The 57,671-nt window shown below is 52.5% G+C and carries 49 protein-coding genes and 1 tRNA gene (1 of these 50 only partly in view); 21 read left to right on the top strand and 29 right to left on the bottom strand.

Annotated features, from left to right (window positions below):
- The 7 genes from hslV to Q4526_RS10030 all read left to right on the top strand — a co-directional run.
- A protein-coding gene (gene hslV / locus Q4526_RS10060) for an ATP-dependent protease subunit HslV (RefSeq protein WP_215976945.1) crosses the window boundary here: on the top strand, nucleotides 1–46 show its 3' portion. 494 nt of this gene lie to the left of the window's left edge; 46 of the gene's 540 nt are visible here — the last part of the coding sequence; its start codon lies beyond the left edge, outside the window; the stop codon is at nucleotides 44–46.
- Nucleotides 47–59: 13 nt separating this feature from the next.
- Nucleotides 60–1,376 (top strand): ATP-dependent protease ATPase subunit HslU, encoded by a 1,317-nt coding sequence (gene hslU / locus Q4526_RS10055; protein WP_215976944.1) that lies wholly within the window; start codon nucleotides 60–62, stop codon nucleotides 1,374–1,376.
- Between the two features lie 52 nt (nucleotides 1,377–1,428).
- Nucleotides 1,429–1,803, top strand: coding sequence for a gamma-butyrobetaine hydroxylase-like domain-containing protein (locus tag Q4526_RS10050; RefSeq protein WP_215976943.1), 375 nt, complete (start codon nucleotides 1,429–1,431; stop codon nucleotides 1,801–1,803).
- 410 nt (nucleotides 1,804–2,213) lie between these two features.
- Nucleotides 2,214–3,221 (top strand): NAD-dependent epimerase, encoded by a 1,008-nt coding sequence (locus tag Q4526_RS10045; protein WP_215976942.1) that lies wholly within the window; start codon nucleotides 2,214–2,216, stop codon nucleotides 3,219–3,221.
- 139 nt (nucleotides 3,222–3,360) lie between these two features.
- On the top strand, nucleotides 3,361–4,080 hold the full coding sequence (locus Q4526_RS10040; protein WP_215976941.1) for a 3-deoxy-D-manno-octulosonic acid kinase: 720 nt from the start codon (nucleotides 3,361–3,363) through the stop codon (nucleotides 4,078–4,080).
- Between the two features lie 156 nt (nucleotides 4,081–4,236).
- Nucleotides 4,237–5,124 (top strand): glycosyltransferase family 2 protein, encoded by an 888-nt coding sequence (locus Q4526_RS10035; RefSeq protein ID WP_215976940.1) that lies wholly within the window; start codon nucleotides 4,237–4,239, stop codon nucleotides 5,122–5,124.
- Nucleotides 5,125–5,233: 109 nt separating this feature from the next.
- Nucleotides 5,234–6,529, top strand: a complete 1,296-nt coding sequence (locus Q4526_RS10030; RefSeq protein WP_215976939.1) for an O-antigen ligase — start codon at nucleotides 5,234–5,236, stop codon at nucleotides 6,527–6,529.
- A gap of 192 nt (nucleotides 6,530–6,721) precedes the next feature.
- On the opposite strand, the gene Q4526_RS10025 is transcribed toward Q4526_RS10030, so the two are convergent.
- The gene (locus Q4526_RS10025) at nucleotides 6,722–7,534 is read right to left on the bottom strand and encodes a glycosyltransferase family 2 protein (protein ID WP_215976938.1); all 813 of its coding nucleotides are present in this window, start codon (nucleotides 7,532–7,534) and stop codon (nucleotides 6,722–6,724) included.
- Nucleotides 7,535–8,505: 971 nt separating this feature from the next.
- On the opposite strand from Q4526_RS10025, the gene Q4526_RS10020 reads away from it, so the two are divergent.
- Nucleotides 8,506–9,831 (top strand): UDP-glucose/GDP-mannose dehydrogenase family protein, encoded by a 1,326-nt coding sequence (locus Q4526_RS10020; protein ID WP_215976937.1) that lies wholly within the window; start codon nucleotides 8,506–8,508, stop codon nucleotides 9,829–9,831.
- A gap of 133 nt (nucleotides 9,832–9,964) precedes the next feature.
- On the opposite strand, the gene msbA is transcribed toward Q4526_RS10020, so the two are convergent.
- From msbA to Q4526_RS10000, 4 genes are all read right to left on the bottom strand, one after another.
- The gene (msbA, locus tag Q4526_RS10015; RefSeq protein ID WP_215976936.1) at nucleotides 9,965–11,740 is read right to left on the bottom strand and encodes a lipid A export permease/ATP-binding protein MsbA; all 1,776 of its coding nucleotides are present in this window, start codon (nucleotides 11,738–11,740) and stop codon (nucleotides 9,965–9,967) included.
- Between the two features lie 578 nt (nucleotides 11,741–12,318).
- Nucleotides 12,319–13,248, bottom strand: coding sequence for a branched-chain amino acid transaminase (locus tag Q4526_RS10010; RefSeq protein ID WP_215976935.1), 930 nt, complete (start codon nucleotides 13,246–13,248; stop codon nucleotides 12,319–12,321).
- Between the two features lie 62 nt (nucleotides 13,249–13,310).
- Nucleotides 13,311–16,256, bottom strand: a complete 2,946-nt coding sequence (gene glnE / locus Q4526_RS10005; protein WP_215976934.1) for a bifunctional [glutamate--ammonia ligase]-adenylyl-L-tyrosine phosphorylase/[glutamate--ammonia-ligase] adenylyltransferase — start codon at nucleotides 16,254–16,256, stop codon at nucleotides 13,311–13,313.
- A 36-nt stretch (nucleotides 16,257–16,292) separates the two neighbouring features.
- Nucleotides 16,293–18,068 carry a GspE/PulE family protein gene (locus Q4526_RS10000; RefSeq protein WP_215976933.1) on the bottom strand — a complete coding sequence of 592 codons (1,776 nt, stop codon included), beginning with the start codon at nucleotides 18,066–18,068 and terminating at the stop codon, nucleotides 16,293–16,295.
- Between the two features lie 160 nt (nucleotides 18,069–18,228).
- Between Q4526_RS10000 and Q4526_RS09995 the strand changes: the two genes are divergently transcribed.
- From Q4526_RS09995 to ilvD, 5 genes are all read left to right on the top strand, one after another.
- Complete coding sequence (locus Q4526_RS09995) at nucleotides 18,229–18,909, top strand: TIGR00153 family protein (RefSeq protein WP_215976932.1); 681 nt, start codon at nucleotides 18,229–18,231, stop codon at nucleotides 18,907–18,909.
- 43 nt (nucleotides 18,910–18,952) lie between these two features.
- The gene (locus tag Q4526_RS09990) at nucleotides 18,953–20,224 is read left to right on the top strand and encodes an inorganic phosphate transporter (RefSeq protein WP_215976931.1); all 1,272 of its coding nucleotides are present in this window, start codon (nucleotides 18,953–18,955) and stop codon (nucleotides 20,222–20,224) included.
- A gap of 120 nt (nucleotides 20,225–20,344) precedes the next feature.
- The gene (gene argE, locus Q4526_RS09985) at nucleotides 20,345–21,532 is read left to right on the top strand and encodes an acetylornithine deacetylase (protein WP_215976930.1); all 1,188 of its coding nucleotides are present in this window, start codon (nucleotides 20,345–20,347) and stop codon (nucleotides 21,530–21,532) included.
- Complete coding sequence (gene argA, locus Q4526_RS09980; protein WP_215976929.1) at nucleotides 21,525–22,841, top strand: amino-acid N-acetyltransferase; 1,317 nt, start codon at nucleotides 21,525–21,527, stop codon at nucleotides 22,839–22,841. Before argE ends, argA begins: the two co-directional genes overlap by 8 nt.
- A gap of 123 nt (nucleotides 22,842–22,964) precedes the next feature.
- A complete protein-coding gene (ilvD, locus tag Q4526_RS09975) occupies nucleotides 22,965–24,806 on the top strand; it encodes a dihydroxy-acid dehydratase (protein WP_215976928.1) in 1,842 nt (613 codons plus the stop codon).
- A gap of 124 nt (nucleotides 24,807–24,930) precedes the next feature.
- Here ilvD and Q4526_RS09970 read toward each other — a convergent pair whose 3' ends face one another.
- From Q4526_RS09970 to Q4526_RS09920, 11 genes are all read right to left on the bottom strand, one after another.
- Nucleotides 24,931–26,307 carry a lipopolysaccharide assembly protein LapB gene (locus tag Q4526_RS09970; RefSeq protein ID WP_215976927.1) on the bottom strand — a complete coding sequence of 459 codons (1,377 nt, stop codon included), beginning with the start codon at nucleotides 26,305–26,307 and terminating at the stop codon, nucleotides 24,931–24,933.
- Nucleotides 26,308–26,318: 11 nt separating this feature from the next.
- Nucleotides 26,319–26,939, bottom strand: a complete 621-nt coding sequence (locus Q4526_RS09965) for a TonB family protein (protein WP_215976926.1) — start codon at nucleotides 26,937–26,939, stop codon at nucleotides 26,319–26,321.
- 6 nt (nucleotides 26,940–26,945) lie between these two features.
- On the bottom strand, nucleotides 26,946–27,350 hold the full coding sequence (locus tag Q4526_RS09960; protein ID WP_215976925.1) for a biopolymer transporter ExbD: 405 nt from the start codon (nucleotides 27,348–27,350) through the stop codon (nucleotides 26,946–26,948).
- A 38-nt stretch (nucleotides 27,351–27,388) separates the two neighbouring features.
- Nucleotides 27,389–27,913 (bottom strand): MotA/TolQ/ExbB proton channel family protein, encoded by a 525-nt coding sequence (locus tag Q4526_RS09955; RefSeq protein ID WP_215976924.1) that lies wholly within the window; start codon nucleotides 27,911–27,913, stop codon nucleotides 27,389–27,391.
- 11 nt (nucleotides 27,914–27,924) lie between these two features.
- Nucleotides 27,925–29,310 carry a MotA/TolQ/ExbB proton channel family protein gene (locus Q4526_RS09950; RefSeq protein ID WP_215976923.1) on the bottom strand — a complete coding sequence of 462 codons (1,386 nt, stop codon included), beginning with the start codon at nucleotides 29,308–29,310 and terminating at the stop codon, nucleotides 27,925–27,927.
- Nucleotides 29,307–30,089 (bottom strand): DUF3450 domain-containing protein, encoded by a 783-nt coding sequence (locus Q4526_RS09945; RefSeq protein ID WP_215976922.1) that lies wholly within the window; start codon nucleotides 30,087–30,089, stop codon nucleotides 29,307–29,309. Before Q4526_RS09945 ends, Q4526_RS09950 begins: the two co-directional genes overlap by 4 nt.
- Before the next feature lie 273 nt (nucleotides 30,090–30,362).
- Nucleotides 30,363–30,878 (bottom strand): dihydrofolate reductase, encoded by a 516-nt coding sequence (locus Q4526_RS09940; protein WP_303609608.1) that lies wholly within the window; start codon nucleotides 30,876–30,878, stop codon nucleotides 30,363–30,365.
- A 23-nt stretch (nucleotides 30,879–30,901) separates the two neighbouring features.
- Nucleotides 30,902–31,741 (bottom strand): thymidylate synthase, encoded by an 840-nt coding sequence (locus Q4526_RS09935; protein WP_215976921.1) that lies wholly within the window; start codon nucleotides 31,739–31,741, stop codon nucleotides 30,902–30,904.
- Nucleotides 31,738–32,556: a prolipoprotein diacylglyceryl transferase gene (lgt, locus tag Q4526_RS09930; protein WP_215977111.1), complete on the bottom strand. Its 819-nt coding sequence runs from the start codon at nucleotides 32,554–32,556 to the stop codon at nucleotides 31,738–31,740. Before lgt ends, Q4526_RS09935 begins: the two co-directional genes overlap by 4 nt.
- Nucleotides 32,557–32,676: 120 nt before the next feature.
- Nucleotides 32,677–34,956 (bottom strand): phosphoenolpyruvate--protein phosphotransferase, encoded by a 2,280-nt coding sequence (gene ptsP, locus Q4526_RS09925; protein ID WP_215977110.1) that lies wholly within the window; start codon nucleotides 34,954–34,956, stop codon nucleotides 32,677–32,679.
- A gap of 60 nt (nucleotides 34,957–35,016) precedes the next feature.
- Nucleotides 35,017–35,520: an RNA pyrophosphohydrolase gene (locus tag Q4526_RS09920; RefSeq protein WP_215976920.1), complete on the bottom strand. Its 504-nt coding sequence runs from the start codon at nucleotides 35,518–35,520 to the stop codon at nucleotides 35,017–35,019.
- A 256-nt stretch (nucleotides 35,521–35,776) separates the two neighbouring features.
- Between Q4526_RS09920 and Q4526_RS09915 the strand changes: the two genes are divergently transcribed.
- Nucleotides 35,777–36,439: an HAD family phosphatase gene (locus tag Q4526_RS09915; RefSeq protein WP_215976919.1), complete on the top strand. Its 663-nt coding sequence runs from the start codon at nucleotides 35,777–35,779 to the stop codon at nucleotides 36,437–36,439.
- Complete coding sequence (locus Q4526_RS09910) at nucleotides 36,436–37,503, top strand: imelysin family protein (RefSeq protein ID WP_215976918.1); 1,068 nt, start codon at nucleotides 36,436–36,438, stop codon at nucleotides 37,501–37,503. The genes Q4526_RS09915 and Q4526_RS09910 overlap by 4 nt, the downstream gene beginning before the upstream one ends.
- On the opposite strand, the gene Q4526_RS09905 is transcribed toward Q4526_RS09910, so the two are convergent.
- Nucleotides 37,469–38,680, bottom strand: coding sequence for a class I SAM-dependent rRNA methyltransferase (locus tag Q4526_RS09905; RefSeq protein ID WP_215976917.1), 1,212 nt, complete (start codon nucleotides 38,678–38,680; stop codon nucleotides 37,469–37,471). The two genes, Q4526_RS09910 and Q4526_RS09905, sit on opposite strands and share 35 nt — an antisense overlap.
- Before the next feature lie 135 nt (nucleotides 38,681–38,815).
- Nucleotides 38,816–39,223 carry a hypothetical protein gene (locus Q4526_RS09900; protein WP_215976916.1) on the bottom strand — a complete coding sequence of 136 codons (408 nt, stop codon included), beginning with the start codon at nucleotides 39,221–39,223 and terminating at the stop codon, nucleotides 38,816–38,818.
- 227 nt (nucleotides 39,224–39,450) lie between these two features.
- Between Q4526_RS09900 and Q4526_RS09895 the strand changes: the two genes are divergently transcribed.
- Nucleotides 39,451–39,948: a hypothetical protein gene (locus tag Q4526_RS09895; RefSeq protein WP_215976915.1), complete on the top strand. Its 498-nt coding sequence runs from the start codon at nucleotides 39,451–39,453 to the stop codon at nucleotides 39,946–39,948.
- Between the two features lie 222 nt (nucleotides 39,949–40,170).
- On the opposite strand, the gene Q4526_RS09890 is transcribed toward Q4526_RS09895, so the two are convergent.
- The 4 genes from Q4526_RS09890 to doeB2 are packed head-to-tail and all read right to left on the bottom strand — an operon-like array spanning nucleotide 40,171 to nucleotide 45,279.
- Entirely contained in the window at nucleotides 40,171–41,532 is a 1,362-nt protein-coding gene (locus Q4526_RS09890) for an NAD-dependent succinate-semialdehyde dehydrogenase (RefSeq protein ID WP_215976914.1), read from the bottom strand.
- 8 nt (nucleotides 41,533–41,540) lie between these two features.
- On the bottom strand, nucleotides 41,541–42,806 hold the full coding sequence (gene doeA / locus Q4526_RS09885; protein WP_215976913.1) for an ectoine hydrolase: 1,266 nt from the start codon (nucleotides 42,804–42,806) through the stop codon (nucleotides 41,541–41,543).
- Nucleotides 42,803–44,071 (bottom strand): aspartate aminotransferase family protein, encoded by a 1,269-nt coding sequence (locus Q4526_RS09880; protein WP_215976912.1) that lies wholly within the window; start codon nucleotides 44,069–44,071, stop codon nucleotides 42,803–42,805. Before Q4526_RS09880 ends, doeA begins: the two co-directional genes overlap by 4 nt.
- Before the next feature lie 47 nt (nucleotides 44,072–44,118).
- Nucleotides 44,119–45,279 (bottom strand): N(2)-acetyl-L-2,4-diaminobutanoate deacetylase DoeB2, encoded by a 1,161-nt coding sequence (gene doeB2 / locus Q4526_RS09875; protein ID WP_215976911.1) that lies wholly within the window; start codon nucleotides 45,277–45,279, stop codon nucleotides 44,119–44,121.
- Nucleotides 45,280–45,892: 613 nt separating this feature from the next.
- Here doeB2 and Q4526_RS09870 point away from each other — a divergent pair.
- Entirely contained in the window at nucleotides 45,893–46,663 is a 771-nt protein-coding gene (locus Q4526_RS09870; protein WP_215976910.1) for a polysaccharide deacetylase family protein, read from the top strand.
- Between the two features lie 69 nt (nucleotides 46,664–46,732).
- On the opposite strand, the gene Q4526_RS09865 is transcribed toward Q4526_RS09870, so the two are convergent.
- Both Q4526_RS09865 and Q4526_RS09860 read right to left on the bottom strand, forming a co-directional pair.
- Nucleotides 46,733–48,097 (bottom strand): sugar MFS transporter, encoded by a 1,365-nt coding sequence (locus Q4526_RS09865; RefSeq protein ID WP_215976909.1) that lies wholly within the window; start codon nucleotides 48,095–48,097, stop codon nucleotides 46,733–46,735.
- 167 nt (nucleotides 48,098–48,264) lie between these two features.
- Nucleotides 48,265–49,191, bottom strand: a complete 927-nt coding sequence (locus tag Q4526_RS09860; RefSeq protein ID WP_215976908.1) for a LysR family transcriptional regulator — start codon at nucleotides 49,189–49,191, stop codon at nucleotides 48,265–48,267.
- A gap of 124 nt (nucleotides 49,192–49,315) precedes the next feature.
- On the opposite strand from Q4526_RS09860, the gene Q4526_RS09855 reads away from it, so the two are divergent.
- On the top strand, nucleotides 49,316–50,548 hold the full coding sequence (locus Q4526_RS09855) for an MFS transporter (protein ID WP_215976907.1): 1,233 nt from the start codon (nucleotides 49,316–49,318) through the stop codon (nucleotides 50,546–50,548).
- A gap of 511 nt (nucleotides 50,549–51,059) precedes the next feature.
- Here the strand turns inward: Q4526_RS09855 and Q4526_RS09850 are convergent.
- From Q4526_RS09850 to Q4526_RS09835, 4 genes are all read right to left on the bottom strand, one after another.
- Nucleotides 51,060–51,135 (bottom strand) — tRNA-Phe (locus Q4526_RS09850).
- Nucleotides 51,136–51,272: 137 nt separating this feature from the next.
- Nucleotides 51,273–51,554, bottom strand: coding sequence for an oxidative damage protection protein (locus tag Q4526_RS09845; RefSeq protein ID WP_215976906.1), 282 nt, complete (start codon nucleotides 51,552–51,554; stop codon nucleotides 51,273–51,275).
- A gap of 20 nt (nucleotides 51,555–51,574) precedes the next feature.
- Nucleotides 51,575–52,636 (bottom strand): A/G-specific adenine glycosylase, encoded by a 1,062-nt coding sequence (gene mutY, locus Q4526_RS09840; RefSeq protein ID WP_215976905.1) that lies wholly within the window; start codon nucleotides 52,634–52,636, stop codon nucleotides 51,575–51,577.
- Nucleotides 52,633–54,858, bottom strand: coding sequence for an AsmA family protein (locus tag Q4526_RS09835; protein WP_215976904.1), 2,226 nt, complete (start codon nucleotides 54,856–54,858; stop codon nucleotides 52,633–52,635). The genes mutY and Q4526_RS09835 overlap by 4 nt, the downstream gene beginning before the upstream one ends.
- A gap of 158 nt (nucleotides 54,859–55,016) precedes the next feature.
- On the opposite strand from Q4526_RS09835, the gene gcvT reads away from it, so the two are divergent.
- Nucleotides 55,017–56,102, top strand: coding sequence for a glycine cleavage system aminomethyltransferase GcvT (gcvT, locus tag Q4526_RS09830; RefSeq protein ID WP_215976903.1), 1,086 nt, complete (start codon nucleotides 55,017–55,019; stop codon nucleotides 56,100–56,102).
- A gap of 19 nt (nucleotides 56,103–56,121) precedes the next feature.
- Complete coding sequence (gene gcvH / locus Q4526_RS09825; protein ID WP_215976902.1) at nucleotides 56,122–56,511, top strand: glycine cleavage system protein GcvH; 390 nt, start codon at nucleotides 56,122–56,124, stop codon at nucleotides 56,509–56,511.
- An 83-nt stretch (nucleotides 56,512–56,594) separates the two neighbouring features.
- On the opposite strand, the gene Q4526_RS09820 is transcribed toward gcvH, so the two are convergent.
- The gene (locus tag Q4526_RS09820; RefSeq protein ID WP_303609607.1) at nucleotides 56,595–57,188 is read right to left on the bottom strand and encodes a hypothetical protein; all 594 of its coding nucleotides are present in this window, start codon (nucleotides 57,186–57,188) and stop codon (nucleotides 56,595–56,597) included.
- 181 nt (nucleotides 57,189–57,369) lie between these two features.
- Here Q4526_RS09820 and Q4526_RS09815 point away from each other — a divergent pair, with 181 nt between their 5' ends.
- Nucleotides 57,370–57,648, top strand: a complete 279-nt coding sequence (locus Q4526_RS09815; protein WP_215976900.1) for a hypothetical protein — start codon at nucleotides 57,370–57,372, stop codon at nucleotides 57,646–57,648.
- Nucleotides 57,649–57,671 lie beyond the last annotated feature (23 nt).

Genomic DNA, 57,671 nt, shown 5'->3' with positions numbered 1-57,671 from the left:
CATCTACACCAATCAAAATCACACCATCGAAACTCTGGAATTTTAACTGCGAGCTCACTATGTCCAGTATGACGCCCCGTGAAATTGTTCACGAGCTAGACCGCCACATTGTTGGCCAAAACAATGCCAAACGCGCCGTTGCTATTGCCTTGCGCAATCGCTGGCGCCGTATGCAAGTCAATGCCGACTTACGCAGCGAAATCACCCCCAAAAACATTCTTATGATTGGCCCCACCGGCGTGGGCAAAACCGAAATTGCCCGCCGACTGGCCAAGCTGGCAAACGCGCCCTTTATTAAAATTGAGGCTACTAAATTTACCGAAGTCGGTTATGTCGGGCGCGATGTCGAGTCCATTATTCGCGACCTCGTAGAAAGCGCCATTAAAATGCAGCGTGAAAGTGCCATGCAACGGGTACAACTAAGCGCAGCCGAAGCGGCGGAAGAGCGCGTACTCGACGCCCTATTACCCAAGGCGCGCGGCGAACAAGATGCCGACAGCGGCGCCAATACCCGGCAGATTTTCCGCAAAAAATTGCGTGAAGGTGAGCTGGACGATAAAGAAATTGAAATTGATTTAGCGGCCACACCGGTCGGCGTAGAAATTATGGCGCCCCCTGGCATGGAAGACATGACCAATCAGCTGCAAAATATGTTTTCTTCCATGTCCAACGATCGTAAGCAAACCAGTAAAATGCCGGTAAAACAGGCATTAAAAGCACTGGAAGAGGAAGAGGCAGCCAAGCTCGTCAACAACGATGACATTAAAGCCACGGCCATTGAATCGGTAGAACAAAATGGCATTGTCTTTCTCGACGAGATCGACAAGGTTGCCAAGCGCGGCGAAAGCGGCGGTACCGATGTCTCACGCGAGGGTGTACAACGCGACTTACTGCCCTTAATTGAAGGCTGCACGGTAAGCACCAAACACGGCATGGTCAAAACTGATCATATCTTGTTTATATCCTCGGGCGCTTTTCACTTATCCAAGCCCTCCGATCTGATACCGGAGCTGCAGGGGCGATTGCCTATTCGGGTAGAGTTAAGCGCACTGACCCCGGATGACTTTGAGCGCATACTCACTGAACCAAGTGCCTCGCTAACCGAGCAGCAACAAGCCTTGCTAGCAACCGAAGGGGTGGAGATCGAGTTTGCCAAAGACGGTATCCGCCGTATTGCAGAAACCGCCTATGAGGTCAACGAGCGTACCGAAAACATTGGTGCGCGCCGATTGCATACGCTACTGGAACGCTTACTGGAAGACATTTCGTTTGATGCCGGTAGTGATGGCAAAGCGTTCACGATTGATGGGGCCTATGTTGATAGCCATCTGAGCGAGTTGGCCCAAGACGAAGACCTTAGCCGCTATATATTGTAACCCCCAGCTGGTGCGGCTTGCCGCACCACGCCACTACCCAAAAGACTGAGCAATGACGCCGACCAAAATCAAATTACTGCGCGATGCTGCCGAGCTTGAACTTCACTACGGCGAAGCAAGCTATCGCTTAAGTGCGGAGTTTTTGCGAGTGCACTCGCCCAGTGCTGAGGTGCGAGGACACGGCAAAGGACAGGAGCAATTACAAACCGGCAAGTCTGAAGTCGGTATTTCAAAGATTGAGCCGGTGGGCAATTACGGGGTAAAGCTCACTTTTAGTGATGGCCATGACAGCGGCATATACACCTGGCCACTGCTGCATGATTTTTGTCTACATCACCATCATTACTGGCAAACTTACCTTGATACTATAGAAAAGGCTGGAGCCAGTCGTCTACCCGATAACGTGCAAGTCATCAAACTCCTCTAGCCCTCAGCTAAAAATCAAGCGAACCAGCCTCCGATGAAACTCGCATTATTTTTGCTGGCCAACAACTTGGCGCAAGCCGCTCAACATTGGTAAGACACTCATGTTTGTGTCATTATTAAAGCAAGGCTGATGTAGATTTAATGTCTGCATACTAATCTCCATATACTGTTATCTATCGGTCCTTCGTCGAAAGCGATTTGTCAGCCACTGGAGTTTCTAAGCCTCAATTACCCCCCCCGGCGGCGCCTCTCGATGGTGTACTAGCTGATGATTTACTCAGGTCACATACCGTAACCAAGCGGGGTGAAAAGACTCGACTGATATAAGGGAGGGGGGGCAGCAGCAGCCCGAATCGACTTGAGATATAGCGGGTTGCCTGGATATTTTATGTTAATTTTTCCGAGAAATTTATGCGTGTTTTGGTAACAGGTACGGCAGGGTTTATTGGCTCAGCACTAGCGATAAAACTCCTCGCGCGAGGCCATGAGGTGATTGGTGTCGACAATCACAACGACTATTATGATACAAAACTAAAAGAAGCACGATTAGATCGTCACCTACACAATGAAAAGTACACGCACGAGAAAGTAGACCTAGCCGACAGGGCTGAGGTTGAAAGAATCTTTAACCAATATAAACCGAATAGAGTCGTCAATCTGGCCGCTCAGGCGGGAGTTCGTTACTCTATTGAGAACCCTCTTGCCTATATTGACTCTAACATCCTCGGCTTTACCCATGTGCTTGAGGGGTGCCGACACCACGGTGTTGAGCATATGGTCTACGCGAGCAGCTCCAGTGTTTATGGTGCAAACGAGACAATGCCCTTTTCCGTACACCATAATGTCGACCACCCTCTAAGCCTGTACGCCGCCAGCAAAAAATCCAATGAGCTGATGGCACATACCTATAGCCACCTATATGACTTGCCCACCACGGGGCTGCGGTTTTTTACCGTATACGGTCCTTGGGGACGCCCGGATATGGCTTTGTTTAAATTTACCGAAGCGATATTAGCGGGCAAGCCGATTCAAGTGTTTAACTACGGTAAGCATCGCCGGGATTTCACTTACATCGATGATACCGTCGAGGGCATTATTCGAGTACTAGACAAGCCCGCGCAGCCTAACCCCGACTGGAGCGGTGCAAATCCCGACCCCGGCAGCAGTACAGCCCCATGGCGGATTTATAATATTGGCAACCAAAAGCCGGTTGAGCTTATGCAATACATCAGCGCTCTGGAATCGGCATTAGACATGAAGGCAGAGAAAATATTACTGCCCATGCAACCGGGCGATGTTCCAGACACCTATGCTGATGTTGCCGACTTGGTTGCGAATTTTAACTACCAGCCGATGACCACTGTTGACGAGGGTGTTTCCCAGTTTGTTCAATGGTATCGGGCGTTTTACAATGCCTGAACAGACCGGAACATGGATGGCACTTAAATTGTTGAATAAAGTTCCATCGCATTCAGCTGCTGGAAAATGAGTCATAGATGTCTTTCTCGAGCGGCGCAACAACGTCCGACATTCACCCTGGAGCCGCAATCGCCCAGCCATGACTAAGCTATCTCACCGACGAATCGACAGCGACCATCACCACGCACTGGTAAGCACTGGCACTAGCACCACCATTCAACTGGATAGCTTTGAACCCCGTGCCTGGGGCCAGTCTGCAGTTTCAGTTTCCGGCAGCGGCCGCGGTTCAGCCTGGTTTGTAAACACGGCGAGCGGCGAGCAGTGGGTGTTGCGCCACTACCGCCGTGGCGGCTTACCCGGCAAGCTAATCAAAGACGCCTTTTTATACCTAGGTGAGCCATCGGTGCGCTCGATCAACGAATATAAACTATTGCAGACGCTGTACGCTCGGCAGCTGCCGGTACCAAAGCCAATCGCCGCACATTACTGCCGCACGGGTCTTGTTTACCGCGCCGCCATTATTGTGGCGCGGCTGCCCGGCACCCGCTCACTACTGACACTGAATGACAAGGCGGATCGGCCACTGTGGGAAGCAGCGGGGCAATGTATTCGTCAATTTCACGATGCTGGGGTCTACCATGCCGACCTCAACGCCACAAATGTATTAGTTAACCCCGACTCGGGGCAGGTATATTTGATTGATTTTGACCGCGGTGCGCTGCGCACGGCCAGCCCCGAGTCAACCGCCTGGAAACGGGCCAACCTCAATCGTCTACAACGAGGGCTTGTGAAGCACTGGCCAACCAACACAGGCTCTTCCACACCCTTTTTTGACGCGCTGATATGCGGATATCGCTGACAATTGCCTCTTGTGGGGAATTTTTAGCTATACGCTCTATACCCGCACCGCCCATACAGCGGCACGAGTATATTGCTCTGCCCCCTCCCCCCTCACTGTGTGGTAGAATCCCCGACCTTTGACTTACCCCAATGAGTGACCGCATGGGTTTTCTGCATGTATGAAACACTTCGTCTAGCCTTCTTCCGACTGGCCGCTAGTGGCTGGGTGCCCTCACAATGGTTCGAGCCCAACCTGCCACCGGTCTCCTCCAGAACCGCAAAAACCGGCCCCCTGAGTTTGGAAGTGGTAAGCCATTGCTGGAATTACTCACATTTTCTCGCCTATCAGCTTAGCTCTCTTGTGCTTTTTCCACCCCGCAAGCTGTCGGTGACCATGACGGTATTCTACTGCCCCGACGACAAACAAACCGAGCGTCTACTGAGCTTTTTTGCCGAGCAAACCGTACCCGGTGTGACATGGAACTGGCAACCATTACCTCGCCAACAGCTTTTCCGACGCGCTATCGGCCGCAACCAAGCCGCACTGCAAACCCAGGCCGACTGGGTCTGGTTTACCGATTGCGACCTGATGTTCCGCGAAGGGTGTCTGGATACCTTGGCCGAGCAGCTGCAGGGACGGCAAAATGCCCTAGTATTTCCCGAGCAGGAGCGCTGCACTGAACTACTCGCCGAAGATAACCCTATGCTAACAACCGGAGCAGGCGATCCGCAGGTATTGAATATCGACACCTCGTCTTTCACGACTCAATTTCCCTCTAAAGCCACCGGGCCACTGCAAATTGCCCACGGTGATGTCTGCCGTGCAGTCGGCTACTGCCGCGCCATCAAACTGTATCAGCAGCCGGTTGAGCAGTTTGCCAAATGCCACGAAGACCGGGCATTTCGCTGGCTAATACACAGCCAGGGCGAGCCACTCCCCATTCCCGGTGTTTACCGCATACGCCATGTCAGTAAAGGCCGCTACAACGGTAGCCGCGCCAACACAGGTGTACGCACGACCCTGCGCCGCTTGCAATCCTGGTTGAGAGAGAACACCCAATGAGCAGTGTCCTGCGCAACAACACCGCTCCTCTGCGCCAGCTACTGACGCAACTCAATGATGCCGCCAGTCTGGACGCAAAGAGGCTGGCCGATCAGGTCCCGGAGCAGCAATGAACGGAACCGACCAACTGATGCAGCATACTAACGCGACCACACAGGCCCGCACCTCATTTCCCGATCAGGTGGCACAGCGAATGCCCACACTGTGTGTGATCTGGTTGATTCTGACGGTGCTCTCCCCCGAGCAGGAGCTGTACAAAAATTTCTTTCACCTGATTGTCATACCGGCTAGCTTAATCGTGCTGCTCTCTCGTCGGTTAGAATTGCCGTGGAAGGACCCCTTGCTGTTATTGTCCGGCCTTTTCGCCCTCTACGCCTCCACCACCACCTTTGTGGTAGGGCTGGGTCCAATCGACGGACATTTACGCGCGCTGCGCTGGGGAGCGGAGATCAGCTTCGGGCTTGTTGCCTTCTACCTCTGGCTGCCGCGGATACTAGAACGACCACACTGGTGGGCACGCTGCTTTTTGATACTGACTCTGATCGGTGCCTGTGGGGGCATACTCTTATTCGCATTGGGCCAGCAATTCAACGGACGTTTGTCGGGTCTGGGCGCACTGCACAACCCTGTGCAAGCGGCCTCGGTATTATTGGTATATTTTGCTCTCGGACACTTTCTAATGACCCGCAGCTCTGCAGCCGAGCGCTGGGACCACCGACTACTGATCGCCACCTTCATCGCCATGGCTCTGTCTATCGTACTATCCGGTAGCCGCGCACCGCTTGGCGCACTGGTGTGTTACGGGACTTTTGTGGGCACCCTACACCTAGTGCGCGGCCCTCGAGCAGGATTAATCATCCCGACTTTAGTGGGTTTGGCACTAGTCAGCATTGCCCTTTTTCTACTTCGCGGGCCAGATGGCTTGTCCGAGCTAATATTCGAACGCGGGTTTTCCTATCGGTTAGAAATTTGGAAAGGTTATATGTTACACCCACCAGAATCCTGGTGGTGGGGCTTCGGCGCCGGCACGTCACCGGAGAACACCCCGGCCGCAGAACACTACTGGATCCCCAATAACATTCCTGTTTTCCATCCGCATAACTTATATCTAGGCACCCTAGTAGAAACGGGGTTGATTGGCGCGGCCTGCCTGTTCGGGGTATTTGGGCTTGTTTTGCGGGCCATCGTCAAAAGCGCAGCGCCCAGTATTGCCAAGTGGCACCTTGTGGGTATTGTAGCGTTGGTAGTGCTGTTGACGTTGACCAGCGGTCACACCGCCATCAGCTCGATCAAAGCCATTTGGCTGTACTTCTGGCTGCCAATGATATTCATCTGGTTTTGGGGTCGACAGGAAGACGGCAGCAGAAATGGACCGGTAAGAAATAACGCAAAGCCCTCTTACTAAAGAGGTGGACGCTCAAAATCAACATGATACGGCCAACTACCGAATAATCAATCTACTGCACTGTGCGTGCCTCGCCATTCAGGGCACTCAGCTGTAGAGTCCTTTGTTGGACACGGATTCACACAAAAGAAATGCTCAGCCCCTTAGCTTGGCAGTGAGCTGCCCGCCCCCATACTAATCATCAAAGGGGGCTCATAACTGAGCAATCCCATAATCGGTACGCGTCAACTTCTCTCTTTCACTTTTGATCCGCAACGCCTTGTTTTGCGCCACTTGCTCGGGTGATTTATAGCCGCGGGCATGATCGAGGTGCACAACGATGGCGTCGTAACGAACATGCTTAGGCCGAATACCCGAATTGGTCAGGCGCACTCCAAACTCCCTATCCAGCCCGCCCCAGGGCATGCGCTCATCAAATCCGTTCACCGCGAGAGCGTCTTGCTTCCAAACCGACCCATTAGAGCCTTTGAAGTTACAAGCGGTTGGAGTAATGCTATTCAAAATAGACGCCTGAAACGGCGTGGCCGTCAGCTTAAGGTTCTTATGGCTCGAGGCCAGCCCGTGGGATTTTAGCCAGGCAAGCTCAAAACAGCGCCCAGCAACAATATCATCTTGGGTGATAGCCTGGCTCGTGCTCATTGGCAACTTATGATAGCCACCCGACAGGTAGGTACCGGGTTTGGCCCGACTGGCATGCACCGCCAAGAAATCGCTACGAGGTATGCAATCACCGTCGGTAAACACCAAGTATTCTGACGACGCCTCGCGTATGCATTTATTGAGAATTCGGCACTTACGAAAGCCTTCATCTTCTTGCCACAAATGGGTGATCGTCAAACCAGTGTCGCGGCGGAGCCGGTCGATTGTCTCCCGGGTTTGCTCGGTTGAACCGTCATCACCAATAACAATATCGAAATCTTTGTGCGTCTGTACGCTGTAACCCCACAACACTTTTTCTAACCATTCGGGCGAGTTGTAGGTGGTCATAATTACGGTGAGCTTCAAGCAGATTGCTCCTGGGTTTGGCCACCATCCGGGGGTGAGCGTCATTAATGAATCCCACGCCAATATCATCACGGCAACATACGACAGTTTTGCGCGTCTAGATGTCACCAAACAAGTGGCGGAGTTCGCTATTGTATCACCGTCATTAGCCCATGCTAATCTAGAGCGGTACCTTTTTGTGACTTATAGCGAGTGCATTTTAAGGCCAATATTGGTGCCCCCCCCTACCACTGATCTTGAACACGCCGCTGAACAAGTATAATTTATCGTAAACAAGGTTAATCATGAAGTGGGCTAAAGTGTAAGCAACCGACAGAAGCCATCACTCGACTGTCGAGTAAGGCCCTTAAATTCGCAGAAAAACAATGGGGCAAAGCCGGATATATATTAACCTGCAGGGCCAACATTTGACTATCGTTCACCCCGTAAACAGCCTCAACCACTAAATAGCTGCCCGCCCGCCAGAGGCCTCAAAAAAACAAAGTGCATTACAAATGCCACACCTCGATCACCAATGACTAAACCTTAGAGAGCCCATCAAAAGGAGATTTGTTAATCAAGCAAGTTCGTAGACATAAAGAAACCACCCCACGACAAAGATCATAAATTATCAAATCCATTTTATTTGGAAATTGGATTTAATCTGGAGTATATCAAGGCCGATTTAAAGCTATAACAACCCGGAACCTGCCAATCACTTTATTTTATAAGCCTGCAACTCTGGTCAAGCTACTATAAATTACGATGCTAAAGTACCAAAAGAGGCCACTACACCCCGTTATCAAAAATCACCACATAACCCACAACTTATTTACCCCGCTAAAGCAGGGGAATGAGTCAGTAATCATGCCCAAGTGCTGCATTTGACATATTTTTGTCACATTTCGCTCTTACCTTCTATTTTTGGCTTGCGCAGAGTTTACCAATCGGTAATATGACGCAACAAATTGCACAATCTTAAAGGGCTCACTGTGAAGATTACGATTTTTGGCACCGGTTATGTCGGCTTGGTTCAGGGGGCCGTATTGGCCGAGATGGGCAACAATGTTATTTGCGTAGACCTGGACGAGAATAAGGTAGCGCAGCTTAACCAAGGGCATGTGCCGATTTACGAGCCAGGACTGGAAGAACTTGTCATTGAAAACTCTAAGGCGGGACGACTAGAATTTACCACCGATCACACTTTGGGTGTTAACCATGGACAGATCATTTTCACCGCCGTGGGCACCCCGCCAGATGAAGACGGCTCGGCCGATTTAAAACATGTGCTGGCGGTCGCCAAGACCATTGGCGAGCATATGACCGAACGCAAGGTTATTGTGAACAAATCCACTGTGCCTGTCGGTACGGCAGATAAGGTGCAAATCAGTGTCGCCGAGGCACTCAAGGCACGGGACGAAGATATTGCCTTTGATGTGGTCTCGAACCCCGAGTTTTTAAAAGAAGGCTCGGCCGTGCACGACTGTATGAGCCCCGACCGGATTATTATCGGCACCCATAGCAACTACGCCGAAGAAGTCATGCGTGAGCTGTACGCACCCTTTGAGCGCAAACACGGCAAAGTAATGGTAATGGACGTGCGCAGCGCTGAGCTGACCAAGTACGCCGCCAACTGCATGCTGGCCACCAAAATCAGCTTTATTAACGAAATTGCCAATCTATCCGACCGCCTGGGCGCCGATATTGAAGCGGTACGACAGGGCATAGGCAGCGACCCGCGCATCGGCTACCAATTTATTTACCCCGGCGCGGGCTACGGTGGCTCATGCTTTCCCAAAGACGTACAGGCACTGATTCGTACAGCGGACGATATTGGCTTTGATAGCTTGTTGCTTAAAGCAGTAGAGCAACGTAACGCCGCGCAAAAACAAATTGTAGTGCAAAAAATATTGAAGCATTATGGCGACGTAAACGGTAAAACTTTTGCGTTGTGGGGACTGGCCTTTAAACCCAATACCGATGATATTCGTGAAGCCCCAGCGCGGGTGGTAATGGAGGCACTTTGGGAGGCCGGCGCCAAGGTGCAGGCCTACGACCCCGAGGCCATGGAGCAGATTCAACATGCTTATGGCAACTCACAAAGTCTGCGCTTATGCGGCACCAAAGAAAGCGCACTACACGGCGCCGACGCCTTGATTATTATGACCGAATGGCAGGCCTTTCGCTCACCGGACTTTGACCTAATTCAAAAAGAGCTGACAAACCCAATCGTGTTTGATGGGCGCAACTTATATGATCCTAGCCGGATGACAGCGAAAGGGTTTACTTACTATTGTATTGGGAGAGGAGAGCGCTAAAGCGTCGCTCTTTTTGCCCCCACCTATGCAAACCATAGGTGGGGACTCAATCGTGGCGCAAATAGCAGTCGTATTTGGTCAATTAAAAAATAAAATGCCCATCATCATCAAACTTTTCATGCCCGCTCATTGCTTATAGAGTCAAGGAATCAGACTGATTGGCACTTTGTAGCCTTGCATAATACCCCTGCTTCGCTATTAATTCTGCATGGGTCCCTGACTCCACAACCTCTCCTTGATCCATCACCACAATCAGATTGGCTTTTTCAATCGTGGACAAGCGGTGTGCGACAACAAAGGTAGTACGCCCCTTAGAAACTGACTCCAAGGCATTTTGAATATAGCGCTCAGACTCATTATCGAGTGCAGAGGTAGCTTCATCCAAGATTAAAATAGGGGCATCTTTTAAAATGGCGCGAGCAATTGCCAAACGCTGACGCTGGCCACCAGACAATTTTGATCCGCTCTCACCTATAAAACTGTTAAAGCCTTGCGGTAATTGTTCGATAAACTCAGTCGCGAAGGCAAGATCGGCAGCCTGTTTAATGTCTGCCTCTGTCGCCGTATCGAGAGCGCCGTAGGCAATGTTATTGGCCACGGTGTCGTTAAAAAGCACCACTTGCTGAGTCACTAAAGCAATTTGGGCGCGCAACCCTCGCAAAGAAAACTCTGTTATATCGGCGCCATCAACCAAAATACGGCCCTGGGCGCCACTGTAAAAGCGTGCCAACAAACTTACCAGCGTTGACTTACCACTGCCGGATCGTCCTACCAGCGCCACCACCTGGCCCGGCTCCACCGTTAAATTGATATTTTTTAACGCCTCGCGATCACTGCCCCGATAACGAAAGCTCAAATCCTTAAATTCGACCCGTCCGTGAACAGTTTTTGGCACCAAATCGCCCGTATCTGACTCCGTTGCCTCATCCAACACTTGGAAAATGCTGTCGGCCGCCGCCACGCCTTTTTGTATCAAAGGCACAGTTTCACTCAACTGGCGCATGGGTTTAAGCACCATACCAACCGCAAGAAAATAGGCCACAAAAGCACCTGCATCCTGAATTTGCATTTGCCCCAAAGCCACCCATAACAGGCTTGCCATGGACAGTGAAATTAATATTTGAATTAATGGGGTATTGAGTGTGGAGGTCAATACAATTTTCATATTCTGCAAATAATTGCGCCAACTGGCACCGGCAAAGCGATTTTTTTCATATTCTTCACCGCCGAAGCTACGCATCACTCGGTAACCGCTGACCATTTCGGAGGTGACCTGAGTAATATCCCCCATACTGTGCTGCACCTTGGAACTAAGTCGGCGCAAGCGCTTACCCACAAAGCCCACTAGCACAGCAATAACGGGCACCACTCCCATCATCAACAAAGTCAGCACCCAGTCTTTATAAAACAGGTAACTCAACAACGCCACAACGGTTGTGCCTTCGCGTATGATTGTTTTTAAAGCCTGAGTGGAGGCGGTGGTTACATTATTGATATTAAAGTTAATCAACGAGATTAACTGGCCCGAATCGTTGCGCTCATAAAACTCACCTGGCAGGTACACCATGTGGTTAAACAGTTTCACCCGCAATGTATCAACAATTCGAAAAGAAACTTTGGCGATATAAAAATTGCCAACAAAGCCGCCCAAACCCCTTACAAAAATAATAGCGACGATAATGACCGATGGTTGCCACAAGGGGCCACGCGCCTCGGCTTCAATAAAATTAAGCAAATACTCCATATACTGCGCCATGGCAGGCTGTGAGGCGGAGTACACAATAAAACCCAACACGCTGATTAAAAAACTTAACCAATGTGGTTTGATATAGGCAAGCAAACGCAGGTAGACCCTAAGCGAGCCAGTATCCGAAGTTTTGTTCGGTGATTGAATATCCGAAGTAGACATAATAGCCTTTTAGTAATTAGATATGCTTGCGCACAAACGCAATGATTGCGTTAAGCGCCTTTAGGCGGGTTTCACCTTAAGGCAAATAATGATCATCGCCTTTCAACTCCACTCACTGCACTTATTTACCAACTTTTTAGGGCTTGGTACAGGGTTAATGGCTGCCTAAGCGGAACAATGACATCTTGCGAATGTACGAATATGACTGGCGTTTTGAATTTATCCGCTCGACTCACGGGTAAGCCTTGCTCAGTGACTGCCATATCAAGTTAGCCAAAACCTAAAATTTGTATCTCCCAATATGCCAGCGAGTTGCTCGACTTACCGCGCCTGCGGCGCACTCAATTTAAAATCCCTGTTGAGTTATTTACACCACTGCACCGATCAAGGCAGCACAAAAAATACACCGCTAAGCATCATCACCTAAGGTGTAGACTCACAAATTCAGACTTTCAGCATAAGAGCTTCTGTGCTGCCCCAATATCAGAAAACCGGACTCGAAAGAGCTTGCCATTGTGCTCGCCCATCATCAATGGGGGTAGATTTACAACGTCACACTGACAAGCTTTTCAGGCCAATTACGATTTTACCGGTGCCAACCAATCTTTATGCTGGGGCAAACGTCCTTTAACAGCATCGAAATACAGCGCTTGCAACTCGGTGGTCATAGGGCCGCGTTTGCCTTCACCAATCATGCGGCCATCCAGCTCGCGAATAGGCAGAACCTCAGCTGCGGTGCCGGTAAAGAAAACTTCGTCGGCCACGTAGACTTCGTCGCGGGTAATGCGTTTTTCCCGCACCTCGTATCCACACTCGGCAGCCAAATTGAAGATGGTGTTACGGGTAATACCATCCAGGCAAGAGGTCAGCTCTGGGGTGTAGATAATTTTGTCGCGAATCAAAAAGACGTTTTCGCCACTGCCTTCGGCCACATAACCTTCGTTATCCAGCAACAAGGCTTCTTCACAGCCGCTATCCAAAGCTTCTTGCAGGGCTAACAATGAATTAATGTAGTGGCCGTTTGCCTTGGCCTTACACATGGATATATTCACGTGATGGCGGGTATAGCTTGAGGTGCGCACTTTTATACCCAAGTCACGCGCTTCCGGCGACATATACGAGGGCCAGTCCCAGGCGGCAACCATAACGTGGGTTTTTAAGTTATCGGCTCGCAGGCCCATGCCTTCTGAACCGTAAAATACCATGGGACGCAAATAGCTTTCGTGCAAGCCATTTTCACGCACCACCAGTTTCTGCGCTTCGTTTAACACATCTTTGGCAAAAGGCATTTTCATGCGCATGATATGCGCCGAGCGGAACAAACGATCGGTGTGCTCTTGCAGACGGAAAATACAAGTGCCATCTTCTGCGGTTTCATAGGCACGCACGCCTTCGAACACGCCCATGCCGTAATGCAGGGTGTGGGTCAGTACATGCACCCGTGCATCGCGCCAAGGTACCAGTTCGCCATCCAGCCAAATTACGCCATCGCGATCGGCAAGTGACATAGCCAACTCCTAAACAGTTCAATTATCATTCGGGGAAAGGTCGATGCTCGTTAGCACGCCCATTAATTTGTGGCGCCGACCATCAACTGTCGCCAGTGCCCAGTAACTTGCTCTCGCTCCTGTGCGAAAACGTCGCTACCTTGCAATACCGCCTCTTGGCGCTGTAGCGCAAGACGGTGACCGGTGGATCGATAGGCCTTGTAGGCTTCAATCAATTGCGAAACGGCTTGATCGGTCAGCAATGCTTCACTCTCAAGGGTTTCGAGTATGCGGATATTGTCCGTGTACCGGGTGAGCGAGGGCGCTTTTTGGGCCCACGCTAAAACGGCGTATTGAACCATAAATTCGATATCGACGATACCACCACTGTCCTGCTTGAGGTGAAATTTGCCACTATCTGTACCGCTACCGAGGTGCCCGCGCATTTTTTCGCGCATTTCGATCACATCTTGGCGCAGCTTTTGGATTTCTCGCGGCTGACATAAAAGCTCACTGCGCACCTGCGCAAAGCGGTCCGCCAAGTCTGTTTTGCCGGCGACCGCGCGGGCACGCACCAGCGCTTGATGCTCCCAGGTCCAGGCCTCGGTACGCTGATACTTCGCAAACGCATCGAGTGAGGTCACCAACATGCCCGAGTTCCCAGACGGCCGCAAACGCATATCGACATCGTACAACTTGCCCGACATGGTTTGCGTATCCAATATGTGGATAATCCTCTGCCCTAAGCGGGTGTAGAACGTCAGGTTATCGACCGACTTTTCACCACTGGTAGAGCCTGATGCATCACTGTCGTGCACAAACACCAAGTCCAAATCCGAACCGTGTCCCAGCTCAATGCCGCCGAGCTTACCGTAACCGAGCACTATAAAATTCGGCTCTCGCTCCTCCTCGCCAGAAGCTGTGCACGGGTAGCCGTGGCGCGCGGTCATTTGCTCCCACGCCAGCGCCAGCACATGCTCGAGGATAACTTCAGCTAAATCTGTTAAATAATCGCTCACCTTCATCAGTGGTAAGGCACCGGTCACCTCACTCGCCGCCACCCGCAAGGCATGGGCGCTGCGAAAGTAACGCAGGGTTTCCATATGACCTTCCAAGTCGTCCCAGCCAAACCTAAGCAATTCGCGCCTGAGTTCATCCACCAAGGCGTCTTTATCGGGCGGCGTGTAGAGGCTCTCGGGCGTCAGCAACTCATCGAGTAATATCGGGTGCTGGGCCAACTGATCGGCAATCCAGGGGCTGGCCGCACTCAAATGTACCAATTGAGCCAGCGCGGTGGGGTTTTCCACCAGCAGTACTAAATAAGCGCTGCGCCGGGCCACTGACTCGACAAAAGGCAAAATTCGCTTGAGCGTATCGGCGTAAGCTATGTCTGACTCGCCGGCAAGGCCAATTAAGAGCCTAGGCACAAATTGATCCAACCGACTGCGACTGGAGGCCTGCATCGCGATGACCTGTCGCGAGTTTTTCAATCCATCCAACAGTGCCAGTATCGTTTTTCCATCGTCGCAGCCTTGGGCAGCCAAAAATTCTATCGCCTCGGCCCCGTGCAGTGACTCATCCCATAAGGCACGCCACTCATTCAGCTCACCATCATCCAGCGACTGCTCCTGATCGGGGTCGGCGATCACGGCCTGGAACTCTTCGTTAACCGTGGTGCGCACCGCGTTGAGTTCAGTAAAAAAGCTCGGCCAGTCGGCGAAGCCCATCACCACGGCTAGACGCAACTGCCCTTGCTCGTCCATCGGCAGCGACTGAGTTTGCCGATCCTGGTAACCTTGTATAGCGTGCTCGGTATTGCGTAAAAAGAGATACGCTCGGTGCAGTGCGACACCGCTGCCATCGGGCAGATACCCCTGCGCCTCCAGCATGGGCAACAATTTGCACACCTGGCGCTCGCGCAGCTCCAGCTCGCGCCCGCCGCGAATAAGCTGGAACAACTGCACCACAAACTCTACCTCGCGGATGCCGCCTTCCCCCAGCTTTACATCCATATCCATGCCTTTGCGCTGTACTTGCCGGTTAATCAGGCCCTTCATATCGCGCAGCGCTTCGATAGCACCAAAGTCCACATACTGGCGGTAGGTAAAGGGGGCCAGCATATTCATCAACTCATCACAGGCCGCCTCGCCTCCCGCCGTCCAAGCCACGGGGCGGGCCTTAATCATGGCGTAGCGCTCCCAGTCGCGCCCCTGAGACTGGTAATACCCTTCCAGGGCATCAAAGTTTTGTACCAGCGCCCCGCTTTGCCCGTGCGGGCGCAGTCGCATATCCACCCTAAACACAAAGCCATCCGCGGTTTGGGTGTCCAGCGATTGAATAAGTTTTTGCCCCAGTCGAACAAAAAATTCCTGGTTGGTTAAATTTTTTCGCTCGCCATTAGTTTCCCCCGCCTCGGGGTAGGCAAAAATCAAATCGATATCGGAGGACACATTCAACTCAAGCGCCCCCAGCTTGCCCATACCGAGCACGACCATGGCCTGGGTATCACCTGAATGTCGCCCCTTGGGCTCACCGAAGCGCGCTGCCAGTGCCCGGTAGTGCCAGTTCAGGCTGCCCTGGATTAAGGTGTCAGCTAGGCGAGACAACTCTGAAGTCGTCTGTTCGGTGTCGGCCAAGCGGGTAAAGTCTCGCCAAATAATACGCACCATGGCTCGGTTGCGAGAGCGCCGCAGTAACCGATCCAAGTTGGTGTCGTCCTCAGCCGCGTCAATTTGGGCGGCCAAATCGATTAACACGGACTGAGCTTGCTCGGTAAATAACGCGCCCGTGGCGATTAAATCGGCCAATAGATCCGGGTGGCGAATACAGGTTTGTGCGACAAACTCGCTGGTGGCTAAAACAAAGCGAAGCTGGCGTTCAAACGCGCCCCATTCAGGTGCCCCGCTACACTGTTCAAGGAGTTGGGGCAAGGCCGCTAATTCAGCTTGAGAAAACGCTTGCTGAAGGGCGTCAAGTTGACGCTCCGCCTCTTGGGCAAGAGGTTCAGGCAGAGTGGGTAGTGCGATCATCGAATCTCCGGGTTTTATTGAATACTTATGGGCCGCTTATCGTTCACGTCTTTCTGGTGGCGGGGCAACGCGCAGCACTTCTTCCATAGTGGTTAAGCCGGCGGCAATCTTCTGCGCGCCCGACAGTCGCAGGGTGCGCATACCCTCGCGCATGGCCTGCTTACGCAAAGCTTGCAGGTTGCACTTTTCGGTAATCATGTCTTGCACAGTGTCGCTCAGCATCAGAATCTCATAGATTCCCTGCCGGCCCAAATAGCCAGTATTGCGACACTCAAGGCACCCCACCGGGCGATAGACCTTCTCCGGAATGTTTACTTTCCAGGGTGAAACCAGCGACTCCCAGTCCTCGCGCTTGATCTCCCCTTCCTCTTTACAGTGAGGACATAGGGTTCGCACCAGGCGCTGGGCCATAACGCCGAGCAAAGTGGCATTGATCAAATACGCCGGTATCCCCAAATCCAGCAACCGCGCGATGGATGCCGGCGCGTCATTGGTATGCAGCGTAGATAACACCAAGTGGCCGGTTAGCGCGGCCTGCACGGCCATTTGTGCTGTCTCTAGGTCACGCATCTCGCCCACCATAATGATATCTGGGTCCTGGCGCATTAAGGTGCGAATGCCCGCGGCAAAATCCAACTCAATTTTGTGGTGCACCTGAGTCTGGTTGAAGCTCTCCTCCACCATTTCTATCGGGTCTTCAATGGTGCTGACATTGACCTCGCTGGTTGCCAGTTTGCGCAACGAGGAATAGAGCGTGGTGGTCTTACCGGAACCGGTGGGGCCAGTAACTAAGACAATCCCGTTGGGGCGCGACAGCATGCCGTCCCAACGCTTAAAGTCATCGCCCACCAGGCCCAAGTCGTGAAAACTGCGCAGCAGTACTTCCGGGTCAAATATCCGCATTACCAATTTTTCACCAAAGGCGGTGGGCAATGTCGACAGGCGCAGCTCCACTTCGCTTTCATCGGCGCGGCGCGTTTTAATTCGACCATCCTGGGGTTTGCGCTTCTCGGCAATATTCATCCGCCCCAACACTTTAAAACGGCTGACTACGGCCATCGCCACGCTGGCAGGAAACTCATAGACATCGTGCAGCACGCCGTCAATACGAAAGCGCACTCGCCCCACCTCACGACGTGGCTCAACGTGAATATCACTGGCGCGCTGATCGTAAGCGTACTGCAGCAGCCAATCGACAATATTGACCACATGTTTATCATCCGCCTCGGGGTCGCCCAGTGATTTAAGCTCTACCAATTGCTCAAAATTGGTGACGACCGAGTTCTTACCCCCGGTCGCGCCCGACACCGAACGGGCCAGCGTGTAGAACTCTATTTGATAGCGCTCGACATCCGCCGGGTTGGCAAACACCTTTTTCACCCGGCGCCGGGCCACATGCTCTACCTGCGGTTCCCAACCCTCGATAAACGGCTGTGCGCAAGCGATCTCAACCTCGTCGGGGGTGACACCCACACAGAGAATACCGTGGCGCTTGGCAAAGGCGTAAGAAACCACCGAGGTAACTTTGGAGACATCAATCTTTAACGGATCGATATGAACCACCGGTAGTTGCGCCCGATCAGCCATCCAGTGAGTTAAAGCCTCACCGTCGAGTAACTTGCCGGGGTGCAAGGCATCGTCTACATTTTGACTGGCAATGTACGCTAATGGGTGCATGGTTGACTGTTTGCGCGTACGGTTTGCCCCCAATAGCACATTGGCGTCCTCTTGGCTCATACGCCCATCACTCACCAAATCGGTGATCACCGAGCGTAATTCCAGCACCATTGATACGGTGGCCTGTTGCGACATAGCGGGCTCCTTGTGCCTGAGCTGTCTTGCGATATGACCGATTGTAGCCTCTGGATACACCAGCCGTCACGAACGGATCGACAAACAGAGCGCGGTTTTGGGGTGACCTGCGGCCCGATAATTCATATACTGCGCGCTAATTCTGCACAAGGATAATGTTATGGCCTTTGGTAACCCCTTTTCCAACATGTTTGGGCAATCCCCGATTAAGCCCATGCAGGAGCACATGAGCGTGGCCGTGAAAGCGTCCAGCCGCCTAGCGGATTTTTTTGAAGCTGTGATTAACGGCGACTGGGACAACGCCCGTCGCGTTCAGCAGGAGATCTCGGAGATAGAGCATCAGGCTGACGATTTGAAAAAACAATTGCGCCTGCACCTTCCCAAAAGCTTGTTTTTACCGGTACCCCGCTCCGATCTTTTAGAACTGCTCAGTATGCAGGATCGCATCGCCAACAAAGCGCAGGATATCTCAGGCATTATGCTTGGCCGCCACATGTCTATTCCCGCCACTTTACAGCAACAATTTGTCGAGTTTGTCGACTCGGCGCAAAAAACCGCTGAGCAAGCGCTTACGGCTATTAATGAGCTGGACGAACTGCTGGAAACCGGTTTTAGCGGCCGCGAGCTGGATATCGTTGAAAATATGATCGAAAAGCTGGATCAGTACGAGCGCAGCAACGACGCCCTTCAGGTAGAGATTCGCGCCAAGCTCTTTGCGCTAGAAGCTGACTTACCGCCAGTGGATGTGATGTTCCTGTACCAGGTCATTGACTGGATTGGCGAGCTGGCCGACAGGGCCCAAGCCGTCGGTAGCCGCCTGCAACTATTGCTGGCCCGCTAATCAATCAGAACTCTATTATCGAATTAACACTGGGGAACACCACATGACCGTGATCGCGGAATACGGCCAAATACTGCTGATACTCGCTTGTGTATTTGGCTTCTTTATGGCTTGGGGCGTAGGTGCCAACGATGTTGCCAACGCCATGGGTACATCGGTAGGCTCCAAGGCCCTCACCGTAAAACAGGCGATTGTTGTCGCCATGATCTTTGAATTTTTGGGTGCCTATCTGGCCGGCGGGGCTGTTACTTCGACGATCCGCAAAGGCATCGTCGACCCGGCAATTATGGCCGGCACACCCGAGCTTTTGGTGTACGGCATGCTCTCGGCGCTGCTAGCGGCGGGCACCTGGCTGCTTATTGCGAGCATTTTGGGCTGGCCGGTATCCACCACCCACTCCATTGTCGGGGCCATTGTCGGCTTCGCTGCGGTAGGCATCTCCCCAGAGGCCGTGGCCTGGGGCAAGGTACTGTCGATTGTAGCGAGTTGGGTAGTCTCGCCCATGCTGGCCGGAACCATCGCCTTCTTTATTTTCCGGTCAGTGCAAAAGCTTATTCTGAATACCGAAAATCCCATGTTGCAAGCGCGGCGCTATATTCCGTTTTATATGTTTGCAGTGGGCTTTTTAATCGCCATGGTCACCCTGCTCAAGGGGCTTAAGCACGTGTTTAAAGACAGCGGTTTTTCTCTGAACTTTGTGGAAAGCGCCATGGTCGCCGCGATTGTGGGCGCCATTGTGTGCGCTATTGGTATTGTGATGCTGCGCCGGGTCAAGCCAGAGGAAACCGATACCGGCAACCGCTTTGCCAATGTGGAAAAGATGTTCGCCGTTTTGATGATCTTTACGGCCTGTGCTATGGCTTTTGCTCACGGCTCGAACGACGTCGCCAACGCTGTCGGCCCGCTGGCAGCCATTATCAATGTCATTAAAACCGGCAGCGTAACGGCCAAGTCCATGATGCCCAGCTGGGTGCTATTAATCGGCGGCCTAGGTATTGTTATTGGCCTTGCTACCTACGGCTTTAAGGTAATGGCCACCATCGGTAAAAAAATTACCGAGCTGACTCCCAGCCGCGGTTTTGCAGCGGAGCTCGCTGCAGCTGCCACCGTGGTGCTGGCCTCGGGCACGGGCCTGCCCATTTCAACCACCCACACCTTGGTAGGTGCTGTCCTCGGGGTTGGCCTCGCCCGCGGTATTGGCGCGCTCAACTTAGGCGTGGTTGGCTCTATCTTTATGTCGTGGGTGGTCACTTTACCCGCTGGCGCCGGTTTAGCTATTTTGTTCTTCTTCTTTTTCAAAGGTATATTTGGCTAGCCCCTCCGGGATAGGCTTACCGGGAGGGCACCCGCCCTCCCGTCACTCGCTCCAAGTTCCCCCATACCCGTAACGCGCCAGCTGTATTACACTAACAGGCTGTTTTACGGAGTTTAACCCATGCCCTTTGATTTACAGCGATACACCCAACAACTGCAACAGCTGGTAGCCGAACCGTCGGTCAGCTGCGCCGTGCCGAGTTGGGATATGAGCAACCAGCGTGTGATTGAACTGCTTGCCAACTGGCTCGACGATTACGGGTTCAATACCGAGATCATGCCGGTGCAGGGGCATGCGGGGAAATACAACTTATTAGCCACGCTTGGCAGTGGTGATGGCGGGCTGGTATTTGCCGGCCACAGCGACACTGTGCCCTACGATGAAGACCGCTGGCAGAGCAACCCTTTCCAATTGAGCGAGCGCGACGGGCGATTGTACGGTTTGGGCGCCACGGATATGAAAGGGTTTTTCCCTGCGGTGCTAGAAGCGGTGCGTCAAATCGACAGCTCGAAACTACAGCAGCCGATTATGGTGCTCGCCACTGCCGATGAAGAGAGCAGCATGAGCGGTGCACGGCAGCTCGCTGCCAGCGGCGGGCTTAAAGCGCGCTACGCCGTGGTCGGCGAGCCCACCAGCCTGCAACCGATCCATATGCACAAGGGTATTATGATGGAGTCGATACGGGTTGTGGGGGCTGCGGGCCATTCCTCCAACCCAGCGCTCGGTAACAATGCACTGGAGGCCATGCACGAGGTAATGACCGAGCTTATGGCTTACCGGGGCGAACTGCAGGAGCGCTATCGCAACCCGGGATTTGCCGTCGAAATTCCCACGTTGAACCTCGGTTGCATTCACGGCGGAGACGGCGCCAACCGCATTTGCGGGGAGTGCGAGTTGCACTTTGATTTACGCTCCACCCCCGGCATGCACAACGATGAACTGCGCCAGCAAATCAGCCAGCGGCTGACACCTTTGGCCGAGCGCCGTAAACTTGATATAGTTTTCTCAACTTTATTTGAAGGGGTTGATCCATTTTATCAATCGGCCGACGCCGAGCTGATTAAAACCTGCGAGAGTCTGACCGGGCAAAGTCCCGCCAGTGTTGGCTTTGCCACCGAGGCGCCGTTTTATCGAAAAATGGGCATGCAGACCGTGGTAATGGGGCCGGGCTCAATTGATCAGGCCCATCAAAGCAACGAATTTATTGCCCTTGAACAAATCGAACCGGCCGTGAACAGTTTTAAGGGGTTGATAGAAACCCTATGCATGGCAGACATCCCCAGCGACAAAAGGCCCAATCATGAGTGATGATACGCAAAAGGACTATGTAAAGTGGTTTCGCCACTCGTCGCCCTATATCAACGCCCACCGGGGTAAAACTTTTGTCGTCATGCTGCCGGGCGAGGCTCTCGGGCACGCCAATTTCAGCCACATTATTCAAGACTTGGCACTGCTGGCCAGCTTAGGGGTACGCTTGGTATTAGTGCACGGCGCGCGCCCGCAAATTGATGCCCGCCTCAATGCCGGCCAGCTCGCCACCCAATTCCATCAATCGCTTCGCATCACCGACGATAAGAGCTTAAGCGCCGTACTACAGGCCATCGGCGAGGCGCGAATCACTATGGAGGCTGCGCTTTCAACCGGCTTGCCCAACTCCCCCATGCACGGCTCACGAATCGAAGTGGTCAGCGGCAATTTTGTCTCAGCCATGCCCCACGGGGTTATTGATGGTGTGGACTTACAACACACCGGCAAAGTGCGCAGGGTAAACACGCAACAACTGGTGCGCTCGCTCGACGCCGGAGCCATTGCGCTGTTATCGCCTTTGGGCTACTCGGCCACCGGAGAGGTGTTTAATTTAACCTATGCTGATGTCGCGACCCATGTCGCCTCTGCTTTGCAGGCTGACAAACTACTGGCCTTTTGCGATGCCGATGGTGTCTATGATCAGGATGGCACACTGATACGCCAGTTCACCCTCACTCAGTGCCAACAGCACATTGAACACAAGGGTAGCCAATTATCGGACCTAGTGGGCCTGGCACTGCAAAGCGCCTACTTAAGCTGCCAGCAAGGGGTAAGGCGCGCCCAGCTGGTTAACTTTACTCAGGATGGCGCACTACTGGGCGAACTGTTCACCCGTGACGGTCAGGGCACCATGGTCTACTCGGGTCACTACGAACAATTGCGACCGGCGACGATTGATGATGTGGGCGGGATTTTAGAGCTTATCGCCCCGCTTGAGGACAAAGGCATTTTGGTGCGCCGCTCGCGCGAGCGGCTGGAGACAGAAATAAACCAGTTTAACGTCATGGAAAAAGACGGCACGATCATCGCCTGCGCCTCACTGCATCCGTATAGCGAGATCGCTGAGCTGGCCTGCGTTGCCACCCATCCGGATTATCGCAAAGGTGGACGAGCTCAAGCTTTACTTGAGCAATTGGAACAGGGCGCTGGCAAACAAGGCATACGCCGTTTATTTGTTTTAACCACCCAGACCGCCCATTGGTTTTTGGAACAGGGCTTTGTGCCCGGCCAAATCGATGATCTGCCCATTGAAAAACAGTCACTGTATAACCTACAGCGCGGCTCAAAGATCTTTTTTAAAGATATTTAACAGCGTCCGTAATATACCGGTACCCCGGTGCCTGACAGTTCTCGTCCTGCCGGTAAATCTGGTATCCTTGCCGGTTATTCATTCGGGCCCCTGCGGGGCTGCAGCCATTAATCCGGGGAAATTATGCCTACTTATCGCTCCAGAACCACCACCGCCGGCCGCAATATGGCCGGTGCCCGCGCATTATGGCGCGCAACCGGCATGAAAGACGACGACTTTCAAAAGCCAATTATCGCCATTGCCAACTCTTTTACTCAGTTTGTGCCCGGCCATGTGCACTTGAAAGACATGGGTCAGCTGGTGGCACGCGAAGTTGAAAAGGCCGGTGGTGTTGCCAAAGAATTCAACACGATTGCGGTCGATGACGGTATCGCCATGGGCCACGACGGCATGCTTTATTCGCTGCCCTCGCGCGATATTATCGCCGACTCCGTGGAGTATATGGTCAATGCTCACTGTGCCGACGCGCTGGTGTGCATTTCCAACTGTGACAAAATCACCCCCGGAATGCTCATGGCCGCCATGCGCCTTAATGTCCCGGTAATTTTTGTCTCCGGCGGCCCTATGGAAGCCGGCAAAACCAAATTGCTCGATCATGGTCTGGACTTAATCGACGCCATGGTCATGGCAGCCGACGACAGCGTTGACGATGAAACACTAACTGAAATTGAACGCAGCGCTTGCCCCACCTGCGGTAGCTGCTCGGGCATGTTCACCGCTAACTCAATGAACTGCCTGACCGAAGCCCTTGGACTTTCGCTACCTGGCAATGGCACAATTGTGGCCACCCACGCCGACCGCGAACAATTATTTAAACGCGCCGGACACCGTATTGTCGAAATTGCCAAACGTTATTACGAGGGCGATGAAGAACACCTTCTACCCCGCGCTATTGGCAATAAAAAAGCCTTTGGCAATGCGATGGCACTGGATATCGCCATGGGCGGCTCAACCAATACCATTTTGCACTTATTGGCTGCGGCGCAAGAAGCTGAATTGGATTTTGGCATGGCCGATATCGACCGCATCTCACGTGAAGTACCTCAGCTTTGTAAGGTTGCCCCCAACACACAAAAATATCATATTGAAGATGTGCATCGTGCTGGTGGCATTATGGGCATACTCGGCGAATTGGATCGCGCAGGCGTATTGGATACCACTGTGCCTACCGTCCACAGTGACACATTAAAAGAAGCGCTCGACACATGGGACATCATGCGTGACCCGAGCCCAGAGGTAGTCGAGTTCTTTAAAGCCGGCCCCGGCGGCGTTCCCACGCAAGTCGCCTTTAGCCAAGCCGCGCGCTGGCCCAGCCTGGACGGGGATCGTCAAACGGGCTGTATTCGCCATATCGATCATGCCTTTTCCACCGAAGGTGGTCTGGCCGTTCTCTACGGCAATATTGCTGAAAATGGCTGTGTGGTAAAGACCGCCGGCGTAGACGATTCCATTTTAGTCTTCGAAGGCCCAGCCCATGTCGTTGAAAGCCAAGAAGCTGCCGTAGAAGATGTTTTGGAAGGCAGGGTAAAGGCGGGAGATGTCGTTATTATCCGCTACGAAGGCCCGCGTGGCGGCCCAGGCATGCAAGAGATGCTCTACCCTACAAGCTACCTTAAATCTAAAGGTCTCGGCAAAGACTGTGCCCTGCTGACCGACGGTCGCTTTTCAGGTGGAACCTCGGGCCTTTCCATTGGCCACGCCTCACCCGAAGCCGCAGCTGGGGGCGCTATTGGATTGGTCGAAAGTGGTGACACTATTCGTATCGACATCCCCAATCGCACGATCGATGTTCAAATTTCCACTCGCGAGCTACACGACCGACGCGAAAAAATGGATGCTAGCGACAACCCCTGGAAACCCGTTGAAGTCAGGCCGCGCCGTGTCAGCGCTTCGCTCAAAGCTTATGCCATGCTTGCCACCAGTGCCGATAAAGGTGCCGTGCGTGATTTAAACCTGCTGGATTAACCTTGATTCAAGCGCATTAAAGAACCCGCTACGGCGGGTTTTTTAATGCCTAAGAAAAAATCCTCGATACTTAAAACAAAAAAACCGGCCATAAGGCCGGTTTTTTGTAGAAGATCTAAGCGAACTAGCCTTCTTTCAATGCTTCCTGACGCTTGCGCTCACCTTCAGTAAACTTAATCCACTGGTTGGCAAACTGACGACTGCGCTTATCACGTGACGCTTTGGTAAACGCCTCAATCGCCTCTTCAAAGTTACCCAACTCAAGCTCGGTTTGACCAATGGTCATATGAACTTGATCAGGTCGCTTCAAACCGCCTTTACTCAGCGCATTTTTAGCCGCTGAAGACGCTGCGCTAAACTCATCGCGAGAGAACAACAAACGCGCCAGATTAAAATAAAGGTCACCGTCATCAGACTTGGCGGCGGCACGCTTCATTTCTACCAGAGCTTTATCGGTCTCTTGCGCTAAGCGCCATGAATTCGCCAACAACTCGAGATTCGCTGATGTTGGATCCACCAACTTATCGTTATTGATGGCTTTATCCAGCACTTTAGCCGCTTTATATGGCGCTTCATTCTCGATGAAGTAACCGGCTAAACCTTTCAGTTCATTTTCTTTTTTCAGTCCACCCATAACATACATGGAGTCCTGAGCGCGACTGAAATTCTCCATTTGCCCCAGCTCATAATACAAGCTCGACAACTGAGTCCAGTAGTTCATCTTCGGATAGTGACGAACCAGTGTCTTTACAATACTCAAAGTCGACTGAAAGTCTTCTTTGAAATAATAAAGTGCGCGCAAAAAGCTCAACCAATCTTCACGAGGGACTTTGCCTTCGGCTTCATACACTTGAACTGCATGCAGCATGTTAGCCAAAGCCTTCTCTGGCTGATCGGCACCATAGTATATCTGAGCGAGGGTCGCATATTGGCTAGGCGAGATCATCGCCACCATTTTTGACCACTTTTCCAAATACTCTACAGCTTTCTGTTCATTTTCTTCTTGTGCGTAAAGCTGACCCAAGAAGTAGTAGAACTGAGCCTCGGTACCAACAGGCAAATTAGGGGATTGGCCTACGACCTTTTCGAAATAACGAATGGTATTCGCTGTATCTTCACGTTCGTAGTAAATCTGCCCTAATACCTGAAACAACATCGCCTTGGCGTATGGATTCAGGTCGTCGGCATCTTCTTCCATTTCTTTGGCCATCTCAAAAGCTTTTGCTGGGTTCGGCTTGGCGCCGTCAGCAATTTGCTCATCATTTGGCTCTAGGGTCGATGTGACTTCGCTATAGTCTTCCAGAAAAGACTGAGGCAAGCCCGGCAATCGACGTGGATCAGGACGCTTTTCAGCAGGTTGCAGCGCTTTTGCGCCAGCCGGCGCCACATCCAGTGCTGACACATCGGCAGCACTCAATAAGGCAAACGGAGCCGCAGCAACAACCGACACTGCAACTGACTTACGCAAGGTGTTGGTAATTACGGATTTCAACTTCTTCATTTTCACCACCCCTACTTCGCCAGTTCGAAGGTAAAGCGGTTGCGAACACCTGGAACTTCAATCGCAGTACCGTCGATTACCCGTGGCTTGTATTTAAATTTCTCGGCAGCACGAATCGCAGCTCGGTTAAACATAGTAGTTTCACTACCATCTTTTTTGATCGCCTCAATCACCACCACATCGCGAGTTGCCCCGGTAGTGGTTACTGTGTATTCGACGGTCACGAACCCTTCAACACCACGCTGAGCGGCGCGTCGTGGGTACTGAGGTGCAACTTTTACGATAGGCAAATACTCACCATCGCCACCCAAGCCACTAGTGCTGATGTTGATATCGGCACCGAGACTAGGCGCATCCATATTTAAACCTTGTGGGTTCATATCTGGTGCCTTGAAGTCGGGCTCTGGAATATCCGGCGGAGGTGTCTCCGGCGTTTCCGGCTTGTCCGGCTTCGCTGCTTCGTAGCGAGTCTCAATCGTGGTATCCGGCATTTGAATATTTTCGATCCGAGTAGTCTCAGGTTTATCTTCGGCTTTCAGATCAGTGTTAATCAATGCCTGCATCAGAAATAGAAGGCCAAACGTGGTGCCTACCGCTAATGCAATCGAAATTATTACTCTTCCAAAATTCATAGCGGCCTAATTCTTCACAGTTGAAACGGCTATGTTACTCACACTCAGCTGACGAGCGGTATCGGCCACCTCAGCAAGCAGTTTTACACTCGCTTCAGCGTCGGCCTGAATAACAACACTGCCGTTTGGATTATCTGCAAGCAGACGCTCTATTTGCGCCCGCACCCCACGAGGATCCACCTCTTGCTTGTCGATCCAGATCTCATCGCCATCGGTAATCGCAATCAAGATACTGGCGTCTTTCTTCTCTTCCGCCGTAGTCGCATCAGGACGATCAACCTCTACCCCGGTCTCTTTAATGAACGTGGCAGTTACGATAAAGAAGATCAGCATGATGAAGACAACGTCCAGCATAGGAGTGAGGTCAATCGCTCCGCTCTGCTCGTCTTCAGCTTCGTTTCTACTGCTCATGGCAATTCTCTTTTAACTGGTTGCTAGTCTTGCCAGCCTCAGTGATCCATCGTCAGATGGTCAGCAAGCAACTGATTTTCACGGTTGGCTATGCGAGTCAGATAGGTGTTGGCAAACAGGCCAGACAGTGCTGCAACCATACCCGCCATTGTCGGGATAGTCGCTTTCGAGACACCACCTGCCATCTCTTTGGCATCACCACCACCGGTTACAGACAACACATTGAACACTTCAATCATGCCGGTAACAGTACCCAACAGACCGAGGAGCGGACACAAACTTACCATAGTGGCAATCATGTCCATATTAGTGTTGACCTTATCCTCAACTCGAGAGATCAGCGCATAACGAATCTGGTGTGCATTCCAGGACTTGCGCTCGGAGCGTGCTTCCCAAGCATCCAAGGCCTTCTGTACATCGCCCTTCAAACCACCTTTGAAGTACCACATCCGCTCGAAAGCGAGTGTCCACATTACGAAGGTTAGGGCGGCGATCCCAATCAAGATGGGGCCGCCCTGGTCTAGAAAGGCTTTAATGGCGGCTACTGCTTCCATTAAACCCATATCTTTTACTCCTACTTGCGCTCGGCGTTTTCGGCGATGATACCTGCAGCCTGCTCTTCAAGTACGTGCAGAACACGCTTGGCACGGCCATTCACAACGGTGTGGATCAGTACGGTTGGAATAGCAACCAACAGCCCCCAAACGGTGGTGATCAAGGCAGAGGAAATACCGCTGGCCATGTTTTTCGGATCACCGGCACCGAAGATGGTAATAGCCTGGAAGGTCAGAATCATACCGGTAACGGTACCCAACAGACCCATCAGAGGCGCGACAGCTGCGATGATTTTCAGAATAGACAAGCCACTCTCAATAGCAGGACGCTCTTTCAATACAGCTTCTTCAAGTTTCAGCTCAAGTGTCTCGCCGTCAACGGTTGGGTTGTCTTCGGCTACTTTCAACACACGACCCAGTGGGTTATTGGTGTTGGCTTTGCTAGATTTCAGCTGCGAGCTTACCTTGGCACTGACAGTGAACAGGTACAAGAAGCGCCACACACCGATCAGCAGTGCAACAGCACCAACGATCATAATGGCGTAACCAACTTCACCGCCCTGACTCCACAGACGCTCACCCCACGTTGGGCTGTCGATCAATGCAGTTAACAGAGAACCACCGGTAGGACCTGTAGGGTCAATACCTATGCCCACCAGACCGCCACCGGCGTTTTGCAGTTCATCAGCCGCGCTCAGATAGTTACCGGTAGGCTGACGGGTCAGCTCTTCCATTTTGTAACCGTCGGAGATGTAGTTCAGGTACTTGCCGTTAGACAGCAGGTTGTAAGAACCAACACGTACAACCTCTTGGCTTACTTGCTCGCCATTTGGTTTGATAACAGTGCCGTTAAACTTAACAATCTTGCCGCTCTCAACCATTTGACGCTGCTGTTCGTACCACAGACGCTCGATCTCTTGGATCGAAGGCAGACGAGAGTTGCTGTTCATTTTATCGATCAAGGTGGTTAAGAACTCACCGCGATTGGGGTACTGAGCCGAAATCAGCGAGGTGCTCAAAGTAGAGCGTAAATCACCGGCCGTTGAGGTCAGATGACCGAACAGTTCTTTCAGTGAACCCAGCTCTTCGTTGAACTGCTTGGTTTTGGCATCAACATCCAGCTCTTGCTTGGCGTAAGTGTCTTCCAAACGAGCAGAGCGAGCTTCTTCAGCGGCCAGGGTGTCCTGCGCCTGCTTAAGCAAACCCGCTTGGTTGTTTTTCTCACGCTGGAACTGCTGCTCACGCTTCTTGTGTTCGGCAGATTCATTAATGCGCGACTCTTTCACCATGTTCAACAGTTCATCAAGGCTAGCAGCCTTGTCGTCACTTTGAGCCATTGCGATATTGGTGGCGAACAGGCCGGCAGCCAAGGCTACCAGGCAGCTTTTAGCAAACTTCATTTTCATTGCGCCGCCTCCGGAGTTTGGACTGGTACAAACATAATGTCTTTAGCGGCCTGATTGCGGGCGATGCGCAGGCCTTTAAGGATCTGACCGCGGTAGGAGTCATCCAGGGCAACCCATTCACCCTGAACTGGGTCATAGGCACCTGATTGCTCAGTGTCAGTTGTTTGATACATCAAAGAGACACGACCGATACGCAAAATATTGACTTCGCGATCCTGACCATCGATATTCAAAGTGTCACGGTAGGCTTCGATGAAGCGGCCGTATTCACTCTCGATACGGTAAGCTTCAAGCACCTGACGGAACTTCTCAGCAACCGAAATATCGGCACGGTCTTGGTTGTCACGCAGCATAGCGATACGGTCAAGACGCTCTTCCAGCTTAAATGGCTTGTCCAACTCTACAAAGTTTTCCAGCGCATCCAACATACGAATCACCAGCGGCTGAATGCGACGCTGAATAACAGTAACGTTTTCAATGGAATCGTTGAGGTCTTCAATAACCGTAAGCTGAGCGGCAATTTGCTTCTCGAGCTGGCTGTTGTATAGACGCATATCTTCGATTGACTTGTTGACTTGCTTAAATTGAACCAGCAAGTCGTCAGTTTCCTGAGCAAGACGATCGATACGGACTTGGGAGTCCTTGGCCAAGGTTGTTTTTGTCTGGCTAACCTGGAGAACTTGCTCCAAGGTTTCATCTGCCATGACAGCGCTACCCATTAGCGCACTGGCAGAAAGCACAGTGGTCAGAGCCACGGCTTTCATTCGCTGCTTTTTCATATATCCCCCAACTCGGGTGCTTCATCAGGTTTGTGCGACAGACTGCTGTCACAGACGCATATCCACTGAGCCTCTTACGAGGTCGTTAAGAACGCAGCATTGTAATAAGAGGCTTCCTCTACATTCAATGCCTAATCCAAATGCCTTTACAACTGTGTATATTGGTATCATACAGGTAACACTTTACCGCACCATCACAAGGCACAGGTAACGCTTGCCCAATATTTAACCACACATTAATTATAAAAGATGCCAAATAGGTCGATAAACGTTTTAAGCAATCGCCCGGGCGTTACGCTCCAATACCAAAAAACAGTGAGGCAGCGGAGCATCCGCCTCACCCGCTTGGCGAGATATCTCTCGCCAGTCGCTCTCGGGTAGCTCGGGAAAAAAGGCATCAGCCTCCTCCACAGCCACATCAATCTCTGTCATATAGATTCGGTCGGCCCGCGCCAAAGCTGCGCGATATATTTGCTCGCCACCGATAACCATGATCTCCCCCACCCCGGCAGGCACATGATCCCGCGCCAGGTCAATCGCCCGATCAACACTGGTTGCACTGGCCACTCCTTCGGGGGCAGGCCAGTGCTCGTCACGAGAAATGACAATATTAAGACGCCCCGGCAGCGGTCGACCAATCGACTCAAAAGTCTTTCGGCCCATAATAATCGGCTTGCCGAGGGTCACCCGCTTAAAATACTTCAGGTCAGCCGGCAAATGCCAAGGCATGGTATTGCCTTTGCCTATGGCGTTTTCGGCGCCGCAGGCGACTATCATGGCTAATTTCAAGGGGCTCCTCCTAACTATCCAGGTTAAACCGAAATCGGCGCTTTTATGCGCGGATAGGGATCATAGCCCTCAAATTGAAAATCATCTACCTCATAGTCAAAAATAGACGCCGGTTTTCGCGCAATCACTAGCTTGGGCAAGGTGCGCGGTGCGCGCTCCAACTGGGCGAAGACTATGTCGTCGGTCAGGTGGTCATTGTAAAGGTGGCAGTCGCCAAAAGTATGGACAAAATCGCCCACTTCGAGTTCACACTGCTCGGCAATCATATGGGTCAAGAGTGCGTAACTGGCAATATTGAAGGGCACTCCCAAAAACAAATCGGCACTACGCTGATACAACTGGCACGACAACTTGCCATCGGCCACATAAAACTGAAACAAGGTGTGGCACGCCGCCAGGGCCATTCTACCCGCCGCGACATTGTCCTGGGGCGACACCCCCTCATCGGGCAAGTCAGCAGGGTTCCACGCACTGACAATTAACCGGCGCGAATTGGGCTTGGTGCGAATTTGTTCGATCACTTGGGTAATCTGATCAATAGTGGAGCCATCTGGGCAGGCCCAGCTGCGCCATTGCTTGCCGTACACCGGCCCCAGGTCACCGTCCGCGGTGGCCCACTCGTTCCAAATGCGACAGCCGCGCTCTTGCAACCATTGCACATCAGTACGGCCTTGCAAAAACCACAAAAGCTCAACAATCACACTCTTTAGATGCACCGTTTTAGTGGTCACTAGCGGGAAGCCCTGAGCCAAATCGAACCGCAACTGCCGACCAAACACTGAGCGGGTACCTGTACCGGTGCGATCTCCCCGGTCAAGGCCGTTATCCACCACATCGCGCATTAAATCCAAATATTGTTTCACTTGTCTCCCCCCTGAGCGGCCTTACCCATCAACTTATGACTGCCATAGGCTGCCACCAACAAACCCACACCTAATACAAGAAGCGGTAACGACAGCAGCTGTCCACGAGTCACCCAACCGAACAGGTCGAACTGTATGTGCTGATCCGGCTCCCGAGCGAATTCGACCAAGATCCTAAACAGCGCATAACCAATCAAGAAAACACCGCTAACCGCACCCGCCGGGCGAGGCTTTTTGGAAAACCAAAAAACAATAATGAAGAGCAGAATGCCCTCCAGAGCCATCTGATAAAGCTGCGATGGGTGACGCGCCAGCTGCTCCGGGTCTTTAGGAAACACCATCGCCCAAGGCAGGTCGGTAGCTCGGCCCCAGAGTTCTTGACCAATAAAATTGCCCAATCGACCAAAAGCCAGTCCCAAAGGCACAATCGGCGCTACGAAGTCGGTTAATCGCAAATAAGGAATATGCAGGCGATGGGCGTAAAACAACATCGCCAATACGACGCCGATAAAGCCACCATGGAAAGACATGCCGCCCTCCCAGATACGGAACAACCACAAAGGGTCGTTCATCCATGCGTCAAAATTATAAAACACCACATAACCAAAACGGCCGCCCAGCACCACGCCGAAGGCTCCGTAGGTAATTAGGTTTTCTACCTGGGGACGGGTAATGGGAGAGCCTGCCCGGCCGGCCCTATGCATAGCTACACCCCAGGCCGCCGCGAACGCCAGTAAATACATAATGCCGTACCAGTGCACATCCAGCGGGCCAACAGAGATTGCTACAGGATCAAAATTCGGGTGGGTCAGCATAGTATTTGGTATCACTCTGGCGGCAAACGAAAAGGATGGCATCATACCATCGCGATTGTGACAGGGGGAAGCGCCGCCCAGCGAGAAGCCAGCGGACGGCTCAAGGGCGAGCGAGCCGTGTTAATTCAGCTGGCGAGTTTCGTCTTCTTCTAGCGGGCGAACCACACGGCTGACTCCCGCCTCACGCAAGGTTTGTGCAATGCGGGCACGAATCTGCTCCGCATCGATCAACTGCATGACATCCGAGTACAGGGCCTCGGCCTGATCCATATTAATGGAGCGAATGACCGATTTTACTTTAGGCAAGTTAGAGGCGTTCATCGACAATACGTCGTAACCCATCGCCATTAAAATAATGGCTGCACCGGGGTCGCCGGCAAGCTCACCACAAATCCCAACACTCACCCCCTGCGAGTGGCCGGCCTGCACCACTTGCTCCAGGGCTCGCAACACTGCGGGGTGGAAGGCTTGGTATAAATCTGCCACTCGGGCATTATTGCGATCCACCGCCAATAGATATTGAGTTAAGTCGTTGCTGCCCACCGACAAGAAGTCTACACGCTCGGCCAGCTCACGCGCCTGATAGACCGCCGCCGGCACTTCAATCATAACCCCAATAGGTGGCAAATTGACCTCGAAACCCTCTTCCAACAGTTCGTGGTAGGCTCGGTAAATCAGCGTTTTAGCCTGTTCGAGCTCGGTAATACCGGATATCATCGGCAACAGGATACGCAAGTTATCAAGCCCAACGCTGGCCTTCAACATGGCCCTTATCTGCGCAAGGAAAATTTCCGGATGATCGAGGGTAACCCGAATGCCGCGCCACCCCAAAAATGGGTTGTCTTCAGAAATCGGAAAATACGGCAGCGCCTTATCGCCCCCAATATCCAGGGTACGCACCGTCACCGTGTGTGGGGCGAAAGCTTCGAGCTGCTCGCGGTAAATGATCCGCTGCTCTTCTTCGGAGGGGAAGCGGTCGCGCAATAAGAATGGCACCTCGGTGCGGTACAAGCCCACGCCCTCGGCGCCGCGCTCTAGTGACCTCAACACATCGGTCATCAGACCCGTATTCACCCACAGAGGCAATCGGTGCTTATCCAGAGTCTCACAAGGGAGGTCACTAAGTGCCTCCAGCCCCTTAACCAGCTCATGCTCCTCAAGGGCAATGGCTTCGTAATGCTTTAACAGCTGCGCACCTGGGTCACTGTAAACCGCCCCTTTGTAACCATCGACAATCAAGGGCCGACCGTCCATGCGGGTGTAGGGTAAGTCCTGCGCCCCCATAATCGTGGGGATTCCCATGGCGCGAGCCAAAATAGCCACGTGAGAGTTACTGGAACCCTGCACAGACACAAGCCCCACCAACTTATCCGCCGGCACTTCGCCCAACATAGAGGCGGTTAAGTCATCGCCAATAAGAATGGTTTTATCGGGGTAAATTTTGCAGTGCTGATTGGACTCTTGCAGGTACGCCAGCACCCGGCGCCCAAGATCGCGCACATCGGTCGCCCGCTCGCGCAGATAGTCATCACTCATGCCGGCAAAGGCATTCTCATGTTCGAGAATAACCTCGCTCCAGGCATAGGGGGCACAGGTGCCCTCTTTGATCTTGGCAATGACCTCGCCCCCCAATGAGGCGTCATCCAGCATGGCGAGGTAGGCATCGAACAAGGCGCGCTCTTCGCGGTTAAGCCGCTCTTCGAGCTGCTGCCCAAGCCCTTTGATATCTTCACGCACTGCCATTAAACACTGCTGAAAAAAATCAATTTCAGCGCTTATGTCTTGGCAGGCTTGAAACGGGACCGACTTTAAATCCGCCAAAGGTGCAATAACCACCCCTTGGCCAATGGCAATCCCTGGCGCACCGGACACCCCGGCAAACTTCGCCTGAGCTGGCGCCTGTCCCACAGACAACATGGTGCCAGTTGCCTCCGCGTGGGCGATGACTCCGGCCAGCTGGGCTGACATGGTTACCAAGAAGGCTTCATCGCCCTCATCGAAACGGCGTCTTTCACTTTGCTGGACCACCAGCACACCCAGCACTTGGCGGTGGTGAACAATCGGCACACCGAGAAAGGAGCTGTAACGCTCTTCACCGGTTTCGGGGAAATATTGATAGCTGGGGTGAGATTCGGCATCTTCAAGGTTGACCGGCTCTTCGCGGACCACTACCCGACCCACCAAACCTTCACCACGAGCAAGACGCACCTGCCCCACCGCCTCTGCCTGCAAACCCTCGGTGGCCATTAATACGTAGTCACCGACGTGATCGCGCAAATAAACCGAACACACCTGGGTCTGCATGGCCTGCTTAACACGTGCGACAATAATACCCAGTACCTTATTCAGGTCCCGGGCGGTATTAACTTCCTGTACGATCCTGCGCAGTGAATTAAGCATAGTTGCCATTAGTGTTCACTCAAGATGTTATTCCGTCGGTCTCAACCACTGTGATGAGCCCTACGATGTTAGAAACTGCATACGCTCCATTTGACTATGAGCCGCCGCCAGCTCTTTAAGAGCCCTGCGGTACACATCACGCTTAAAAGCCACCACTTTCCCCAAGGGATACCAATAGGACACCCAGCGCCAATCGTCAAATTCTGCGTGACCGTCATTATCTACCGTAATGCGCTGCTCGTCGCCTTTAAGCTTGAGCAAAAACCATTTTTGTTTCTGTCCCACGCACAGCGGCTGAGCATTGTGTCGAACCAATCGATGCGGCAGCCGATAACGCAGCCAGCCGCGGGTGCAGGCGATAATATCCACATCGGCCTCAGTCAACCCTATTTCTTCACCTAACTCACGGTATAAAGCCTGCTCGGGAGTCTCGTGGTGATTAATCCCCCCCTGCGGGAACTGCCAGGCGTCTTGCCCACCCACACGGCGAGCCCAAAGGACTTGTCCTTGCTCGTTTGTTAGAATTATCCCTACATTGGGGCGAAACCCATCGGAATCTATCACTGCACCTTCCCAACTATATAATTATTGTGGCTATGGACCCAATTCATTAGCTCAGGCCCTAGCCACTGCGGCCTTTGCCCCGCGGATGCGTCTGTCGCTATTTTGAGGCTTTTTAAGGGTTTAGCGAGCATTTTTCCACAAAACATCACGTCTAATCAATTGAGGTTACACAAACTGGCAAGGAATACCAAATGCTTATTCCTCAAGTGTAAGATCTAGTATGCTATGCACTTTATAGGATCTGGGAGGCAAACCCGTGGCGCTGGCCATATTTGATTTAGATAACACACTGATAGGCGGTGACAGTGATCACCTGTGGGGCGAGTACATTATTGCGCAAGGTTTGGTCGATGAAAAAGCCTACCGCCGCCAAAACGACGAGTTTTATTTGGCCTACCAGCGGGCCGAACTGGATATCGATGCCTATTTAAAGTTTGCCCTGTCACCGCTACCAGAGCGTTCGGAAGCCCAGTGGCAGCGCATTCATCAAGGTTTTTTGCGCGAAGCCATTACCCCCATTATGCTACCCAAGGCCCTGCAGTTACTCGATAAACACCGCCAACAGGGTGATTATTTATTAATTATTACCGCCACCAACGGGTTTATTACCCGCCCGATTGCCGAAGCTCTGGCGGTCGACCACATCCTTGCCACCGACCCTGAGCTGATCGATGGGCAATACACCGGCGGCTATCTCGGCACACCCTGTTTTGCCGAAGGTAAGGTTGAGAACCTCCACCACTGGCTGCAAGATCACCCCTTCGATCTGCGCGACAGTTACTTTTACAGCGACTCAATCAACGACCTACCCTTACTACTAGAAGTAGGTCACCCGGTGGTGGTTAACCCAGACCCAGCGCTGGAGCAAACCGCATGTGATAAACAATGGCCCATACTCGATTTGCGAGAGCCTGCATGAACACCTGGGCCAGCCTACTGGCGGTGAGCCTATGCTGCACCCTGCTACTTGGGTGCGAGCGACAAACAGCACCAGTGCCGATGGATACACCGCCCGCGCCAGAGTCAGAACACCGGCAGGCGCCAACGACCGCCGCTCAATTAAATCAACTCTCTGAGCAATTGCGGCAGCACACCTTAACTGCCACCACCGACTTAAGTCAGGCCTGCCAAACCTTGCAACAGCGAGTGGAGGCCTTTTTAGAAAGCCCTAAAGACTCAGAGCTTGCCGCCGCCCAAGCGCAATGGCACACCCTACACGCGGCGGTGCATTTGACAAACCTCACCTTGGGCATGGCCGAAAGCAACCCCAATTTATTTGCGCAGTTGGTTCGGGATATTAAATACATTCACCAGACGCCTATTGCACCGGGTTTTCTCGACAGTGTTGAGGGCTACCCCGTCAGCGGCTTAGCACACGATGTGACCCTGCCGATTCATCGCGACACCTTACTCACCCAGCATGGTTTAACCGACGACAGTGAAGCCACCATCGGCCTGCATGTGGTGGAGTTTTTATTGTACGCAGATGACGGGAAGCGAACGGCCCAAGAATACCAACAGAAGCACCAAAGCGACGGGCAGCTCAAAGTGTCAGAGCTGCCGCAAAACAGGCGGCGAACACTCTTAGAATTAACCACTCGCCTAACCTGTGACAGCATCGAGAAACTCGCCAGCCACTGGCAACCGGCCAGCGTTACTGTATCAACCTACCAGCGTTTGCCAGCACGTAGCCAATTAGCGTTGTGGCGCAATGCCTTATCGGCCACCATTGACGCAGCACTCGATATCGATCATTGCGAGTTTGCACCCGATGGATGCCAATTAACCTCAGACTCGGTAAAACAACTACTTAGCTTTAGCAGCGAGCACGATTTGTTACCCGAACTGAACACTCTAGCGCTTGAAAATCAGCTAAATTCATTGCAAAACGACCCTAGCTTATCCGCTACAGAGCGCCAGCAACACCTGAAGCTGGCACTGCAAAAAACTAGCTTGGCCGAGTCGTCACCCGCGCAAAAATAGCCTTTAAATAATTGGTCTCAACAATGGCAGGGTGAGTTGGGTGATCCGCCCCCTGCCCCATACGCTGAATAATGCGGGCATCGCGCCCGCGCTTCCAGGCACTGGCATGCACAATTTCAATCAGGGTCTGTTCGGCCAGATGCATCGAGCAGGAGGCCGACACCAGCAGCCCTCCGTCGGCCAACAACTGCAAACCCAGCTCATTGATATGACGGTAGGCGGCCTCGCCGGCCTGTTGATCTTTGCGCCGCTTAATAAACGCCGGTGGGTCGAGCACCACCACATCAAACTGCCGCCCCTGTGCTATCAACTGCTTTAGAGCATCAATCGCTTTACCGGCAATGGCCTCGACCCGATCCTCTACTGAGTTTAAGGCCGCGTTGGCGTACACCGCATCCACCGCCGATTGCGACGCATCGACACACACCAGCGACTCAGCACCGGCTACCAGCGCCTCAATCCCCCAACCGCCAATATAGGAAAATACATCGAGCACCCGGGCACCCTTGGCCCAGGATTGCAGTTGGGCGCGAGCCATGCGGTGATCGTAGAACCAACCGGTTTTTTGCCCAGTTCGTACCGGCGCTAAAAAGTGCGCGCCGTTTTCGATTAAGGGCACCTGCTCCGGCACCTCGCCATAGGCGACCTCGGTGTACAGCGGCAATCCCTCCAGCGAGCGAGCGCTGTGTTCATTGGCCAAGAGTACGCCCTTAGGAGACAGCAGAGTCACTAAAGCCTCGACAATCTCGGCACGCAGGTTTTCCATTCCCGCCGAGGCAATCTGCACTACCAGGTAATCACCAAAGCGGTCCACCACCAAGCCGGGCAGAAAGTCACTGTCACCAAATATTAAACGGTAATATGGCTCGGAGAAGGCAGCATCGCGCACACCCAGCGCACTTTGCAGACGCTGAGGCAGCAAATTGGCCGCAAAGTCGGCGGCACTAAACGGCGCATCTTGTCGGCTAATTAAACGCGCGCAAATTAAACTGGCAGGGTTTACCAGAGCCACCCCGATAAACTGATCGCGCGCATTCACCACGCGCATGGCCGCACCGGGCTCAATTCCCTTGAGGGGCGAGCGTTTGGTATCGACTTCATTGCTGTAAATCCAAAGGTGGCCGCGTTTTACTCGGCGATCTTTTTGCGGGTTTAGATAGAGAGTGGCTAGTGACATGATAAAGGCTCCGGTTAGAGCCGCGCATTATAGACAAGTTTGCCGGTAAAAGCGGGGATTAGCTCCTCTTGATACAAACGCCAAGAGAAAGCTCTACTTAGCGACATGGCTCATTAAGGGCAATACGGTAGTGTTTTATTCCAGTGCATCCAGGGGCAATTGTTGGCGTTCGGCAAAGTTGCGCTCATCCTCAGCGCTCGCGCCCTCACGGCACTCACCGCGAATCCACTGCACCTGATTTCCCAACCGGTAATCCAATTCAAAATAGCCAGACCGACAATAGCCCGTCTGGGTGACAACATACAGTGTTCGGTTTTGCAGTTTGCGATAGTCGCGCTCGCCTGGCGGGCGACCGGGCCGGGCGCGGGGGTTTAAGCGAGCCTCGACCTCAGGCGGTAAGCCCACCCGATACACAAACTGCTTGCTGCCATTAGGCAAAACATCAATGCCGAGCGATTCGGGCGTCGAACCATACGAAGGCACAGAAGAACAAGCAATCAGCTGTACCATAGCCAAAACGGCCACCCCCAAAACTCGCCACATCACCCGTGCCCCTAAATTCTGAATGTATAGTGCGCCCAGTCTAGTGAATATCGCGGGTTTTAGGAACCCAACATTGGCAAGGCACGTTTTCGCCAGCGCAGAACCGGGCCACCGGTTGCCAGGAAGGAGAGAAGGCATTACATTGAGCCGGCCGTCATAAGCCGTTGACTTGGCAAATTTATGACGGGCTCTGCACACCACACACGGATTGGAATAAGGGAATAGAAATGAGACCGACACATTATCTGGCCATCGCGATACGGATATTTTCCATACTGTTACTTTTATACAGCGTACCGCAATTTTCATTATTGGTCGGTGTTGCCACAGGCGGCAGCAATCACATTGACCTGCCTTTAGCCTTTGTTTTTACAACCACAGCAGCGCCGCTTTTGGCTGCTTTGTGCTTTTGGTTCTTTCCCTTAAAGCTTGCCAAACTTATTGTAAAGCCGGAGATTGATCAGCCGATTGAAGCCATGGACGTTCTATCAATACTAACAACCGTACTGTTAGCCATGGCCGTTTATTTTCTCTATTACGCGATCGTCGATGCCGTTTACTGGGCCACTTTATGGCTCATTGCGGAGCGTAGCCTCGACCCTTTTTATCTAGATGCAGACAACAAAGCCAATATGGTGGCAACGGCTCTGGAGCTATTATTCTCGGGCTTACTACTGCTAAAAGCAAAAACACTGGCCAGAAAAGTTCTGCGCATTGCACAGTGACTTAACAAGCCGCCCAACCGAACAAAAACTCGGCCTTAAAAGGTACTGAGGTAAGAGGCAGTATCGCACTTATGTGCGTTCTGCGTTCTGCGTTCTGCGTTCTGCGTTCTGCGTTCTGCGTTCTGCGTTCTGCGTTCTGCGTTCTGCGGTACAGTATCTGGCTCAGGTATACGGAGAGCAACCAACTGTTAGTCGCTCTCCGCACACCGGCAACCTATACCACTACTTCACCCAAATCTGCTTGGCATTGACGAACTCTTTAATGCCGTGCGGACCGAGTTCCCGGCCAAAACCAGATCGCTTGATACCGCCACTGGGAAGGCGCGGGTCGGTTTTGACAATTCCGTTAATGGCTACCTGACCTGCGTCAATTTGCTGCGCCCACTGCTCGGCTTGTTTGACATCCGCCGTCCAGATAGCGGCGCCCAAGCCGTAATCGCTGTCATTGGCAAGCTCTATCGCCTCCTCAATGCCAGACACCGATGTGACAGCCATTACGGGGCCAAAAGTTTCCTCCCGAAACGCCGTCATTTGCGCAGTCACTTCCGTCAATAAAGTCACTGGATAGAAGTAACCTGCACTGTCTGGTAACTCACCACCCAGCAAACATTTTGCCCCGGCCTCGACCGTCTCGCTAACCTGGCGATGCAAATTTAGCTGCAAATCGCGCCGGGCAATGGGGCCGACTTGTGTTTGCTCATCTTTAGGATCACCCATTTTTAAAGCTTGCAGGCGCGACTTCAGCATAGGGACAAATTTATCCATTGCTGACTCCTCAACCAGTATGCGTTTGGCGGCGATACAGGACTGACCGGCGTTAATAATGCGAGATAAAACCGCAACATCCGCTGCAGCCTCTAAATCGGCATCGGCCAGGACAATACAGGGATCGGAACCACCGAGTTCCAGCACACAGGGTTTGATTTCACTACCGGCCACCGCGGCCACCTTACTGCCGGCACCGGCCGAGCCGGTAAAAGACACCGCGGCAATGCGAGGATCGCGAATGGCTTTTTCCACCAAACTCGTTTCCACCGGCAAATTCACCATAATATTTTCCGGCGCACCGGCGGCGACAAAAGCATCGGCGATAGACTGAGCGCTGGCCGGCACATTGGGGTCGTGCTTCATAACACAGGTATTACCCGCCATTAACGCCGGCGCCAAATAACGAAAGGCCAGCCACAAAGGCGCGTTCCAGGGCAAAATCCCCAAGAGCGTGCCCAGCGGTTGATAGCAGACATAACTGTGGCTGGCATCGGAAGGCAGTGACTCCGACGTTAAGTATTCCTCAGCATGCTCTGCATAGTACTCGGCACACCAGGCTGCTTTTTCCACCTCAGGCTCACCTTCGCGTACCGGCTTACCCATTTCATCGGCCATATACTGCGCTATTGTGCTTTTGCGTTTACGCAACTCAGCAGCCACAGCGGTTAGCACTTTGGCGCGCTCGGCAAAAGAGGTGTGTCGCCAGGTCGCAAAGGCTTCGCTCGCCTGACCAATACGAGCGCTCACTTGCTCGGCATCCAGCGATTCGTATTCAGCGATTTTTTCTCCGGTGAACGGATTGTTGGCTGTTAACATACCACCTCCTAGGATTCCTGGGTTTTGTCATCGTCCGCAGGCGCGGGGGACTTGTCCGATTTCTTTTGCTTGGCGCGCTGTGTACTTAATTGCGCGACACTGACACCTTCATCACTTTTAACGGTGAAGTCACGATCCATTTTGAAAAATGACTCACAACCTTCATCGGTAATGTGAATGGAATCTGAGATGCCACAGGTTTTGTCGCCATCCACGCCCCACATCCAGGGAATAATATGGAAAGTCATCCCCTCTTTAAGCACCGCCGACTCGCCTTGCTTAAGACTGACAATATAACCTTCGTCCCAACTGGGCGGGAAAGCGATACCAATGGAATAACCGGAGCGGGTAATTAAGCGCGCGCCGACATCATTGTCAGAAATGATATTGCGAATTAAATTATCCGCATCTGACACCGTCATACCCGGTTGAAAATAATCGTGCATAGCTGACAGCGCGTGTTTCATTTTCTCTTGCGCTTTATACATAGAGTCAGTTAAATCACCCAGCACAACCGTACGCATCATGGCGGTGTGGTAGCGCCGATAGCAACCGCCCACCTCCAAAAACACATGTTCACCGGGCTGTACGGTGCGACCTTCCCAGGTGGCGTGACCTATCATGCTGCGCGGCCCAGATGTGACATAGGGCATTACCGCGGGGGGCTCGCCGCCGGCGCGGAACATTCCATCACTGATGGCGGCCGCAATTTCATTCTCGGTGGCACCGGCTTTACACGCCAAAATACCAGCTGACATACCGGCCTCGGTAGCCAGTGCCGCTTTGCGCATCACAGCAATTTCCACCGGTGATTTACATACGCGTCCCTCTTCGACAATACCAAAACAATCAAGCAGCTTCGCCTCAGTTAACGTGGTATGGATTGTGTCTTGCTGATACGCGGGGAAGAAGTAGCTGTTGCGCTCGTAGCCGATGCGTTTTTTGGACAAACCAAATTCACGCAACGCATCTACCAACATTTGAATGGCGTCCCCAGTATCGGGGTAGGGACGAGTGCGCTCGACCCAAGTGCGCGCAATAATGTTGGACTCCTCCATGGCGCGGGTAATCATAAAAGGCTCATCTTCTAACGGTACTACCAACGCCTGAAAAAAGGAGTAACCGGTGGTTTGATAGTCCGTTAAATACATGATGTTTTCGGGGTCGGTAATTACTACGGCATCTAAATGCCGCTCTTCAATGCGCGCCCGCAGTGCCGTTAAACGCCGCTCGTATTCTTCGAACGGGAATGTCATATCATCGCGCTGAATCATGCACCACCCCCTAACACTTTTTCGGCATGCTTAAGCAGCGTTGCCAAACCGGTTTCCATCTGATCTTGCGGAATTGTCAAAGGCGGAATAAGTTTAATCACTCGCCCACCGCTACCACAGGCCGACACGAGCAAGCCATCGTCAAAACAAGCACTGATAATTGCCTTGGCGGTTGCACCATCGCCCACATCCACGCCGTAAACCATACCCCGGCCGCGGATGTGTACCGACTCGTACTTTTCTTCTAACGGGGCAACGGCGTCATACATAGCCTTGCCTTTGACTTTGACCTCATCCATTAAGTCTGGCGTCTCGAAATAACCGAGCGCTTCGGCTCCAGCAATAAAACTGAGCCCTTGACCTCGGAAGGTGCCGGTGTGTTCACCCGGGTTCCAATGCTTGTCCACTTCGGGCTTAATTAAATTCATCGCCATGGGTGTACCCCAACCGCCGATACCTTTTGCCAGACAGATAATATCTGGATCAATGTCCATTTCATCGAAACTAAAGTACGAACCAGTTCGACCACAGCCCATTTGAATATCATCAATAATCAACAACGAACCTAGCTCTTTCGCAAGCGCAGCCAAACTCTGCAGCCATTCTTTACTGGCTACATTAACGCCACCTTCAGCCTGAATGGTTTCTACCAAAAAAGCCGCCGGCGGGGTCATGCCGGATGAGCCCTCTGTGTATAGCCAGCGCATCTGTTCAATCACATCTGCGCCGCCGCCGGGAATAGCGTTAGCCTCGGTGCAATCGAAAGGAAAGTGGGACACGTGCTCCAGTGGTACGCCTGACGCCGCACGGAAAGCCTGATTGGCAGTACACGCCAGAGCGCCCAATGTCATACCATGAAAGCCGTGAGTAAAAGCAACTATCTGCGTACGCCCTGTTGCTCGGCGCGCAATCTTAAGGGCAGCTTCCACCGCATTGGTGCCAGTGGGCCCCATAAATTGCATTTTATGCGGCATGGAGCGCGGCTCCAGAATGGTAGAGGTAAAACGCTCCATAAACTTTTGCTTGGCCGTGCTGTGCATATCCAAGCTGTGCGTTACACCATCGGACTCGATGTAATTAATTACCGCGCGTTTCATTCGCTCGTTGTTGTGGCCAAAGTTCAACACTCCGGCACCGGCAAAGAAGTCAATATACTCTTTGCCTTGATCATCCACCTGAATCGCATTACTCGCCGTATCAAACACAACAGGATAGACACGACAGTAACCTCGGATTTCAGATTCACGCGCTGTAAAAATACTCATAACTTTCTCCTAACCTTGACACGGCTAAACAGCCTTCGATGTGGTACTTACTGTGGCATGGGTGCTCCCACTAACTGACTAAATAATTTCACCACTGGGTCGATCAATCGATCATTAAAATCGTAATTTGGGTTGTGACAGGCATAGTGATGATTATCACCATCATCGGCGCCAATAAGGGCAAACGCCCCCGGGACTTGTTTAAGGTAGTAGCTAAAATCCTCCGACGCCATGATCGGAATAGCAATATTCTCATCCAAAACCTGACCTGTGTTATTGCGGCACCACAAGCGACGCATATTTTGCGCATACTCGGCATGATTAATGGTGGCGTCATAGCGCGGATAAATATTCACCTCGGCGGTGACACCGTAGGCAACGGCAATTTGCTCAGAAATTTCAGTAATTAATTGATTAACTTGATCGCGTGCTGCTCGATCTGACACGCGAATGCTACCGCCAATTTTCGCAGTTTCGGGAATAACGGTGGGACCACTGGGCGCCTCAATTGAGGTGACACTAAGCACTGTGGCTTGCTGAGGGGGTAAGCGCCGGCTGACAATTTGCTGTAGTGCCTGTACCAATGCCCCCACCGCCAGCACAGGGTCTCGACACAGTTCAGGCTGACTGGCATGACCACCTTGACCGTGAAGAATAATGTCAAATGTGCCGTTACCACACATCACAATACCATCGGGGCAAACAAGCTTTCCAAACTCGATTGCAGGCCAATTGTGCCAACCGTAAATGCAGTCAACATTTTCAAGGGCACCATCTTTAATCATCTCGCGAGCGCCGTGCCCACCCTCTTCGGCCGGTTGAAACAATAACGTCACAGGGCCCGGTAATTGCGCTTCATGCTGTTTTAGCCACATCGCCGATGCCATTAGAGTGGCGGTGTGCCCGTCGTGACCGCAAGCGTGCATGCAACCCGCGCGAGTGGACGACCACGGTTGGCCAGTGCTCTCATTGATGGGAAGCGCATCTATATCTCCACGCAATGCGATGTGTTGACCTGGGGCCTTGGGAGCTAATGTAGCGACCGTACCGGTTTCGGCACAAATTCGCCAACTAATACCGAGCAGATCCAATTCCTGACGAATACGCTGTGCTGTATTAAATTCCTGCCAACCCAATTCAGGCTCACTGTGAAGTTGTCTACGCAGTGCCTGAGCTTGGCTGATAATCTCTTGCCACTGTGGTGTCATACAGCTCCTTAGAATCGATGGCAAAAACAAATAGAGGTTTCAGCCCTGATACTAGTCTCTAGGCAAGGGTTGTTCCAATCGTTGACTGCATAAGTTTAATGCGAAAAAAACCACCAATAGCGACCCGTGACGGCGCACAGAGAATTTATGCGCCCCGAAACAGCGCAAGGAATTGTAAATTTTTCCGTTTTTATACGTTGCAGCCGACACCCCGCCCTCATTCAAACCAAGCGGGTATCTATAAGGACCAGGAGAAATGAAATGTAAGCACGAGCAATTCCATTTATGAATCACACACAGCTTTGTTTAAACTCTGCTTAATGGCACAAGAAATTGCAAACAAGACAATGCTTCCTCTAGCTCGTCTGCTAACACTTTGACGGCAGCGTTGGCAAAATCAACAGCGAGGCCTGAGCGACAGCCTCAGAACCCCAAAACCATCAATATTATCAATCACTTAGTCAGGCTCAGCTCTCGCTCCTGGAGCACCCCGCAACGCCTTTGAATTAATCTCCACACTTTTACAGTGTTACACGCAGCGGCTACTGCGAAATGACAGCGTCTTGGTATACTCTTTATGGTAAGAAATAACAGACCAACATGGATACTTATAATGAAAACGACTCTAATTACCTTAGCCATACTGTTCGGCCTTTCCAGCGCCCAAGCGGTTGAAACTTACCCCTGGCCTGCAGGACAAAAAACCGCTATCAGCCTTTCTTACGATGACTCATTAAACAGTCAGCTCGACAACGCCATACCCGCGCTTAACCAATACAACTTCAAAGGCTCGTTTTACTTAAACCTATCAGCATCTGTTACCTATGATCGTTTGACCGAGTGGCGCCAGGCGGCAGCAGATGGACACGAGTTAGGCAACCACACCATTTATCACGCATGCAGCAAGTCGCAGCCGGGAACAGATTGGGTAAAGGCGTATAACGATATAGATAAGCGCACGGTCGAGCAGATGCGTGATGAAATCTTAGTGGCCAATGCCTTTCTTCATGCGATTGACGGCAAACAAGGGCGCACCTTTACCCCGCCGTGTGGCCACACCGAAACCGCCAACGGTAACTATTTACCCGCGGTAAGCGATCTTTTTGTCTCGATTAAAGGATCGGAACAACCGCAACCGAAAAACTTTACTCAAGTTTTTCTTCCCCATGGCCAAAGTGGCGCAGAGTTGATCGGCATGGTTGAAGCCGCTAGCGCCGAATACGCATTAGTACAATTGATTTTTCACGGCATTGGCGGGGACCACCTATCCGTTAGCGATCAAACTCACCGAGAATTATTAGCGTATTTTGATAAAAACAAACAAGACTACTGGGTAGATACTTACATCAACATTATGCAACACGTTCAGAAAAACCTGCCTTAAACATTTTTCAATTCCACAAAAAAAGGCCCTGACATTGCTGTCAGGGCCTTTTTAATAACCGCTATTTTTTTACGCCTGCTTTGCTGCACTCTGTGCAGTTTTTTTACCACCCCAGCATGTGAGTTTGTGGCCTTTGAGCGCATAAAACAAGATGTATAAGTAAGCCGGCAACGACACCGCATACGCCAGCTGACCATCACCACTGTCGGCAAAGTGACCGTAAATGGGAGGCAGTACCGCACCACCGGCAATACCCATAATCAGCAGCGCTGCGCCTTTGGAGGTATAGCGACCCAAACCTTGTAGCGACAGCGGCCAGATTGTCGGCCAGCACATGGCATTGGCAAAACCAAGCAGAGCGACAAAATACACTGCATTGGGAATTTCGGGCATACCAAAAAGACTCAAGGTTGTGGCAGACATCAGCTGATTTTCCATTGAGCCGGTCATAACACAAAAGGTAAAAATAATTCCGAGAATCGCCGATCCGGTCAACGCGACTTGCTGACTAATAAAGCGCGGTATCGCCACCACACCGATGGCGTAGCCAATAACCATAAAGATCATCGTGTACGAGGTCAGCAAAGATGTCACGGAACTGTCTAGACCAGCCTGCTTACCCAACAGCCCAATGGCGTCACCAGCGATAACCTCCACCCCCACATAGGAGAACAACGCCAACGCGCCCAACACCAAATGTGGAAATTGGAACACACCCGACAGACGGATATCACCGTCTTCTTGCCCCTCAATGACTTCGTCTTCAAGATCGGGGATCGGAGCAAAGATCATACCCACCCCCAACACGGCCAGCGCGATAGCCATGCCGATATATGGGCTAACTAATTGACCGGCCAAATCATTTAACTTGGCATCGCGTGCAACTTCCGGCAATAGAGCTAGCTCAGCCTCCGATACGCCGGTAATACCCGACAACACCAAGGCGGTAAATACCACCGGCGCCACGACGCCCGCACCCTTGTTTAACAGCCCCATAATGCAGATGCGCACCGCCGCTGACTCAGGCGGCCCCAGTTTCACCACATAAGGGTTAGAGGCGGTTTGCAAAATGGTTAAACCAGAACCCACAATAAATTGTGCCAACAAAAAGATCGTAAAGTCGCGCCCATAAGCGGCCGGAATAAAAACCAAAGCACCGGCGGCAACAATAAACAAACCCAATGCCATACCGTTTTTATAACCTGTGCGCTCAATGATGTACGCCATTGGCAAGGCCATAAAGGTATAAGCGGCATAAAACGCCGAGGCGACCAACATGGCCTGGAACGCACTCAAATCACAAATAGTTTGCAAAAACGGAATTAGGGCCCCGTTTAGCCATGTCACAAAACCGAAAATGAAAAACAGCCCGGCGATAATCGCCATAGGAACAACCACACTACCCGTGGCCTGCGTTGTTTTTTGATCAGTCATAAACCTTACCCTTTCCAGCGTCGCCGAGGCCCAAGGCCAATGCGATCTTTATTGTTGTGTAGCTAATGCCAGCCACAGGCTAGCCGTTTCGATTTTGCTCATATATTCGTCTGATATACTGACATTAACCCCTAAAGACAACGTTGTCAATAATTCTTAGGCTTAACTTATTTCCGCCCGCCCAGCTCTCGGTACTCCATTTGCGTTTTAATGTGCTCACGCATTTGGCAAGCCTGCGCAACAAAAGATTCAACGGTCGGCCGCACGGGATAATGAGCATAGTGAAGTTCCAACTCAATGGCTGGTAGCGCCGGCTGTAGTGCAATAAACACACACCCCTCACTTTGCAGAAATCGGATACAGGCGGGCGCAATAGCGACGCCTATACCACTTGCCACCTGACTGAGCAGGGTTTGCATGTGCGCAGCCTGCCTGACCACACGAGGTGAAAAGCCCGCCGCGCCGCAAGCGCCGATGATTCGGTCAAACAAACCGCTGGCCTGAGCACGCTCAAATAGCACAAAATTCTCTTGTGCCAAGACCTCAAGTGACAGCCGCCGGCGATTGGCCAACGAGTGTGACAACGGCACCACCGCTACGAGTGGGTCGCTATACAACGGCAAACTTGCCAGTTCGACGCGCTCCGGCAGAGGTCTCGAAAACCCCAGGTCAATCTCCTCGCGGGCAAAGGCCTCCAACTGCTGCTGTGCTGTCATTTCAAACAACTCCAGATGTACATCGGGGTGAGCGCGACCGAACCGCTGGAGCAAAGCGGGCAGAAAACGTGCGGTAGCCGAACTCATATAACCGATGCGCAATTGGCCGATTTGTCCGCTCCCGGCTCGCAGCACTCGCTCACGAGCTTCCACCTCGAGCGCCAGTAAGCGGCGGGCGTCCTCTAACAATACCTCGCCGGCCGCGGTCATTCTCACTTCGCGAGTGCTGCGCCAAAGCAGTGAGGTGCCAAGCTCGGCTTCTAAGTCGGCAATTTGCCGGCTCACTGCGGGCTGAACTGTATGCAACTTGCGCGCGGCGGCCGAGAAGTTGCGCAACTCTGCCACCGCGACAAATGTTCTGAGAGTTTTCAGCTCCACTTACCGCCCCGATTTATACAATTTTGCTATAGGTTGAATACCATATCATCATTTCTATTATTAAATAATAGCCGCTAGAGTCTGGCCTAACCCGTTTTTGGGACAGTTATGCAGAGACCTACTTATGCCAACCACACAAATTACCGAGTCACCGGTAGATTCCCCTCGGCCAACAGCTCCTTCCACACCGCTTTTGCTAATAATGGCAGCGGCAGTGGCTTTTACGGCCGCCAATTTGTATTACTATCAGCCACTCTTACCAGCTCTGCGCGACGGTTTGGCACTAAGCGATAATCTGCTCAGCCTAGTGCCTTTTGCAACTCAAGTGGGCTACGCCGTCGCCATTTTGTTTATTTCGCCACTGGGCGATATCATTCCTCGGCGCACGCTAATAGCCGCCCTATCATTACTGCTTACCTGCGCGTTGGCAATGCAGGCGAGCGCCGGTTGCGCCTTACTGCTGATAGCGGGTACGTTTTTGATGGGGTTGGGGGCTAATATCACACAGCAACTCATTCCTCTGGCCGCATCCCTGTCCAGCCCACAACAACGGGGGCGGGTACTGGGCACCTTAATGAGTGGGCTGACACTGGGAATCTTACTGTCGCGAGTATTGAGCGGCAGCATCGCCGAGCATTTAGGTTGGCGTGCGGTTTATTGGGCGGCGGCCGCCGCTGCACTCGGCTGGGGTTTGTTGCTTTGGCGTGTACTACCCTCAGAAAGCACACGAACAACGACCATGCGCTACCCTGCTCTGATCACCTCCATGCTGACACTTTTTCGCCAGCATGCGCTGCTAAGAGTGTCGGCCATGACCGGAGCCCTCTGGTTTGCCGCGTTCAATGCCGTTTGGGCTAGCCTGTCACTGCACCTTACAAGCGCGCCACTCAATCTTGATTTGCAGCAAGCCGGCCTGTTTGGCTTCGCAGGCATGGCTGGTATTATCGGCGCCAAGGCCTCCGGCCGCTGGGTAACCTCACTGGGCACGTGGCGGACAATATGTCTGGCACTAATGGTTCTGCTGGCAGGCACGGCTGTACTCTGGAGTTTTCAGTACTCGCTCGCCGGCCTCCTGCTGGGCATCGTACTGATTGATTTAGGCGTGTTTGCCGCTCAAGTCCCCAACCAAGTGCGAGTATTTGCCATTGACCCCTCGGCCCAAAGCCGATTAAACGCCGTATATATGCTGTTCTATTACCTAGGTGCCTCGGCAGGAGCCATCGCCGGCGTACACCTTATGACCACCTATGGCTGGCAGGGAATTATGGCCCTGACGGCCGCACTCTGTTCAGGTGCAATACTCTTGCATGTCGCCATGCGCAATACCGACCCCAGTGTCAAACCGACATCCACATAAACAGCCAAGTCAACGGTAAAAAATATCGTCAACACTAAGCGAGATAAACCTCGCAACACAAAACAGACTTAAATCAAAAGAGGGATCCAACTAGCGCAATCCCCCTCGGCGCTCATGGCTTAGACACACTCAGTATCGAATGCAGCACACTCGGCCAAACCGCCATAAAAAGCTGGTTCGATTTCGCCCGCACAAAACCTACAGATACAAAAAAGGCCCGATCCGAGGACCGAGCCTTTTTTGACGACAATGGCACACTGCACCCGGCGGAAAGCGCGGCAGGACGCCGCGATTCACAGCTTCGCTGCCCGCAGAGCGAGGTTTTATTTATGGTGCCCAGAGGCGGACAACGCGGCAGGACGCCGCGTTGGACAGCTTCGCTGCCCGAAGGGCGAGGGGCAGGACGCCCCGAGTCAATCGAACCGCCATAAAAAGCTGGTTCGATTTCGCCCGCACAAAACCTGCAGATACAAAAAAGGCCCGATCCGAGGACCGAGCCTTTTTTTCTGTATGGTGCCCGGAGGCGGAATCGAACCACCGACACGAGGATTTTCAATCCACTGCTCTACCGACTGAGCTATCCGGGCTTTGTGTTAGCGGCTATTTAATAAAGCAGCTGTCACAAGAGGCGCGTATTAAACCTGTTGGGGCGCTTGGAGTCAAGCCCTGTGGCTGGAAAAAATTGCCCCTACCTTGCCACTGTATAAAGACTAATCAAATGCGATTAATCCTTGTTCTGTTCCGGGGGCACATAGCCTTCAGCGGCATCGTATTCTTCACCGGAGAGAAACTTGGTCATTTGTTCGCCCAGGTAAACTCGCGTGCCGGTGTCCATTAGGTTGAGCTGTTTTTCGTTGATCAGCATCGTTTGATGGGCCATCCACTCCTGCCACGCTTTAGCGCTGATGTTGTCCAGAATGTCCTGCCCCTTGGCTCCGGGGAAAGGCGCCTGCGTCAGCCCGGGCAACTCCTGTTGGTATTTGCGACAAAAGACTGTGCGGCTCATAGGTAGACCTCGTTGGTGATTTAGGTGGACAGCGGATCGAGCTGGGCTAGCTTTTCCAGCAAGCGTTTTACCGGTGCGGCCAGTCCGACGGACTCGGGCTGGTGCACGTTATACCAAAGTGAGGGCCCGGCTTCCATCACCTTGTCGGGCAAACTCAACAGCGGTATATAAGCCGGAGTAATGTCGAGGTGATAATGGCTGAAGGTGTGGCGGTAGGTGTCCCACAGTTCAATAGCGCCTGGCTCACCGAAGTGCTGACGGCACTCGGCGGCGAGGTCGGCCTGTAAGGGGTACTCGGGAAAGCTCCACAAACCGCCCCAGATTCCGGTGGCGGGCCGCTGTTGCAGCAAGAGCCCGCCCGTGGGCGCGCGCAGCATTAACAGATACGTCGATTTTACCGGCTTGTCTTTTTTCGGCTTTTTACCCGGGTAGTCTAACTGGCGGCCGGTGGCGCGGGCGGTGCAACCATCGCCCAAGGGGCAGTGTTCGCAGGCGGGTTTGCTGCGCGTGCAGACGGTCGCCCCCAAGTCCATCATGGCTTGGGTGTAGTGGTTACAACGAGACTCCGGCGTGTGCAAACGCGCCTTTTCCCACAGTGCTTTTAACGGCCCACTCTGCCCGGGCCAGCCGTCAATGGCGTGGTAGCGGGCCAGTACGCGCTTTACGTTGCCATCGAGAATGGTCGCGTACTTACCGAACGCAATGCTGACAATGGCGCCAGCGGTGGACTCACCAATGCCGGGCAGCGCGGCCAATTGCTCGACTGTGCCCGGAAAGTCGCCATCGTAATTTTCAACGACCTGTTGCGCGCACTTGTGTAAGTTGCGGGCCCGAGCGTAGTAGCCGAGGCCGGTCCACAGGTGCAGCACGTCATCCAGCGGTGCGGCAGCGAGCGCCTGCACACTCGGGTAGCGCTGGGTAAAGCGCTCAAAGTAGGGAATAACGGTGGTGACTTGGGTTTGCTGCAACATAATTTCTGACAGCCACACCCGATACGGGGTAATGTTTTGTTGCCAGGGTAAATGCTTACGGCCGTGCTCATCAAACCAGATGAGCACGGCGCGGGAAAAAGTATCTGTCATTCGTTGTTTTTAAATAAACCTTTCAATAAACCTTCGACCGCTTTTTCGGTGTCGCTCTGTTCTTTATTACCATCGCCATCGCCGTCTTCATCGTCACCGGCCAATTGGCGAATCAACTCTTTTTGCAAGCGATGTTTGGCGTAATCCCCCACCAGAGACTCCAGCGCTTTAGAGTCGAGGCCACAGTCTTTTAGCGGCGAAACATTGGCCAGCGAGCCTTTGCAGCGCAGCAGCGATAAACTGCGGTTGAGCCAATAGTTGCTTTTGACGGTGCAACCCATCTCGCTGGTGGACTCTTCCAGCAGGGTCATGGGCAAACTAAAGTCGTATTGCTGCTTGCCCAGGTTGAGGCTGCCGAGGGTGGATACAATCAGGTGCTGAACGCCGGCAGAGAAGTTTTCCACCTGGACGATCTGATCGCGAATGGTCACTTTACCTTCCAGCGCCCGCATGAGCGTTTTGTCCGGCCACTGACGCTCTTCACCGGTTTGACCGTCCTCACTTTCTTTTTCATCGTTGGCCAGTGCGACGGCTTTACAGAAGTACTCTTCCACATTAATCGGGGCAAACACTACATCGTCCCCGGCGAAGTTCGCATCGGCACTCAAACGCTCAACCAGCTCGGAGGCATATACCCCTTGTGTGCTACCCGAGGCATCGAAGTTTAACGCACCGGTTAATTGTACGCTCTCATCCAACTGTAAATCGCGCAACAGCGGGGCCATCTCTACCCCAGCCAGGTCCGCGTCAAAGTTTACCCGGGCTTGCTCACCGCGTGCATCCAAGGTGGCTGTTGATTCTAATCGGCCTTGATAGGTGTTTAAGCTGGCATCTTGCAGCTCCAGCAAACCATCTTTAGCCCTTGCAGTTAACTGCACATTGGTCATGGTGAGCTGATTGACGATAACCTCTTGCAAACTTAAGTCGGCCATTACGTTTAAGTTGCGCAAGGTCTCCAGTGGCAGGGGCTCCTCGGGTACCGACGCCGTTTGATTCCCTGTTGCGGTCGCATCTGAGTCGGCCGCGGGCTCGCCTGAATCGGCCGTTGACGCCTCGGATTCGTTGGGCGACTCCTCGCTCACGGGCGGCAGATAGTGGTCCACATTAATTTTGTCGCCAGCCAGGGCCAGCTCAATAGCTTGACTAGGAATATCAGTAATCGCCAAAGTACCGGTGAATGTAGTGTCATCCAGCGTAATCATCACGTTATTGAGGGCCGCGCTTTGCAAGCCGCCGGCCACTTCTGCGGTAAAACCGACGGCGCTCATTGCATCGGGATTGGCAGTGCTGGGCACCGTTTGGCCTAAACTTGCCAATACCGCCTTAACATCCAGAGGCTTAACGGTAAGCTTACCCTGATAGGTTAAATCGCCCTGCAGATCTTGCGCGGTCATATCAAAGTTAACCGTCAAATCGGCATTGCCGGCACCGCTGGTAATATCCGCATTAAGCTCGGAGGAAGTCAGCTCAAATTGATTCATGGCTTGATCGACCGTCATACTCGCTTGTAAGTTCAGTGCGAGCTGCACCGGCCCCCGCGGAAAACTGACCGGATCGGTAAGCGCTACTACGGATTGCAGATTCAGCTCAAAGGGGCGGTTTTCGAAATTAAAGCCCAGCAGGCTTAAGGCGTCGATACCCAGGGCCAGCTCGGTGCCTGTTCGCGCATCTTGATAATTGAGTTGAGCGTTAGAGACTTCAATCACGTCGATGGCGAGCTTGATTCTACCCGCCTCACCCGCCTCTGCCGGCGCGGCCGGTGTTGAGTCAGCTTCAGCGGCTTGGCGCTGCAACACTTCTTGGGCGGCAGCGGAATCTTGGATCGCTGCTTTTTCACGCGCAGTAAGCGCTTGCCAGTTACCCGCCCCGGCCTCATTGACGGTTAAGTCCAGTTCGGCACCGTTTATTAGCAAACTCTCTACCACTAGCTCGCCCGAGAAGAGCGGTGCAGTCGCCACCATTAGACTGGCGCTTTGCAGCTTTGCCACGGGCTCATCGGGGTTATTAATAGAAGCTACCGCAATTTTGTTCAGCTCTATACCGACACTGGGCCAAAAACGCCAACTGAGGTCGCCCTCCATACTCAGGTGTACGCCTTGCTTTTCGGCCAGTGCTTGAATACGGGGCTTAAAGACATTGGGGTCCAGCCAAAATAACAGTGCCACTGCCATCAAAATTAGCAAGGCAACAATGCCCACAATGATTTTCAATAGGCGTTTCATTGGAGAGCCTCCTGATAATTCGCGATGGATCGAGCATAGCAGGCTCGCTCGTTAGCTGCCATCGACTACCACTGACTTCGTACTGGGGGTAGTTATAAGACCACCCCTCGCGCTAAAATAGACCTTTCGTTACTAACTTTGCCCCGCAGGACTTCAGAATGGGAAACCGCACCGCCCTTTATCAAAGCCATGTTGATGCCGGCGCTAAAATCGTCGACTTTGGCGGCTGGGATATGCCAATCAATTACGGCTCACAAATCGAAGAACACCATACGGTGCGCCAAAATGCCGGAATGTTTGATGTATCCCACATGACCGTGGTGGATGTAACCGGCCCCGATGCCCGCGCTTATTTGCGCACATTGCTCGCCAACGACATTGCCAAATTGGACGATTTTATCGGCAAAGCCCTCTACTCGGGCATGCTAAACGAAGCTGGTGGAGTCATCGATGACTTGATTGTCTACCACCTGGACGGCTGGTACCGCGTCGTGGTCAACTGCGCCACCCGCGATAAAGACCTGGCTTGGATGACCCGGCAGAGCGAAGGGTTTGCGGTCACACTGCAAGAGCGCGCCGATTTCGCCATGATTGCCGTGCAGGGCCCCAAAGCCTTGGCACAAGCCAAACAAGCACTGCCCGAACAAAACGATCTTATTGACGGCTTAAAGGTCTTTCACGGCGCAGCCGCTGGCGACTGGTTTATCGCCCGCACCGGGTACACCGGCGAAGATGGGCTGGAAATTATGCTACCAGAGGCCGATGCCCCCGCGCTGTGGCAAACACTAATCGACAATGCCGTAGCCCCATGCGGTCTGGGCGCACGCGACACTCTGCGTTTAGAGGCCGGCATGAACCTCTACGGCCACGAAATGGATGAGACCGTCTCCCCCTGGCAAGCCAATATGGGCTGGACCATTGACTTAAAAGACGCCGAGCGAGATTTTATTGGCCGCGCCCCACTAGAAGCGCAGCAAGCCGAAGGCGTACCCGCTAAACTGGTCGGGTTGGTTTTACGCGAACGCGGGGTATTGCGCGCGGAACAGACTATTATTGTCGATGGCGTAGAGGCGACCGGTGTGATCACCAGCGGTAGCTTTTCTCCTACCTTGGGATTCTCCATAGCCTTGGCACGGGTACCGGCCGAAGCCGAGGTAGAGGCCGTTGTAGAGGTGCGCAACAAGCGCTTGCCAGTTACTATAGTCAAACCTAATTTTGTCCGTCACGGACAGTCACTCGTTTAAACAGACACAGGAAAACACCATGAGCGAGATTCGCAGCGAACTGAAATACCTACCCAGTCACGAGTGGGCCCGGGTGGAAGAAGACGGCACCGTGACCATCGGTATTACCGAGCACGCCCAAGACAGCCTGGGCGACGTGGTCTACGTTGAGACGCCCGAAGTGGGCGCGAACGTTGCCGCCGGCGAAGAGGCCGGTGTTGTAGAGTCGGTAAAAGCGGCCTCCGACATCTACTCTCCCGTGACAGGTGAAGTGATTGCGGTCAATGAATCACTGGAAGACGAGCCCGAGCAGGTGAACAGCTCACCCTACGACGACGGCTGGTTTTTCAAAGTTAAACCGAGTGACTTGTCTGAACTGGACGACGCCCTAGATGCTGACGGCTACAAGGCTGCTATCGAAGACGAGTAACTGTGTAGTTTAGAGGGCCGACACCCCGCCCCAGTGGCGAGGAGTCGGCCTTGCTGCAATAGCTGATTTCACATTAGCTTGCGCTAATACTCAATACCCAGTGTAGAGATAATTTCGTAATAACCAAACAACACAAAAATAAAGAACAAAAACAAAACAATCTCGTGTTTAAATTGGTGACTCAGGTAGAAGGCTCTATCCTTATGGTGCAATACATCCATAAGCTCATCGCCAAAGCGAATTGAGAGAAAAGTTCCCGCCGCAGACAATGCAATAACACTCCAATACGGCCACGGATTTTTCAAAATAGCGTGCATCGTTTTGGTGATAAATGTAACTTCATAAAAATGGCTAAAAGAAGTCATTGCAACAACATTGATCCCAATGGCAACCATCCACACCACGATTTCGGACCAAATCATCCGCACCCCGAACAAAACCCTGATCGGAAAGTCCAGCAAAAAACCGGCATCGGCCACCGGCGTACACAAAACAAAAAAACTCCAGGTAATCAGTGCCGCCACACCTCCTGTCAGCAGGTCATATTGGTAGGTTAAGTAGCCAAAATACAACACCAAAATAAGAAGCAAAGCTGAAAACTTCACAAACACCTGACGATTTGGGTTACGCATCGAGAAAACTCCCCTGATTATCGAACGCAAAAGATGACCTAACACCTCCCTCCAATAGCAACTCAGTATAGCAGCGCCCGAGGTAGCCCAAGGTTTTGAGTTTACTTTGATTATGAGGTATGGCATTGTCAAAGAGTAAACGCGTGCACTGGAACGGCTCAATAGTGGGCCTTTGATCGCAAAAGAGCACGCCGACAAACACTGCAACCTCTAACAGAGAACATTCGTGAAAACCTCACTACGCAAAGTTTTCAAGCCCCTGCTGGCACCGCTTGAAGCGGGCACAGAACCTTATCACTACAAACCCTTGAGCCGAAAAGTGCTGTTTTTCTTTGGCGCGGTTTTTACCTTTCTGGGCTTACTCGCCGCTTGGCTTATCCCTCAAGGCGCCGACCTCGGTTATTACTTTCCGGTTTTAGTCTTTACATTGGCTGGCCTGTACGGACTAATTGTTGGCGCACTGGGGGAAGACCGGGCGGTGGCGAGGATTTGGGGGAATAAGTAGGACGCTGGATGCTGGATGCTGGA

The organism is Gilvimarinus sp. 2_MG-2023 (assembly GCF_030547685.1).
GTDB lineage: Bacteria > Pseudomonadota > Gammaproteobacteria > Pseudomonadales > Cellvibrionaceae > Gilvimarinus.
The sequence above is the reverse complement of the archived record's forward strand: the minus strand, read 5'-3'. Positions and strand labels throughout refer to the sequence as shown.

What these genes read in the sequence shown, in the direction of transcription:
- Q4526_RS10010 (WP_215976935.1), bottom strand. Translation starts at nt 13,248, where the DNA reads ATGTCACTTGCCGATCGCGATGGCGTAATTTGGCTGGATGGCGAACTG.
- Q4526_RS09870 (WP_215976910.1), top strand. Translation starts at nt 45,893, where the DNA reads ATGAAAACGACTCTAATTACCTTAGCCATACTGTTCGGCCTTTCCAGC.
- Q4526_RS09855 (WP_215976907.1), top strand. Translation starts at nt 49,316, where the DNA reads ATGCCAACCACACAAATTACCGAGTCACCGGTAGATTCCCCTCGGCCA.
- ilvD (WP_215976928.1), top strand. Translation starts at nt 22,965, where the DNA reads ATGCCTACTTATCGCTCCAGAACCACCACCGCCGGCCGCAATATGGCC.
- Q4526_RS09865 (WP_215976909.1), bottom strand. Translation starts at nt 48,097, where the DNA reads ATGACTGATCAAAAAACAACGCAGGCCACGGGTAGTGTGGTTGTTCCT.
- Q4526_RS10040 (WP_215976941.1), top strand. Translation starts at nt 3,361, where the DNA reads ATGACTAAGCTATCTCACCGACGAATCGACAGCGACCATCACCACGCA.
- Q4526_RS09950 (WP_215976923.1), bottom strand. Translation starts at nt 29,310, where the DNA reads ATGAAAATGAAGTTTGCTAAAAGCTGCCTGGTAGCCTTGGCTGCCGGC.
- Q4526_RS09880 (WP_215976912.1), bottom strand. Translation starts at nt 44,071, where the DNA reads ATGAGTATTTTTACAGCGCGTGAATCTGAAATCCGAGGTTACTGTCGT.
- mutY (WP_215976905.1), bottom strand. Translation starts at nt 52,636, where the DNA reads ATGACAGATACTTTTTCCCGCGCCGTGCTCATCTGGTTTGATGAGCAC.
- Q4526_RS09835 (WP_215976904.1), bottom strand. Translation starts at nt 54,858, where the DNA reads ATGAAACGCCTATTGAAAATCATTGTGGGCATTGTTGCCTTGCTAATT.
- Q4526_RS10050 (WP_215976943.1), top strand. Translation starts at nt 1,429, where the DNA reads ATGACGCCGACCAAAATCAAATTACTGCGCGATGCTGCCGAGCTTGAA.
- gcvH (WP_215976902.1), top strand. Translation starts at nt 56,122, where the DNA reads ATGAGCGAGATTCGCAGCGAACTGAAATACCTACCCAGTCACGAGTGG.
- Q4526_RS09895 (WP_215976915.1), top strand. Translation starts at nt 39,451, where the DNA reads ATGAGACCGACACATTATCTGGCCATCGCGATACGGATATTTTCCATA.
- Q4526_RS09900 (WP_215976916.1), bottom strand. Translation starts at nt 39,223, where the DNA reads ATGTGGCGAGTTTTGGGGGTGGCCGTTTTGGCTATGGTACAGCTGATT.
- Q4526_RS09960 (WP_215976925.1), bottom strand. Translation starts at nt 27,350, where the DNA reads ATGAGCAGTAGAAACGAAGCTGAAGACGAGCAGAGCGGAGCGATTGAC.
- hslU (WP_215976944.1), top strand. Translation starts at nt 60, where the DNA reads ATGTCCAGTATGACGCCCCGTGAAATTGTTCACGAGCTAGACCGCCAC.
- Q4526_RS09995 (WP_215976932.1), top strand. Translation starts at nt 18,229, where the DNA reads ATGGCCTTTGGTAACCCCTTTTCCAACATGTTTGGGCAATCCCCGATT.
- argA (WP_215976929.1), top strand. Translation starts at nt 21,525, where the DNA reads ATGAGTGATGATACGCAAAAGGACTATGTAAAGTGGTTTCGCCACTCG.
- Q4526_RS10035 (WP_215976940.1), top strand. Translation starts at nt 4,237, where the DNA reads ATGTATGAAACACTTCGTCTAGCCTTCTTCCGACTGGCCGCTAGTGGC.
- Q4526_RS09990 (WP_215976931.1), top strand. Translation starts at nt 18,953, where the DNA reads ATGACCGTGATCGCGGAATACGGCCAAATACTGCTGATACTCGCTTGT.
- lgt (WP_215977111.1), bottom strand. Translation starts at nt 32,556, where the DNA reads ATGCTGACCCACCCGAATTTTGATCCTGTAGCAATCTCTGTTGGCCCG.
- gcvT (WP_215976903.1), top strand. Translation starts at nt 55,017, where the DNA reads ATGGGAAACCGCACCGCCCTTTATCAAAGCCATGTTGATGCCGGCGCT.
- Q4526_RS10030 (WP_215976939.1), top strand. Translation starts at nt 5,234, where the DNA reads ATGAACGGAACCGACCAACTGATGCAGCATACTAACGCGACCACACAG.
- Q4526_RS09970 (WP_215976927.1), bottom strand. Translation starts at nt 26,307, where the DNA reads ATGAAGAAGTTGAAATCCGTAATTACCAACACCTTGCGTAAGTCAGTT.
- Q4526_RS09910 (WP_215976918.1), top strand. Translation starts at nt 36,436, where the DNA reads ATGAACACCTGGGCCAGCCTACTGGCGGTGAGCCTATGCTGCACCCTG.
- ptsP (WP_215977110.1), bottom strand. Translation starts at nt 34,956, where the DNA reads ATGCTTAATTCACTGCGCAGGATCGTACAGGAAGTTAATACCGCCCGG.
- Q4526_RS09845 (WP_215976906.1), bottom strand. Translation starts at nt 51,554, where the DNA reads ATGAGCCGCACAGTCTTTTGTCGCAAATACCAACAGGAGTTGCCCGGG.
- glnE (WP_215976934.1), bottom strand. Translation starts at nt 16,256, where the DNA reads ATGATCGCACTACCCACTCTGCCTGAACCTCTTGCCCAAGAGGCGGAG.
- Q4526_RS09905 (WP_215976917.1), bottom strand. Translation starts at nt 38,680, where the DNA reads ATGTCACTAGCCACTCTCTATCTAAACCCGCAAAAAGATCGCCGAGTA.
- Q4526_RS09955 (WP_215976924.1), bottom strand. Translation starts at nt 27,913, where the DNA reads ATGGGTTTAATGGAAGCAGTAGCCGCCATTAAAGCCTTTCTAGACCAG.
- doeA (WP_215976913.1), bottom strand. Translation starts at nt 42,806, where the DNA reads ATGATTCAGCGCGATGATATGACATTCCCGTTCGAAGAATACGAGCGG.
- Q4526_RS09945 (WP_215976922.1), bottom strand. Translation starts at nt 30,089, where the DNA reads ATGAAAAAGCAGCGAATGAAAGCCGTGGCTCTGACCACTGTGCTTTCT.
- msbA (WP_215976936.1), bottom strand. Translation starts at nt 11,740, where the DNA reads ATGTCTACTTCGGATATTCAATCACCGAACAAAACTTCGGATACTGGC.
- Q4526_RS09890 (WP_215976914.1), bottom strand. Translation starts at nt 41,532, where the DNA reads ATGTTAACAGCCAACAATCCGTTCACCGGAGAAAAAATCGCTGAATAC.
- argE (WP_215976930.1), top strand. Translation starts at nt 20,345, where the DNA reads ATGCCCTTTGATTTACAGCGATACACCCAACAACTGCAACAGCTGGTA.
- Q4526_RS09965 (WP_215976926.1), bottom strand. Translation starts at nt 26,939, where the DNA reads ATGAATTTTGGAAGAGTAATAATTTCGATTGCATTAGCGGTAGGCACC.
- Q4526_RS10045 (WP_215976942.1), top strand. Translation starts at nt 2,214, where the DNA reads ATGCGTGTTTTGGTAACAGGTACGGCAGGGTTTATTGGCTCAGCACTA.
- doeB2 (WP_215976911.1), bottom strand. Translation starts at nt 45,279, where the DNA reads ATGACACCACAGTGGCAAGAGATTATCAGCCAAGCTCAGGCACTGCGT.
- Q4526_RS10000 (WP_215976933.1), bottom strand. Translation starts at nt 18,068, where the DNA reads ATGTCGCAACAGGCCACCGTATCAATGGTGCTGGAATTACGCTCGGTG.